The organism is Cupriavidus sp. 2KB_3 (genome assembly GCF_052115685.1).
GTDB lineage: Bacteria > Pseudomonadota > Gammaproteobacteria > Burkholderiales > Burkholderiaceae > Cupriavidus > Cupriavidus campinensis.
Map to the genome: position 1 here is coordinate 226,518 of NZ_JBFRHD010000004.1, position 56,705 is coordinate 283,222.

Here is a 56,705-nt window from a genome sequence, read left to right on the forward strand (position 1 = left end):
TCGACGTGCGCAGGCTGCTCAAGCGGTCCAGCGCCTGGCGCAGTTCAGCGGTGAGCTGGGCGACCAGCGCGCCGGCGGGCAGGGTCCGGGCGAGCGGTACGGCCTGGCCGGCCCACTGCGCGGCGAACTCGCTGACGCCCTTGGCCTTGGCGGCGGCGTGCAGCGCCTTGCCGGCGTCATAGGTGACGGGGTAATCGGGAATCGCGGGGGCGCCCGGCGCCACGCCGAGCGCGGTGAAGCGGCTGGTGAAGCCCCGCGCGGCGCGGCCGGAAATCGCCCGCGTCAGCGTGGTGGAGCGCGGCTCGGCGGCGGTCAGGGCGGCGCGGTAGGCAGCGTCTGCCGATGACTCGTCGCAGGCTACGAAGGCGGTGCCCAGTTGCGCGGCCTGCGCGCCCAGCGCCAGCGCGGCGGCAATGCCGGCGCCGTCCATGATGCCGCCGGCCGCGATCACCGGCAGGCCGGTGCGCGCCACCAGCACGCGCACCAGTGCCAGCGTGCCCAGCCCTTCGTCGTCGCCCTCCGGATCGAACACGCCACGGTGCCCGCCGGCCTCGATGCCCTGCGCGATGATGCCGTCGATGCCGGCCGCCTCGATCTGGCGTGCCTCCCGCAGCGACGTGGCGCTGGCCAGCAGGATGATGCCGGCGGCGCGCAGCGCATCGATCTTCTCCTGCGCCGGCAGCCCGAAATGGAAGCTGACGACGGCAGGCTTTTCTTCCAGCAGCATCTGGAACATCGCCTCGTCGGCCACGAAGCTCTTGTAGATCTCGCGCAGGCTGGCAGGCGGCGTGGCCCCGAATTCGGCGAACTGCGGCGACAGGTATTGCAGCCAGGCGGCCTCCCGCGCCGCATCGGCCTGGGCCGGGGCGTGGCAGAACAGGTTGATATGGAACGGCTTGGCGGTCAGCGCGCGGGTCTCGCGGATGGCCTTGCGGGCGCCTTCGGCGTCCATCGCCCCGACCCCGAGCGAGCCCAGGCCGCCGGCTTCGGACACGGCGGCGGCCATGGCCGGCGTGCTGACGCCAGCCATCGGCGCCTGGATGATCGGCGTGGCGAGGTTGAGGAGGGAAACCAGATTGCGGGCGGCGGTGTTCATGGCTGGGCTTCGGGTTGGGTGGACGATGCTGGGGATTGGCCTTGCTGCGTTTCCCGCAATTCCCGCAGGAACGCCGTGTAGGCCGAGGTAGTGAAGCCGGCGCGCTTCACCAGGAAGGTGTGGACGGCTCTCACCGGCACGGTCTGGAGGTGGGCCATCTCGCGGTGCACCGCCAGCAGCGAGCGCGGCACGATGCCCACCGCCGAACCTGCGGCCACATAGGCCAGGATGGCGTGATAGGACGGCAGGTCGATCACCGAGAGGCGGCGGCGCATGTCGTCGCCAGCCTGCTCCAGCCAGTCTTCGGCGCATTGGCGGTAGGTGCAGCCGCGCGCGAAGGCAGCCAGCTGGTGCAGCGTGACGTCCTGCGGCCGGCGCACCGGCGGGTGCGTGGCAGGCAGCACCAGTACCAGTTCCTCGGTTTGCAGGTAGGTGCCGTCGAGGCCGTCGCCCATGTCCTTCAGGTCGATGTCTTCCGGCGCGCCCGTACCCGGGTGCGCCACCACCGCGCAGTCGAGCCGATGGCCAAGCACGGCATCGACCAGCGCCTGCGAGGTGCCCGTGGTCAGCTTCAGTTCCACATCCGGCCAGCGGGCGTGGAAGCTGCCCAGCGGGCGGGGCAGCAGCGTGGCGGCCGAGCTTTCCATCGAACCGAGCCGCAGCGGGCCGCTTGGCGCGTTGGTGCGCATCGACTGCCGCGCCTCGTCGGCCAGCGCCAGCAGGCGGTCGGCATAGTCGAGCAGGCGGCCGCCTTCCGGGGTGAGCAACATCTTCTTGCTGTCGCGCTGGAACAGGCTGACGCCAAGGCTCTCCTCGAGCTGCTTCACGCGGGTGGTCACATTCGACTGCACCCGGTCTAGCCGCTTGGCGGCGCGTGTGATGCTTTGCTCACGCGCCACCGCCCGGAAGATCTCCAGTTCTGCCAGTTCCACGATTTACGTTCTTCAAAAAAGAATGAAAACAAATGAAGTATCGTGAATGAAGAACGTCAAGTCAAGATGATCAGCTTAGTGGCCGGCGCTCTGGCCACCATCGACGTGCAGGATCTCGCCCGTCACAAACGGGGCGGTCTCCAGGAACAGCACGGCGTTGGCGATATCGCGCATTTCGCCCATATGGCCCACCGGGTGAAGCGCGCCGAGTGCCTCGTGGGTTTCCGGGGCATGCATCGGGGACTTGATGATGCCGGGGGACACGGCGTTCACGCGGATGCCGGTCTTGGCGTACTCGATGGCCAGGGACTTGGTGGCGGCGTTGATGCCACCCTTGGTCAGCGAAGCCAGCACCGACGGCACGCCGGCGATGGCGTGATCGACCAGGCTGGTGGTGATGCTGACCACGTGGCCGCTGCGCTGCTTTTCCATCTCGGCGATGGCCAGTTGGGTGATGTGGAAGAAGCCGGACAGGTTCACGTTGGTCACGGCGGCGTAGTCCTGCGCGGTGTACTGCGTGAACGGCTTGGCCACGAAGATGCCGGCGTTGTTGACCAGCGAGTCGATGCGGCCGAAGGCTTCCAGCGCCTTGGCCACCACGCGGCGGGCGGTGTCGGGGTCGCCGATGTCGCCGGGGACGATGGCGATATCGGGATCGTCGGTCGGCTTGATATTGCGTGCCGTGGCCACCACGCGGTAGCCGCGCTCACGGTAAGCCTTGACCAATTCGGCGCCAATACCTTGGGATGCGCCAGTCACGATGACAACTTTTTGCGAGGACATTTCAGATTCTCCTGGTAGGGATTCGGCGTGTTTGCCTTGGGCTCAAATCTAGTAGAGCCGGCCCCAACGAAGAAGGCATCGCCCACATCAACAGTTTTGCGCGGCGGGAACAAGTCAGGAGGACGGGGGGGTGGACGGCAAAAAAAACGCGCGCCGGCGGGGAGCCGGACGCGCGCTTAGGGGAGCTTAGGGAGGGAACTGCAGTGATTGTGATTCTTAACGCTGTCAGCGCTTGTCCACGTCCAGCACGGCCTGGGCGAACGCCACCGGCGCTTCCTGCGGCAGGTTGTGGCCGATGCCGCCGGTCAGGTCGCGGTGCTCGTAGCGGCCCGTGAACTTGCTGGCATAGGCGCTGGGCTTGGGGTGGGGTGCGCCGTTGGCGTCGCCTTCCATGGTGATGGTCGGGATGCCGATGGTCGGCGCCGTGGCCAGGCGCTTCTCGAGGTCGTCATACTTCGCCTCGCCCTTGGCCAGGTCCTGCCGCCAGCGGTAGTTGTGGATGGTGATGGCCACGTGGTCGGGGTTGTCGAAGGCGGTGGCGCTGCGGTTGAAGGTGGCATCGTCGAAATCCCACTTCGGCGAGGCCAGCTTCCAGATCAGCTTGGCGAAGTCGTGCGTGTACTTCTGGTAGCCGGCGGCGCCACGGTCCGTGGCGAAGTAGAACTGGTACCACCATTGCAGCTCGGCCTCGGGCGGCAGCGGCACCTTGCCCGCCGCCTGGCTACCGATCAGGTAGCCGCTCACCGAGACCAGGCCCCGGCAACGGTCCGGCCACAGCGCGGCCATGATGTCGGCGGTGCGCGCGCCCCAGTCGAAGCCGGCGACCACGGCGTTCTGGATCTTGAGGGCGTCCATCAGGGCGATCATGTCGGCGGCAATCGCCGACGGCTGGCCATTGCGCATGGTGTCCGGCGACAGGAAGGTGGTCGTGCCATAGCCGCGCAGGTAGGGCATGATCACCCGGTAGCCGCGCGAAGCCAGCAGCGGCGCCACATCGACGAATGCGTAGATGTCGTACGGCCAGCCGTGCAGCAGCAGCGCCACGGGGCCATTGGCCGGGCCGGCTTCGGCGTAGCCGACGTTGAGCACCCCGGCCTGGATCTGCTTGAGCGGGGCGAAGCTGGTGTGGCTGCCCGGCTTGGAGGCCGGCAGCGCCGCGGCCTTGGTGATGGCGGACTGCGCCTGCGCGGCTTGCGACAGCGTCAGTTGCGCAGCAGCCAGCGTTGCGGCGGCGGCGCCCAGGAAACCGCGACGGGGCAAATCGATTTTTTCCGACATGTTGTTCCTCTCTCCTCGGGTCAGTGATGAAACTGACACGAAGTCTATGAGGCCATGGCAAGTGCCATGTGTCGGAAAGCACGGTTTTTGTATCGCTGTGTATATGGCGACGCCTGACAGACACGCGGATGCAGAAACCGGGGCTCCCTACAGCCGCCGATGGGCGAAATGCCCGCGCCGGGCCTCGGCCATCAGGGTGGCGAACTGCTCGGTGCTCATGTGCACCACGGCCTCGCGGTCCCCGGCTTCGAAGTAGACGTCGGGATGGGTCATCAGGCTGTCATCGAGCCAGGTCTGCGTGCCGTAGGCCATGCCTACCGGGGGCAGCGCGCCGGGGTCGCAGTCCCGGAACACCTCGTGCACCCCCTCCGCGCGCGCCCGGGCCAGCTGGCGGCCGGTCTGCTCGCAGATCTCCGAGAGTTTCAGGTGATGGGTGGCGGGGATCACGGCGGCGAGGTAGCCCCGGTTGTCCTCCAGCAGCACCGTGCGGGCCAGCCGGTCGCCGGGAATCGACACAGGCCGGGCGGGCGCCGTGCCATCGGGGCTGCCGTGCCGGTGGACGGTCTCGAACCGGCTCTGCGTCTTGCTCAGGCACCTTGCCAGGGCGGTGGACATGGTCATGAGGGCAACCTCCGAGCGTGGATCGCTACAGTTGTCTGGAGTACGGGAACTATAGGACAAGCGCCGGACGGCACTTGGTTGGGGCTAACCCGAGCATGGCGGGGTGACCCATAGCAAGCCGCTATCGAAGCGATTGCAATCGTCACATTTGGTTGGCGGCGGGTCTCAACTATATTTTGTGTGCGGCAGGCTTGCCGAGGCAGGCCCACGTGGAAGCGTCGACGCGGAAAGACTAGAACTAGCGTTGGGTACCCCCCAAAGGAGATCGCATGTCTTACGAAAAGTGTCCCTTCAACCATGCCGCCGGAGGCGGCACCACCAACAAGGACTGGTGGCCCCAGCAGTTGCGGCTGGATCTGCTCAGCCAGCACTCGGACAAGTCCAATCCACTGGACAAGAGCTTCAACTATGCCGAGGCGTTCAAGAGCCTCGACCTCGCCGCGGTCAAGCAAGACCTGACGGCACTCATGACCGACTCGCAGGACTGGTGGCCCGCGGACTTCGGCCACTACGGCGGGTTGTTCATCCGCATGGCCTGGCACAGCGCCGGCACCTACCGCATCGGCGATGGCCGGGGGGGTGGCGGGCGTGGCCAGCAACGGTTCGCCCCGCTCAACAGCTGGCCGGACAACGTGAGCCTGGACAAGGCGCGCCGGCTGCTCTGGCCGATCAAGCAGAAATACGGACAGAAGATTTCGTGGGCGGACCTGATGATCCTGGCGGGTAACGTCGCCCTGGAAAGCATGGGATTCAAGACCTTCGGCTTCGCCGGGGGCCGCGAAGATACCTGGGAACCGGACCAGGACGTGTATTGGGGGAATGAAAAGACCTGGCTGGGCGGCGATGTCCGCTATGGCAAGGGCGCGGCGGGCAAGGATGACGATGGCGGCGTGCTGGTGGCCGACGTGCAGAAGCACGGCCAGGAAGTCAGCCGGACCGACCCCGGCCGCTACCTGGAGAATCCGCTCGGCGCGGTGCAGATGGGTTTGATCTATGTGAACCCGGAAGGGCCGGACGGCAATCCGGACCCGATCGCCGCCGCGTACGACATCCGCGATACCTTCGGCCGGATGGCCATGGATGACGAGGAAACCGTGGCGCTGATCGCCGGCGGCCACAGCTTCGGCAAGACCCACGGCGCCGCGCACCCCGAGAACGTGGGCGACGAACCGGAGTCTGCCGAACTGGAACTGCAGGGCCTGGGCTGGCGCAACAAGTTCGGCACTGGCTGCGGCCCGGACACCATCACCAGCGGCCTGGAAGTCACCTGGTCGAATACGCCGACGAAGTGGGGGAACAGTTTCTTCGAGAACCTGTTCAACTTCGAGTACGAGTTGACCAAGAGCCCGGCCGGCGCCAACCAGTGGATCGCCAAGGACGCGCCGGAGACGGTGCCGCACGCCTACGACCCGGCCAGGAAGCTCAAGCCGACGATGCTGACCACGGATCTGTCGCTGCGCTTCGATCCCATCTACGAGAAGATCTCGCGGCGTTTCAAGGACGACCCGCAGGCGTTTGCCGATGCCTTCGCCCGTGCTTGGTTCAAGCTGACCCATCGGGACATGGGCCCGCGCGCGCGCTATCTCGGCCCGGAAGTTCCGGCCGAGGAACTGCTCTGGCAGGACCCGATCCCGCCGGTGGACCATCCGCTGGTCAATGACCAGGACGTGGCGGGGCTCAAGCAGAAGATCCTGGCTTCGGGGCTGTCGGTCTCGGAACTGGTATCCACGGCCTGGGCGTCGGCGTCGACCTTCCGCGGCTCGGACAAGCGCGGCGGCGCCAACGGGGCGCGTATCCGCCTGGCGCCGCAGAAGGACTGGCCGGCCAACAACCCGGATCAGCTCGGCAAGGTGCTGAAGACGCTGGAAGGCATCCAGGGCGCGTTCAACGGTGCGCAGTCGGGCGGCAAGAAGATCTCGATGGCGGACCTGATCGTGCTGGCGGGCAGCGCCGGCATCGAGAAGGCGGCGGAGGCGGGCGGCCAGAAACTGACCGTGCCGTTCACGCCGGGCCGCATGGATGCGTCGCAGGACAAGACCGACGTCGAGTCGGTGGGCGCCCTGGAGCCGAAGGCCGATGGCTTCCGCAACTACCTCGACCCCAAGGTGCAGGCGCCGGCGGAAGCCATGCTGATCGACAAGGCGCAGCTGCTGACCCTGACCGCCCCGGAAATGACGGCGCTGATCGGCGGGCTGCGCGTGTTGAAGGTGCATAGCGGCAAGGATGCCCACGGCGTGTTGACCGATCGCCCGGAAACGCTGACCAACGACTTCTTCCGCAACCTGCTGGATATGGGCGTGCAGTGGAAGCCCGTGTCACGCAATGTGTTCGAGGGCAGCGACAAGTCCGGCAAGGTCCGCTGGACCGGCTCGCGGGTGGATCTGGTGTTCGGCTCGCACTCGCAGCTGCGGGCGCTGGCGGAGGTCTACGCCAGCGAGGACGGCAAGGAGAAGTTCGCCAAGGACTTCGTGGCGGCGTGGGTCAAGGTGATGAACCTGGACCGGTTTGATCTGAAGAAGTAAGGCAGTCAGGCGGGAAGGGCGCCGGACGAGGGTCCGGCGCCCCGCGCCCCGCTTCAGGCTGCCACGCTCATGGCGAGATCCATGGGCTCAGCCCCCTCCGCCGTGTTGGCGGCCTCGGCACCATCCACATCGAGCCACTGGTTGACCGCCCCCCGCACCGTTTGCGCCAGCGCCTGCTTGCGGCGCCAGGCGGAGCGCTTTTTCGAGGCGATCTCGGTGATGTCGCGCTCGGGCTGTCGCACCGGGACCTCGATATTGCCGGCGGCGTTGGGCGCGCCGTGATACTCCATCCAGAATCCTTCGTAGTCGGACTGGATCTCGCGCGGCGTATGGCGCTGGCGGCCAACGTGATTCGCGCGCGACACCGCCGTCACGCGGCGCGCGCCGACATGGCTGGCCAGGGCCAGCAGCGCTTCCATGACGACGTCCTTGGGCCGCAGGCCTTCGCAGGCGCGCGTGGCAATGCGAATGCGCTCCCGGGCGGTTTCGCCCATCGTGCCCTGCAAGCCGCCGATGAACACCTCGGGGCCGGCCGGCCCCTGGCGCAGGTAGAAACTCAGCTGCGCCAGACAGATGCCGGCTTCCCGGTCGATCCAGTAGAACGCAAGTTCGCCTTCCTTGGGATTGGGGCCGGGATCGGCCAGGCGCAACTGGTAGCCGCCATCCGGCGAAGTCCAGGTCATGCCGCCTGACATATAGATACGGTCGCAGACGCAGGCCGGCACCATGGCGGCCATGACCGCGTAGTGCTCGATCAACAGCCGGGCGCGTTCGTAGAAACACAGGCCCAGCGCACCGAGCGGCCGGAACGGCTTCTCCAGCACCAGCGGCCGGGCGGCGGCCACGCGCTGCAACAGCGCGCAGGACGCCGCCGCGCCAAGCCACAGTCGTGCGGCACTGCCCCGCACAGTGGCCGCCGCCAACAGCCGCAGCCGCCGCGACAGCCATTTGCGGCTGCCTAGCGGATAACAGAACGATGACACCGAGGCCACGGCAGTCAAATATTTCAGATACCGGCCCGGCAAATGCTCAAAACGTCCCCCCGCGCGGGCTTGGGAAAGCCCCCGCAGTGTCAAAAATGATCTTTGCACGACTTAACGCTCCCCTGATTCACGTGCCGTTCCTTCGATGGGAACTGGCTACGCATATGGCTTTCCCTGTCCGCAAACGCCCAAAAGGGGCGCCAGGTATGGCTAGCCCGTCACTTTTTTGTTGTCGTGCGGGGTGTGTGGGCCAGCTCGTAATATTTCGTAACGCTTTGAAATATTCCCGGTTGACAGGGGAGTACCCGGAGGAACGGCCATCCTCCTTCAGAGGGATGTGTCGTAAGAGACATAAAACAGACACATGGCGTTAGAATCCTCGCCGCCGCGCATTCCAGCATAGGAATGCCGAGGGTCCAAGAAGTCGAAAAATCAAAGCAATTTTTGGGGAAATCCATGAAGAGGATGGGAAATCTGGTGGCCTGCGTCATGCTGGCCGGGGTTCTGGCCGCCTGTGGTGGCGGTGATGGCGATGGTGGCAGCACGCTTAACGTGAGCGCCACCGGCAGCGCCACGCAGGGCACCAGCGTCGGCGCCGGGGGTAGTACGACGCTGAGCGTGCAGTCGAGCGACTTTATTCGTCTGCAAACCAGCCAGCCGGTGCGCTGGCAGGCTGTGATTACGAGCGACAAGACGACGGTTACCAACCAGGTGCTGACCGAGACCCAGTGGTCCGGCAATCTGGTCAGCCCCACCGGCGATTCCATCAACCTGACGGCGACGCTGGTCAGCGATCCGTCCAAGGTGTTCACGCTGAAGATCGCCGTGGCGCCGCAGCGCTACAACGCCGGGCCGTACACGGTGGGCCAGGTGGCGACGTTCGCGGAGACGCAAGTCCGTTTCAATGGCACCTCGACCGTCGAGAACCTGGCCTACACCGTGGCGGCCGTGAATAACGGGCTGGCGACGATCACCAGCGCCAACGCGGACACAAGCGCCCCGGACACCAGCTACGTGCAGGATCTGGATCGCAACCGCCTGTCGCGCACGTACACCAATGGCAATGTGTGCACGTATTCGCCCAAGCGCGCGCTCTACGACATGCCGCTGTACGTGGGCAAGAGCTGGACCGGGTCGTGGAACTACGCCTGCCAGATGGGTTACGCCGAAAAGGGCGCGGTGGTCGGCAATGTGCAGGCGTATGAAAGCGTCACGACGCCTGCCGGCACGTTCAACGCGCTGCGCATCGCCTTCACGGTGACGTACACCAACTCGAACGATATCCAGCTGCCCAATGGCAACACCGGCAACGCTACCTACAAGGAGACGATCCTTGGCTGGTGGGCGCCGGAGCTGGGCCGCATCGTCAAGTGGCAGTCGAACTATTCGTACGCGGCCGGCTTCTCGAATCCGACGTACATGACGACGTACACGCAGGTGCTGACGAACCTCCGTTGATCGTCCGCTGAAGACGCACGCGTAGCAGGGCTCCCCGCGACGGGGAGCCTGATCACCGCCCGGTGATTCTCAGGTAGCCTATGCGGGGCAAACCTGCCCGCCTCAAATCCCACGCCAATGCCAACTGCCGTCCGCAACTCGCTTGTCTGGATTTTCGATGCATTCGAGCGGGACCCCAGCTACATCCGCAAACGGATGTTCGGCAGCGATGCCGCCTATCTAGACGGGAACCTGTGCCTGATCGCAGCGGACCGCGACGACCCATGGAACGGACTGCTGGTGTGCACCTCGCAGGAGCACCACGCCGCCCTGATAGCGGACATGCCGGCGTTGCGGCCGCACCCGGTACTCGGCAAATGGCTCTATGTGCCCCAGGCCGATCCGGCGTTCGAGGAGAGCGCCGACTGGCTGGTGGCACGCGTGCTGGAGCGGGATGCGCGCGTGGGCGTGGAGCCAAAGCCATCCCGGCGGCGGAAGGGATCTGCGCTGCCGAAGGGCGATTAGGGGAGGCGGTAAGGGGAGTCTCACGATACCGAGCGGATCGTGCCGCCGTCGACGCGTTGTAGTCCGGCAGACCCGCCCCGGGTTGGCCAGCCAGGCCGCCACCGATCTGGATCACGCGGCCCCAGCCGCGCTCGCGCATCCCCGGGACAAAGCGCTGGATCATCCGCACGGCAGACAGGACATTGGCCTCGAAGGTCTCGGTCCATTGGTCGGGCAGCGCAGTCGTCCAGTTATGCTCGTAGCGGCCGGCATTGTTGACCAGGATGTCGACAGCGCCGCCTTCGCGGGCCTGTGTGGCGACGGCATCGGCGCCGGCCACTGGGCAAGAAGGGCACGGCGACTCGCCAGAGCATCCTGGATGCCGCTCGGCAGGCGTTCACGGCATCGGGCTACGACGTGGGGGTCCGGGAGATCGCCGAGGCGGCCGGCGTGACGGCGATGCTGGTCAATCGATACTTCGGATCGATTGACCAGCTGTTCGAGGAGGTGGTGGATACGGTGCTGGCCGCGCCCGGCATCGTGACGGCGGAGGTCATGGACAATCGATCCGCCATGCAGGCATTCTGCAGGGAACTGGCGCGCGGTTTGGTGACGCGGACCATGCCCGACGCCACGCCCATGGATGGCTTCCTGATCCTGCTGCGTACGGCAAACAACCCCAAGGCTTCGGCGATTCTGCGCGACAAGTTCGAGCAGGTTTTCGCGCAGCCGCTGGCCGCGCGGCTACCCGGCCCCCAGGCCAGCCAACGCGCCGCCATGCTGCTGGCCGTGATTGCGGGCGTTCAACTCATGCGTCAGGTGGTAGAGATGACAGGGCTGACCGAAGCGGATCCGGAGGACCTGGCCAGGCAGCTGGAAGGGATTTTCTGTTTGTTGGCCGGCATCACGCTGCCGGCATAGCATCTCGATGCAATTGCAAATAATCCGGTCTATCCCGACAAGATGATGTGTCGATAATCGTCAAGCTGTGTACGTCTATCAGCAACGACTGTGAGGATGCGCATGCAGGCCACGCTTAACGGCACCGAGCTCTTCTTTGACGTGGATGGCGAGGGGTTTCGCCCGGAGCAGGGCGCACTGGTGCAAAAGCCGGTGCTGGTGGTGATCCACGGCGGCCTTGGCTTTGACCATGGCTACCTGAAGCCGGGATTGTCCGCGCTGCGCGATCAAGCGCAACTGATCTATGTCGATCTCCGTGGGCAAGGGCGCTCGGGGCGCCCGCCGCTGGAGACCTGCACGCTCGAACAGATGGCCGATGATGTCGCGGCGTTGTGCGCGTATCTCGGCGTGGGGCGGGTGCACGTGTTTGGCCATTCGGCCGGCGGCTTCGTCGCCATGCATTTGGCGCTGCGCCATCCGGCGCTGGTACGGGGGCTGGTCCTTTGCGGCAGTTCGCCAACCGTGCAGCCGATCATGGACGACAGCGAAGAACCAGCGCCAACGCTGGCCTCGCGCGCCGGGCCCGAAACGATGGCGGTGGCGGCCCGCGTGTTTTCCGGCGACATTACCGCCGAAAGCGTCGAGGCATTCTTTCGCGAGGTGGGCCCCTATTATGCGGCGCCAGCGCACATGGACGTGCCCCCGGCGCTCACCGCGCTCAGCATCGCTTCAGTCGACATGATGCGGCATTTCATGACGGTCATTGCGCCGTCATACGACTTGCGGCCTCTGCTGGGTGGGGTGGCCGCCCGAACCCTCGTGCTGGTTGGCAAGTACGACTGGGTGTGTCCGCCCCGCGCCAGCCGCGCCATTGCGCGCGGCATCCCGGGCGCGGTGCTGGTGGAGTTCGATGAGGCGGGCCACTTTCCGTTCTCCGAGACGCCGGCGGCGTTCATCGACGTGATGGCGAATTACTTCGTGGGCAAGAACGCCAGCCGCGCTGGTTTGCTTTTTTCCGCTTTGAATGGCAGGGAGGGATCGTGACTGAACTATGGCGCCTATCGGCAACTGAACTGGCCTCGCGCATCCGGCGTCGCGAGGTGTCTGCCCGCGAAGCAGCAACGTCTGCGCTCGAGCGTCTCGACGCCGTTAACCCGCTGATCAACGCGGTGGTCGCACATCGCCCGGAGTCGGTCCTGGCGCAGGCGGATGCCGTTGACGCGGCGCTGGCACGCGGTGAGGACCCGGGACCGTTGGCGGGCGTACCCGTCACTACAAAGATCAATACCGATCACGCGGGCTTCGCGACGACAAACGGCACACGTCTGCAGGAGGGACTGGTTGCGCAGCACAACAGTCCGGCCGTCGACAACCTTGCCCGCGCGGGCGCCGTGCTGCTTGGCCGCAGCAACTCGCCCACGTTCGCGCTGCGCTGGTTTACCGACAACCGCGTCCATGGTCATACGCGCAATCCGCGCAATCCCACGCTCACCCCGGGAGGGTCGAGCGGTGGCGGGGCGGCGGCGGTGACCGCGGGGATTGGGTGTATCGCACTGGGCACCGATATCGGCGGCTCTATCCGCTACCCGGCGTACGCATGCGGCATCCACGGGCTGCGGCCGTCGTTTGGCAGGGTGCCGGCTTTCAATGCCTCCTTGCCGGAGCGCCCGATCGGTGCCCAGTTGATGTCCGCAACAGGGCCCATGGCACGTACGGTGGAGGATCTTGAGGTTGCGCTGACGGCCATGTCCGCGCCCGATGTGCGCGATCCCTGGTGGGTGCCTGCGCCGCTGCGGGGTCCCGAAACGGCGTTGCGGGCGGCGCTCTGTCTACGGCCCGGTGGCATGGAGATCGCCCCGGAAGTGGAAGCTGCGCTGCTTGATGCGGCGCGGCGGCTGGTGGACGCGGGTTGGACCGTCGAAGAGATCGACGACACGCCGCTGATCCGTGATGCGGCCGAAGTTCAGGAGCGACTGTGGCTCGGCGACGGATTCCCTGCGCTCGTCGACGCGGTTACCCGGGATGGCGATCCCGGCGCGCGGGCCGTGGTCGAGGGCGTGCGTGCCAAGGTCAGCGCGATGCCCGCTGACGTCGTCAACAGCGCCCTGGTGCGCCGCACCACGCTGACGCGTCATTGGCGCGCATTCCTTGCCAGATACCCGGTGCTGCTGCTGCCCGTCTCGGGAGAGCTACCGTTCCCGGACGGACTCGACATGCAGGGCAAGGCGGGCTTCCAGCGGGTCTGGGAAGCGCAGCTGACCATGCGGGCGCTGCCAGCGATGGGGCTGCCGGGGCTCGTCGTTTCCACGAACCTGGTGGACTCGGTGCCCGTCGGCGTACAGATCGTCGCCAGCCATTTCCGGGAGGACTTGTGCCTGCTGGCAGGGAAGGCGATCGAAGCGCGCGGCACGCCGGCTGCTCCGATCGATCCGCACCTTGTTGCTTCCCGACCTTTCCCTGTCGATCCAGCTTTGTAGCTATCCGGCGCTGGCGCGCAATGCGCGTATTGCCGCCGGCGCGCCATGCAGGAACATGTCCACCTTCTGACGGATCAGGGCATCCATGTCGGTCGGCACCTTGAGACCGTAGATCCACTTGCGGACGCCAATATAGAAGATGGCCGCGTGCAGGCTCCAGATCATCTCGATTTCCGCCTCGGTCTCTTCCGCTTTGCGCGGGGCCTCAATCCCGAAAGCGTCCCTGACTTCGGCCAGCACAGGCAGGAAGACCTTGCTGCGCAGCTTGCTGAGGTATTTCTTGTTGATGCCTTCGTGAGTCAGGCCGGCGAAGATGAATAGCCGGATCCATTCTTCGCGGAGGATCACCGACGAATAGTCGAGGTAAAAGGCATGGAGCCGTTCCGCCAGAGGCATCGAACGGTCGGTGATCTGCCGATCCCAGTCAGGGCGCCATTGGAAGACCTCGTTGTACACGCGCTCAATGAGTGCCTCCTTGCTTTCGAAATAACGATAAAGCAGGGGTTGCGTGACACCGATCTGTCGGGCCAGTTCCCGGGTACTGCCCCCAAAGCCGTTTCGGGTGAAATGCTCGATCGCCTTCTCGACGATCTGCTTCTCGCGTTCCTCGGGCAGCAGCCGTCGCGTAGACTTGACGGGAGCCTCTTCCGTGGTTGATCCAGTAGCTGAGTCCATGACGTTCTCTCTCGCCAATGCGATGTCGATGATGTCCGGATTCTACCAATCGACCGATAAATGGGAAGATGGGCGACTGCAGAAGGTCTGCGCCGCCCGCTTCCCGATGGAAGGTGCAACCCTAGCCAACGGTCTTGCTGCTGATACCCAGCTCACAATCCACACGCTGGTTTTGATACGCCGCGCGTTCCCACGCACCCCGCGCCGACCGGTCGGTCACCGAGAACACGTAGATGCCCGCAAACGCCACCAGCATGGAGAACAGGGCCGGATATTCGTACGGATAGATGGCCGAGGCATGCCCCAGCACCTGCACCCAGACGGTCGGGCTCAGGATCGTCAATACCACGGCCGTGATCAGACCGAGCATTCCACCGACCACCGCGCCGCGCGTGGTCAGCCCTCGCCAGTAGATCGACAGCAGCAGCACGGGAAAATTGGAGCTGGCGGCGATGGAAAATGTCAGGCTGACGATAAAGGCGATGGTCTGCTTCTCGAACAGGATGCCGAGCAGGATCGACAGCACACCCAGCACCAGCGTAGTCATACGCGACACCCGCATCTCGTCCTTGTCGGACGCCTTGCCCCGGCGGATCACCGTCGCATAGAGGTCGTGCGAGATCGCGGATGAGCCCGCCAGTGTCAGCCCGGCAACCACGGCCAGGATTGTCGAGAACGCTACGGCGCAGATAAAACCGAGGAAGACGTTTCCACCCACGGCATGCGCGAGATGCACAGCCACCATGTTGACCCCGCCAATCACGGCACCGGCGCTGTTGTGATACAGCGGATCCTGGGCGACCAGCGCGATGGTGCCAAAGCCGATCACGATGATCATGGCGTAGCCCATGCCGACGATGCCGGTGGCGTAGAGCACGCTCTTGCGCGCAGCCTTGACGTTGCTGACGGTAAAGAAGCGCATCAGGATGTGCGGCAGGCCGGCAGTGCCGAAGATCAGCGCCAGGCCCAGCGAAACGGCTGACACCGGATCGGAGACCAGGCCGCCAGGGCGCATGATGGCGTCGTGCTTGCCGTGGGCAGTAATAGCGTGCTCGAAGAGAGTATTCAGGCTGAAGCCGAAGTGGCGCATGACCATGAAGGCCATGAATGCACAACCGGCCAGCAGCATGACGGCCTTGATGATCTGGATCCACGTGGTGGCCAGCATGCCCCCGAAGAACACGTAGACGACCATCAGCACGCCGACCAGGACCACTGCCGAGGTGTAGCTGAAGCCGAACAGGAGTTCCACGAGTTTGCCAGCGCCGACCATCTGGGAGACCAGGTACAGCAGCACGATCACGATCGAGCTCAATGCCGAGAAGCCACGGATGGGACGCTGCCTGAGCCGGTATGACAGCACATCGGCCAGCGTGTAGCGCCCGAGGTTGCGCAGGGGTTCCGCGATCAGGAACAGGATGATCGGCCAACTGGCCAGGAATCCGATTGAATAGATCAGGCCGTCGTAACCGCTGGTGAAGACCAACGCCGAAATGCCGAGCAGCGACGCGGCAGACATGTAGTCGCCGGCAATCGCCCAGCCATTTTGCATGGCCGTGATCTTGCCGCCGGCAGCGTAGTGGTCGGCCACACTGTGGTTGCGCTTGGCCGCCCAACGTGTCACGACCAGTGTGGCGGCGACGAACGCGACGAACATGGCGATGGCGATCAGGTTCAGGCCCTGGCCGACCGGTGGCGTGGCTGCCAGGGCGGGAGTCGCCGCAACAAGCGGAACAAGAAGGAGGGTAGCTGCAATCTTCGAGCGCTTCATGGCTGGTCTCCCTTGCGGATCTGCGTGATCATCTTGTCGTAGACGGTATTGCTGCGATATACATAGATGGCCACCAGTGCGAAAGTGAAGGCGAACATGCCGAACCCGATGGGTATGCCGACGCTCATGGGCTGCCCGGCTGTCAGCGGCACGGCAAGCAGATCCGGGCGGAAGGCCAGGGTGAGAATGAAGCCGAAGTAGACCACCAGCATGGCTGCGGTGAGCGACCAGGAGAAACGACGGCGCGCGCGATGCAGGCGCTCGAAGCCTGGCTGGCTCAGGATGGGATGCGGGACCACGGGCGGGTCCGTTTCGGCGAGGTCAAGATTGACTGGATAGGCGGCTGCCTGGGGCATGATGTTGTCTCCGGTATGTTTGTTTTCCGGCGCAGATCAGAAGCGCCGTGACACGGCGGTCTCGCGCATGACCGCTTCGGGCGTGCGATAGCGTTCGGCCATCTCACGATCCTGTTCACCCTTGAGCTGCGCCTGCATGTAGGCACCCAGATGGCGTGCGTGCTCGACGACCGCCCGGCCTACCTGTACGCGTTCGGTGCTGTACGCCTCGAGCGCCGCTTCGACAGACGGATGTCCGGCAAGCGCGCGGACCAGTGCGATGGCGTCGCCGGCCGCTTTCGTCACCCCCATGCCGCAATGCGGGCGTGCAACGAACGCGGCGTCACCGAGCAGCGCGATCCTGCCGAAGGCCATGCGGGGCACGCTCAGATCGAAAATCGGCTGAAAGAGCGGTTGCCTGGTCTTCCTGACGATCTCCGCGAACTGCGGCGCCAGCAGCTCGGCCGCGGCGCTTTGCATGTCGTCGAGCACCTCGGCGCGGATCAGGCCCGGTGGAATGCCATTGGCCCAGTACTTGCCCGCAGCGTCAGTCAGCAGATCGGGAAGTTCGTCATCCTCGCGCGTGGCGCGATACCACACGAAGTTGAAGCGGCGGCGACCTGGCTCGATGCTGTTGCCGTCGCCCGCCACCGGATAGCCAAGGATCTGCTCGTGAGGGGGCAGGCAGAAGGCAAACTTGTCGAAGATGGCCGCGTGCGTGTTGGACGTAATCTCTGCCTCATCGACCAGACCGCGCCAGGCAACATATCCGGCGTACTCCAGGCCGACCGAAGGCAGTAGCTGTTCGCGTATCCCCGAGCGGAAGCCGTCGGCGGCGATGACCATGTCGGCCCGACGGGTCGAGCCGTCCTGCAGCCTGACGACCGCATGGTCGGCATGAGAATCGACAGCGGTCACGGTGACGCCGGTGCGGTAGGCTCCGGCAAACGCTTTGCCCAGCACGTCATACATCTTGCCCCAGGCCGTCAGTGTCTGGGGCATCTGGCGATCCGATACCAAGGCGCCGTCGCGTGCGAGCGTGACCCGGGTATTGACGTGCACGCCAATGGTGTCGTCGACCACCACGCCGACGGTCGCCAGTGCCTCGAACAGTTCCGGATGCGTGACGATGCCGGCACCCCGCCCGGTCAATGCTTCCGGCGTCCGCTCGAGGATCTCGACCTCCCAGCCTTCGCGCTGAAGCATGCTGGCGGCAAACAATCCACCCAGCGAGCCGCCTACGACGATCGCTTTTGGTTGCCTTTGCAGTACGGATTTCATGCCTCGGCTCCCGTTGCAGCTTGCGCCGGATTCGGCAACTGCAGGCCCGCCACCTCGGCGGCTGGGTAGTTGAGCTCGATCGTGACCCCCGAAGGATCTTCGATGAAGACCTGGTGGAGGCCGAGGCTCGGCACGGTGCGGTCGCGCCAGGGGATGCCCTCGGCGCGCAGGTTGTCCCACATCTGCGCGACCCCCGTGGCAAGAAAGGCAATGTGGTCGAGCGCGCCGGTACCGGACGCGGGTAGGGACTTGTCGCCGAGGTAGGCAGCCAGCCCCGCAGGATTGCCAGGATCGACGCCAATGATGTGGACGCATCCGTAATCACGTTCGTCATCGCCCATATAGAGCCAGGCGCCGGGAAAGTCGAACGGGGGGCGGTAGCCACGCCGGAAGCCCAGCACACGTTCGTAGAACGCGCAGGACCGTTCCAGGTCAGTGGTGCGAATGGAAAAATGCGCAAGCTTGGTCAGTGCCATCGTTGCCTCCTTTAAATTATCGAACGATCATTGATCGATTGATAAATGATAGGGCGGAAGGCGCAGCAGGCCAAGGGGCGGGAAGGGTGGTACTTACCCTGATTCGACGCCCATCGGATGCGGCGCGCGGGATACTATCTGCCGGAATGCCGGCGTGGCGCACAGTTCATATCGAACTGCGTCGCGCTTCCCAAATGACCATGAGTTATCAATCGATCATCCCTGGAAGATGGACAAGCTGCTTGCACTGAAGATGTTCGTTGAGACCGTGGATGCGAAGGGCTTCTCCGCCGCGGCACGACGCCTCGAACTGGCGACTTCGTCGGTCACGCGCGCGCTCGACGGCCTTGAGGCGTCACTGGGCGCGGTTTTGCTGAATCGGTCCACACGGCTCATCACCGTCACCGAGGCCGGCGCAGCCTATTACCAGCAGGCCCGGAAGATTCTCGATGCCGTGGAGGAAGCCGACGCGTTGATCGCAGATCGGGGCGAGGAGCCGGTTGGGCGCTTGCGCGTGTCGCTACCCGTGGCGTTTGGGCGGCGATGCATTGCTCCCTATCTAGGCGACTGGCTAGCGAAGTTTCCGAAACTCGAGGTGGAGGTTACGCTGACCGACGACATCATCGACCTGATCGGCGAGCGGATTGACCTCTCCGTACGGCTGGGCAGCCCGGCGTCTTACGATAACGTCGTCGCGCGGGAGATCGGACGCTTTCGCCGTCGCGTGGTGGCCAGCCCGGCCTATCTGGAGAGACAGGGTGTCCCCGCTGAACCGGGCGAGTTGCTCCATCATCGCTGTCTGCGGTTCAGCTATGGCGCGCGGGATCAGGTTTGGACCTTCCGCCAGGACGGCAGTGAGACAACAGTTCCGGTCAACGGACATTTCCGCAGCAACAACGCCGAGGTATTGCGCGAGATCGCGCTGGCGGGCGAGGGCATCGGCCTGCTGCCCGACTGGCTCGTCGATGACGATATCGACAATCAGCGGCTGACGCCTTTGTTTGACGCGTGGTCTGTCAATCCTGACCAGACAAGCTCGGCCATCTCCGCGCTGTATCTGCCGAACCAGCGCGGCTCGCGGCGGATTGCCGCATTCCTGGCATTCCTGGCGACATTGCCCGGGCCGACGCGCCGCCAGGAATGATTCAGGCAAGCGCCGGATAGTCGGTGTAGCCGGCGGCAGTGCCGCCAAAGAACGTCTCCGGATTGGGGATATTGAGCGCCGCAGAGGTCTTGAGGCGGCGGGGCAGATCGGGATTGGCGATGAACGGCCGTCCGAACGCGACGATGTCGGCGCGCCCATCGGCAATCGCGCGCTCCGCGGACGCACCGTCGTAGCCGCCAGCCAGCATCAGCACGCCGCGGAATTCGGCACGCATCCTGCGCATGATGGCATCCCAGCGCGGGTCGGCAGCTTCGTCCTTTACCGTACCGACCATCGCCGGCTCCACCAGGTGCAAATAGGCGAGCGACGCGTCATTGAGGCGGCGCGCGATATAGGGGAACGTGGCCTCGGGCGCGGCATCGCCCATGCCCATGAACCGGCCCATCGGCGTGAGCCGGACGCCCACATGTTCCGCGCCGATCTCTGACGTCACGGCCGCCACCACCTCCAGTAGCAGGCGCGCGCGATTCTCGATGCTGCCGCCATAGGCGTCGGTGCGATGGTTGCTTTCAGAGTTGATGAACTGGTCCAGCAGATAGCCATTTCCCGCATGGATTTCCACGCCGTCCATGCCTGCGTCCATGGCATTCCGCGCGGCCACGCGGTAGTCATGCACGATCGCCGCGATACCCTCCACGGTCAGCGCTTGCGGCGTCGGGATGTCGCCCCATACGCCATTCCCATCGGCGTCGACGATGAACGTCTTGCCGGGCACTGGAAGCGCGCTCGGAGCCACCGGCAGGGCGCCGCCAGGTTGAAACGACGGGTGCGAAACACGACCGACGTGCCACAGTTGCAGGAAAATCCGGCCGCCTGCGGCATGGACGGCGTTTGCCACGGCGCGCCACCCTTCAACCTGCTCGGCGGTGTAGATGCCCGGCGTCCAGGCATAGCCCTGGCCCTGCTGCGAGATCTGGGTGGCCTCGGTAATGATCAGTGCCGCCGATGCACGTTGCCGGTAGTACTCGACGTTCATGGCATTGGGCACGTTGCCTGGCTGGCCAGCGCGCGAGCGCGTCAATGGCGCCATGGCGACCCGATGGGGCAGGGGCAATTGCCCGATCGTGATGGGCGAAAACAGCTGGGATGTCATGATGATGACTCCGGTCGATGAATGTTCGATAGAAGGGAACGCGTCGCTTAGCGGCGCGAAGCGAGTGCCATGGCCAGCAGCGAGACCAGCGCAAGGCCACTGCCCGTCGCGACGATGCCGGACCAGCCGATATGCGTGTAGAGCACGCTCGCCACTGCGGATCCCAACGCGCCCCCGGCGAAGATGGCGGTCATGTACAGCGCATTCAGGCGTCCGCGGCTGGTGGCATCGAGCGCATAGATCGCACGCTGACCCAGCACCATGTTCATCTGCACGGCAAAGTCGAGCACGATGCCGGTCAATGCTAGCCAGTAGACACCGCCTGCGCCACCGACAAGCCCGGGAATGAAACTGACGGCGGCAGCGATCATCGCCAGGTACGAGGCAATACGCGTGTAGCCCGAATCCGCCAGCCGGCCGGCGATCGGTGCCGCCACAGCGCCCAGCGCGCCAACCAGTGCAAAGACGCCAATCTGCGATTGCGCGAGGCCATAGTGGCTGACCAGCTCAAGGGGGGCGGCGGTCCAGAACAGGCTGAACGCGGCAAACAGCAGCGCCTGGTACAGCGAGCGCTGGCGCAGCACCGCGTAGCGTGTGAACAGATGCCACAGGGAAACCAGCAGGCCGCCATAGGTGCCGCGATGCTCGGGCATGCGGCGCGGAATCGTCGCTGCGATGATGGCCACCGTTGCCAGCGTCATCGCGGCAGCAATAAAGAACACCGCACGCCAGCCGAAGTACTCCGCCAACAGGCTCGACAATGGCCGGGACAACAGGATCCCTGAGAGCAGGCCGCCCATGATCGTGCCCACGGTGCGCCCACGCAGCGCTTCGGGCGCAAGGTGCGCCGCCAGCGGAATCAGGATCTGCACGCTCACGGAACTCAGGCCAAGCAATAGCGATACCAGCAGGAACAGTCCAGGCTGGGACGCCGTGGCGGCGCCCACGAGGCTGATAGCGGCGGCCACGCCGCTGATCAGGAGCAGGCGCCGGTTCTCGTGCAGATCTGCCAGGGGCACCAGAAAGAACAGGCCGACGGCATAGCCAATCTGGGTCAGCGACACGATCACGCTGGCGCTTTGGGCCGATAGCCTCACCGTCGGCGCAATCATCTCGATGATCGGTTGCGCGTAGTAGAGGTTGGCAACCAGCACGCCGGCACATAGCGAAAATAGTGCGACCAGCGCACCGGACATCGATGCGGAGGCAGGGCCGACGCCGGCCGCGAGAGGAGGGGTTGTGGATTCCATTGCGTTGAGGGTCAGGTTGCAATGGGGGGAGCTTAGGCGCCGGAAAGCGCAATTTGAATCACAGCCGGGCGCAAATCAGCGTTGCGTGGGATGCAACGGATCCCTCCTGCGCGCGAAGGTGGGTGCCTTCCCGGGCGCACCCCGCGCCTTAGTGCGACGTTCGGTGATACCTCGCAACATATCGCGCCTGCGCAATGATATTGCCGTGCATCTGATATGCGACGAGGGCCGGACTTGAGGCCGGTTTTACCCCTATGCTGGCGACGGAAAGCGCGGATACGGTGACGACGTATCGATGTGTCTCGCCTGGAGGCGGGCAAGGCCCACCGTATGTCGAGTCTCCAAAGTCCGTCAATGTCTCGAGTGCGCCCACTGGCAGTAATGTTGCATGTCCCGAAGCGCCCCGCTGAATCGACGTTACCGACGGCGAGATGTTTACGACGTTCCAGTGCGTCCATCCAAGGCCGCCTGTCGGCGCATCAGGGTCGTGGACGGTCAAGACGATACTTTTCGTTCCAGGCGGAACGTGCGACCACGAAATGCGCGGCGAGATATTCTCGCCATGACATCCAAATCCGTTGTAGACCTGTGCGTTCAAAAAATTGCGGTCGCGATCGATATCATCAACCTTGACCGTGAACGACTGAGGAAATGCGACAGCGGGCATGACCGCAAGAAGTACCGCGGGGAAAATACTATTTCGCAGAAGACGTTCAGATCGCACGATGTGCTCCTTTGAGAAGGTCAGCATGACGTTTAATGCCAGGAGATCGGTGCCAGGGCCAGCAGCATCTGGAGCCAATGCCGAAGCTGATCTTATGCACGGGCGTCGAGCGCGAGTAGGCCTGTCTGGTAGCTCACTGTGTTGATGGGTCGGCAACAATCTGAGGCAGCTGGACGGCATCACAATCGCCGCACGCGTTGGTGCATTCGGCGCACGACTGTGTTGCCTTGCCTGCCGTCGACCACCACCGGTGCGCGGCGCATACTGATTTCACGCTTGAACAGTACTTGCGTGGATAGTCACCTCAGTCCCTGCTCTCCAAGCCATCACCACGTCGCCAGCGACCACTACAGGAATTACGATGACGGAATTGTTCCAGTCCTACGATCTCGGGGAAGTTCAACTATCGAATCGCATCGTCATGGCACCGATGACGCGCTCGCGCGCCGCCAACGATATTGCCGACGAGCGCACCGCCCTATACTATGCGCAGCGCGCCACCGCCGGGCTGATGGTGACCGAGGGCAGTCCGGTCTCGCGGGAAGGCCAGGGCTATCTGTTCAACCCGGGCATTTATTCCGACGAGCAGGTCGCCGGCTGGAGGCTCACCACTGATTCAGTGCATGCCGTTGGCGGAAAGATTTTTGCGCAGCTCTGGCATGTCGGACGCGTGTCCCACACCTCCCTGCAGCCCAACGGGGCCGCGCCGCGTAGCGCTACCTCGAAGCCCACGACGAACGCATCGGTCTTTGGCTATGATGACAACGGCCAGCCCGGCTTCGTGCCGGCGTCCGTACCGTCCGCGCTGTCGACGCAGGAAGTGGGGCGCGTCGTGCAGGACTTTGTCACTGCGGCCATCAACGCCACCAAGGCCGGCTTCGACGGTGTGGAAATCCATGCCGCCAATGGCTACCTGTTCGAGCAGTTTCTCAATCCGCTGGTGAACGATCGCACCGATCGGTACTCGGCATCACCCGACAACCGCCTGCGCTTTGCGCTGGAAGTGGTGGACGGCATTGCCGCCGCAATTGGCGCGGGCCGGATTGGGATCCGGATCTCGCCGTACGGCCTGCTGTTCGACATGCCGCACTATCCGGAGATTCTAGACACCTACGAAGTGCTGGCACGCGAACTGGGCCGCCGCGGCATCGCCTATATCCATGTCATGGACCAGACAAAGGTTTCGGTCGCGCCGAAGGACGCCACGGCATCCGACGACCGCACCATCGAACTGCTCCGGCGCATCAAGGCAGCTGCCGGCAAGCCGGCCATCATCCTGGCCGGCAGCATGACGCTGGACCGCGCACATGCCATGATCGACGAGGGGCTGATCGACCTGGCCGCATTCGGCCAACCATTCATCGCCAATCCAGACCTCGTGCGCAGGTTTGCGGACGGACTGCCACTCGCCACGCCCGATCGCGACACGTACTACGGCGGCGGCCTCAAGGGATACGTTGACTATCCGCCGTTCCGGGCTCGATAAAGCCGAAGCCGGGCCGGGCGCACACTCCGCGTTCGGCCCTGGCTCACGTCGAAGCGACCATTGTAGATTGCATGGTGGAGGCCGCTAACGCCGTGGCCTCAGGCGTGCGCTGCCTTCACCATCGCCCGCAGCGACAAGCCGATCAAATCCCCAGCCGAAGGGCCTGCGTGAAATTGGAGCGCGATACCAAAGGTCAACTCCATGACGAGCGCGCCCAGTTCCAATGGCGTAGCTGGTACGCGGCCGGGCGGAAAGATCTTCGTGACCACCATCCCTACCTTGGTCCACTGATAAGTGAACATCTCGGTATGACGCTTGGTGAGCGCTGCATCCTGCTTCGCGTGCCGAATCAAGTCAAGAATGAGCGAACGCGGACCCGGTTCTCGCGACGTCTCCGTAGCCCATTGGCAAATGGCAGTAATCAGTGCTTCGGGATCTTCAATGCCGAGAACCACGCGTTCCAGATCGGCGACGTCGCGGAAGCTTACGTCCTCCACGAACTGAAGGAAGATATCTTCCTTCGACGTGAAATTTGAATAGAACGCCCCCTTGGTGTAGCCAGCCTCCTCGACGATTCGGTCAATCGAGGCACCTCCCAAGCCTTCTCGCGTGAATACCTTGCCGGCGGCGGCCAGCAGCTTTTCGCGCGTCAACGCGCGGCTTTCCTGTCTTGTCAAACGTGCCATCGATGCAAATTTGTGGACTTGCTGGTTCGTCACGCTCCCGCCGGTCACGAACGCACGTGTACGGTGGGAACCACGGACATACCGATCCTCAGGCTCTGGGCGGCGGCCTGGCTATCGTCGATGCGAATCTTTACGGGAAGGCGCTGCACTACCTTTGTGAAGTTCCCGGTGGCATTGTCGGGCGCGACCGGAGAGAACGCGATGCCGCTGGCGGGCGCGACGCTTTCCACATGGCCGTGCAGCTCGACACCCGGCAGCATGTCCACCGTAATTGTAACGGCTTGGCCGGCTCGCACGCGTCGTAGTTGCGTCTCTCGGAAGTTGGCTTCAATGTACGCGTCCTTCAGCGGAACCACCGCCAGCAGCGGTGCGCCGACGTGTACATAGGCGCCGACGCGTAGTGTGCGATGCCCAACCGTGCCGTCGATCGGTGCGGTGATCCGCGTGTACGAGAGGTTCAGCGTCGCCGCGTCAAGGGCCGCAATCGCCTTTTCTAGCGATGCCTCAGCCTGCTTCTGCTGAGCCAGCAGGACACCGGCCTGGTGCTGGGACGCATCGCGCGCCGCCGTGTGTTCCATGCGTCGCGCAATCGCCACCTGCAGTTGCGATTGCGATTGTTGCCGCTCCTGCACCGTGCCGGAACCATCGAGTGAGAGGTTGGCATACCGTTTGGCATCGACATCTGCGAAGGTGATTGCGGCGCTGTCGGCCGCTATCGCGGCATTTCCTTGCTGGATTACGCTGTCCTGCTGCCGTCGCGCGGCCTTGAGTCGCGCGAGATCGGCGCGTGCGTTGTTGACTTCTGCGGTGGCGCTAGCTACCGCCACCACGAAGTCTCGATCGTCGATGGTCGCCAGCAGTTGGCCTCGCGTCACGACCTGGTTGTCTTCTACAAGTACCTGAGATATCTGCCCGGCAATGCGTGGTGCCACAAGCGTTGAGTCGGCGCGGACATAGGCGTCAGTCGTGGTCTGTGACGAGGCACGTCCCTCATCGTGAAAGTAGAGGTAGGCCGTTGCGGCAAGCGCGCAGCAGAGGACGATCCAAACGGCGATCTTTGCGGGGCGTGGGAGCATCATGATGATTCAGTGTGATGATTTCTTCAATGCGGGTGGGGGGATGTAATGCATATGCAGAACGAACGGAACCAGGGCCACAGCCATCAGGCCCAGAACCAGATAGGCATCGGCGACCGACAGCACGAACGCCTGGTGTATGACGCGCCCGGCGAGATCATGCAGATACTCGAGACCGGCGGAACTCGTCGCATCCGTGTTTGAGCCGCCGAGATTGATCGCACGATCGAGTAATACATTCGAGTGCATGTGCTCGCGTACTACGATAAGCCTTTCTACAAGCGCTGCGCCGCAGACGGTGGCCAGCGCGCGTATTACATTGACGATGCCGGACACCAAAGGGCCTTCGCTTGGCTGCACTACGCTGGTGGCCAGGAATAGTGTGGAAATGACCGCCATCGGCTGGCCTACGGCCTGCAATACCTGCACCGCAACGAACTCCGGCGTCATCCATGCCGCCGTGACCCGCGAAGCGATCAGGCATGACATTGCGATGCACAGTAGGCCGCTGGCGAACATGTATCGCGCGTCCATCCAGCGCTTGTAAAGCAGAAACGACACGAGTGGGCCGAGAAGGAACTGTGGAAGGCCGACAGTGATACCTAGTACCGCGACATACGGAGTGCGGAATCCGTGAACATGGGTGAGGAAGACGGCTGGTAACAGCGATCCAGAAAGAAGGATCACCACCAGCGCAAAGAAGATTGAGAAACCTAACCCGAGATTGCGCCTGCGTAGCAGTTGCAGCCTGATAAACGGCAAAGGGTGAAACCACTCGGTGAGCAAGCACGAAATGACCAACGCACCGCCGGCGCTGAACAACCAACACACGAGCGCATCGTTGAACCAGTCGTAACGTTCGCCTTGCGATAGTCCAAGGCCGAGCATGGTCAGTCCGGCGACACCAGTGATCAGACCGAACAAGTTCATTTGCCTGAACCTCACCAGCGTCACGGGGTCCTGTGGCATGCCCCACGCTACAGCCCAAAGCGAGAAGATGGCCAGCGGCAGCGTCTGCCAGTAGACCAGATGCCAGTCGCCAAGTGTGTCGGTGTAAGTCGCCGACAGCCACGTCGCGACATTCGGCGAGAACGTGGCTGTCATCGCATAAAGCGCCAGGCCGTAGAGACGCAGTTGTAGCGGGAAAAACCGCAAGGCTGCCGCCATCAGCACAGGAATGAGCAATCCACCGAAGAACCCTTGCATAGCCCGCAGACACAGCAATACGGTCAGGTTTGGCGCATAGGGTGTCAGCAGGCCGAGGATGGTGAAAACAGTCACTACGCCGAGATGAAAGCGTCGCAGTGACAGCGTGATTGCAAACCATGTGGCAAAGGGCATTGCGGCGAGTTCACATGCGGAATACACGCTCGTGATCCAACTGCCTTCGTCCGCACCAATTCCGCTCGCGCCTTTGAGGTCAGCCAACGACAGACCTCCGATTCGATTGTTCAATCCCGACATCATCGCAGCGACGAACACGCCAAGAACGCCCACGAACACTTGCGTATTGAACGTTGGCTGCCCGGTTTCCGCGCGACCGGGCGTCGAGGGAAGAGTATTCGTTATTGTTGTTGGCATGCGAAATAGGGGGTGAGTGCTTTAACGTAGGTCCAATCGCCTATCGAGCGGCGGTCTCGATCGCCGGTGTCCACCCTCCGCCAAGGGCTTTGTATAGCTTTACCATCGCAATCGACACCTCTGTCCGGCTCCGCGTCAACGCGTTCTCGGCGGCGAGCAAATCGCGCTGGGCTATCAACACCGACAGGAACGTTGATGCGCCGTGCGCGTAGCGCTGCTGCGCGGTTCGGAATGCGATCCGGGTGTTCTCGACGGCGACGCCAAGTTGCTCGTCGCGAGCCTGCTCGGCCCGATACGCAGTTAACGCGTCGTCCACCTCATGCCATGCGGTGAGCACGGTCTGCCGATACCGGATAGCGGTTTCCTGATGACGCGCCTGGGTCAGCGCCAGCGTGCCCATTAAACGTCCGCCTTCGAAAATCGGCAGATGCAGCACCGGGCCGACTGCAAATTGGCGCGCGCTCCAATCACCCGCTTCGGTGAACTTGAGCGCTTGGATGCCAAAGCTGCCGGTAAGACTGATGCTTGGGTAGAAATTTGCTTTTGCCACGCCTATCGCAGCGGTCGCCGCATGGAGCTCGGCCTCTGCGCGAAGGATGTCAGGACGGCGGTGTGCAAGGTCCGAGGGGAGGCCTACCGGGACGAGAGCGGGTGGCGCAGGGATGCCGCCATCTTGCGCAAGCTCGGAATCGAGCGCATGCGGAGCCTCGCCAAGCAGGAGTGCCAGCGCGTTCATCAGCGCCGCCCGTTGGCGCTCCAGATCCGGGATAGTGGCTGTCACCGTTGCGAGATCCGCGCGGGCACTGGCCGCTGTATATCGTGTGGCCACGCCCTGTTCCACTCGGCGCGTCGCCAGCCGTAGGGTGCCTTCGGTGATCTCCTGATTCCTTCTCGCAATTGCGAGGGACGACTGCACGCCGCGCAAGGCGAGGTAAGTCCGCGCCACTTCGGCGGAGACCAGGACGCGCACCGCTTCGCGGTCATACACCGTCGCATCGGCTGTCGCCGAGGCGGACTCTTTGGCGCGTCGGATCTTGCCCCAAATATCGATCTCCCAGGTGGCATCGACGCCGTATTGCCACAGGCTGTATGGCGGCGAGCCGAGTTCGCCTTGCAGTGCGCTGGTGCCAAATGGATCGGCGCCATTGGCCGCGGTCGCACTCACTGCGCCAGAGGTGCCTGTCAGCTTGAGGATCCCGTTGGGGCTTGCACGCTCACGTAACGCCGAAGCGTTGGCTGAGAACGTTGGGTAGGCATCGGCCCCCACGACGCGCAGCCGTGCGCGGCTCTGATGGATTCGCGCCTCGGCTGCCTGCAATTCAAGGTTCTGCGTGGCCACGCGAGATTCGAGCGAAGTCAGCACCGGATCGTTGAACAGGTTCCACCAGTCCGCGTTCACCGGTTCAGCCGAGAATTTTTGCCTGTCTGTCCCGTCGTCTGTGCCGAGCAATTGCTCGGAAGGCGGCATCGCAGGTGTCTTGAAGTCCGGTCCGACGGCACAGCCGCCTAGCCAGGCGCAAACCATTGCACAGCAAACGACTCGCGAGCGCAGAGTGAAAGACATAACAAGCGCCTATGGACAAATGGGTGAACAAGATACAAAATAGTATCTGAATACCAAATAGTATGTCAAATATGGCGACGAGCCCACTTAGCTGAGGTCCGCAAGCGCGGTGGGCAACCCTTGCCGGGGCCGGTTGTCCGGTGTCCCGAGACGCTTAATGGTCCCGGGGAAGGGAAGGGTAGGGGTGCGCTTGCCGGTCGGTCGACGTGATGGACGATCGGAGCAACTTGTTGTTTGCGTGCTTCTTTCTTCGGGTCTGGTAGCAACGCGGTCAATTCAGCGAGATTTAGGACGCCAGCACCGAAATGGTTGAAATATTTCCGATTCTTTGGGACGACGGCGAGCGCGTATTCTCGCGCGGGTCATACAACGGCGACCACGGCCCTTGCCATACCCTCTACGCGGAACTTGCCGCCGCGCATCCATCACCCGCCAGCCTGGCACGCCTGTCTCACGAATTTGGCCTGAAGGACGAACTCGATGCCGCATGGGCAGTGCGTCCGCTGAAGCTGCTGCGCATGGATGGGCGCACGGTGCTGATGCTTGAGGACCCCGGCGGCGAGCCGCTCACCAGCCTGACCGGGGTGCCGATGGAGACAGAAGAGTTCTTGCGGATGGCGGTTGGCATTGCCGCCGCGCTGGAAAAACTCCATCAGCATGGCCTGGTTCACAAGGATCTCAAGCCCACCCATATTCTGGTGAACTGCCCCGACGGCCAGGTTCGCCTGACCGGATTCGGGCTTACCTCACGGCTGCCCCGCGAGCGCCAGGCACCCCAGCCGCCCGAGACCATCGCCGGTACGCTCGCCTATATGGCACCCGAGCAGACCGGCCGCATGAATCGCTCGATCGATTCTCGCAGCGATCTCTACGCGCTCGGCGTCACGCTTTACCAGATGCTCACCGGCGTACTGCCGTTCACGGCGACCGATGCCATGGAATGGGTGCACTGCCATATCGCCCGGACGCCGGCGCCGCCGAGCGCGCGGGTAAGCGCCCCGGCCCTGCTGTCCAACATCATCATGAAGCTGCTGGCCAAGACGGCCGAGGATCGCTACCAGACGGCCGCCGGCGTCGAGCACGATCTTCAACGCTGCCTGACAGACTGGCAGCGTCAGCGCCGTATCGACGAATTTCCGCTGGACGAACACGGCGCACCGGACCGCCTGCTGATTCCCGAGAAGCTGTATGGCCGCGAGCGCGAGGTCAATACGCTCTGTGCCGCATTCACGCGCGTCGTCAGCAGCAACGTGCCGGAGCTGATACTGGTTTCCGGCTATTCCGGCATCGGCAAGTCCTCCGTCGTCAACGAACTGCACAAGGTGCTGGTGCCGCCGTGCGGGCTGTTCGCGTCGGGCAAGTTCGACCAGTACAAGCGTGACATCCCTTATGCAACGCTGGTGCGGGCCTTCCAGGGCCTGGTGCGATCGCTGCTTGGCAAGCCCGACGCTGAGCTTGCGACGTGGCGCGGCACATTCCTGGAAGCGCTGGATTCGAATGCACGACTGATGACGGACCTGATCCCCGAGCTGAAGCTGATCATCGGGGAGCCGGCACCTGTGCCGGAACTGGAGCCACAGCAGGCACAGCGCCGCTTCCTGCTGTTGTTCCGTCGCTTCATCGGCGTATTTGCCCGGCCGGAACATCCGCTGGCGCTCTTCCTCGATGATCTGCAGTGGCTTGATGCGGCCACGTTGGACCTCATCGAAGATCTGCTGACCAATTCCGACTTGCGGCACCTGCTGCTGATCGGCGCCTACCGCGATAACGAAGTCGATGCATCCCATCTGCTGACGCGCAAGCTTCAGGCCATCCGCGGCGCGGGCGGCCTGATAGATGAAATCCGGCTGGCGCCGCTCTCCACGGCGCACATCCGGCAGCTGATCGCCGACGCGCTGCATCGTGACCCGGAAAGCATCGCGCCACTGGCACAACTGGTGGAAGAAAAGACCGGAGGCAATCCGTTCTTCGTCATCCAGTTCCTGCAGGAACTTGCCGACGAAGACCTGCTGACATTCGACTATGCAGCGCGCACCTGGCGCTGGGATCCCGATCGCATCCATGCCAAGGGGTACACCGACAACGTTGTCGACCTGATGGTGGGGAAGCTGGCCCGACTGCCAGCCGAGACCCAGCAGGCGTTGCAACAGCTGGCGTGTCTGGGCAATGCCGCCGGATTCACCGATCTATCCACCGTTCTCGGCACCGAGGTGTCACCGACCCACGCGGTGTTGTGGGAAGCGATTCGCCAGGACCTGCTCGTACGGCTGGACGATTCGTACGCGTTCGTACACGACCGGGTGCATGAAGCGGCGTACTCGTTGATCCCCGAAGGCGCGCGCGCCAGGGCCCATCTGCGGATCGGCCGGCTGCTCGCCGCGCAGACGCCCGCAGACAAGCACGAGGAACTTATCTTCGAGATCGTGGGCCAACTCAATCGCGGCGCGGCACTGATCACGGAATGGCCCGAGCGCGTGCAACTGGCGGCGTTCAATCGGATGGCCTGCCGGCGCGCCAAGGCATCCACCGCCTATACGTCGGCGCTGGCCTATGCCACCGCCGGCGCGGAACTGCTGCGCGACGAATGCTGGGAACACCAGCACGAATTGATGTTCGCGCTGGAACTCGACCGTGCCGAGTGCGAATTCATGACGGGACAGCTACCGTGCGCCGAACCGCGATTGGCGGCACTGTCCAGGCGCGCCATCACAATCGTCGAGCGTTCCCGGGTTGTTTGCTGGCAGATGAATCTGTATCTGATTCTCGCTCGCGCAGACATCGCGGTGGCGGTGTGCCTGGACTTCCTCCGTCACGTGGGCATCGAGTGGTCGACCCACCCCGATGACGAAACAGTACGCAGCGAATACGAACGCATCTGGTCACAACTTGGGGACCGCGCCATCGAAGATCTGATCGATCTGCCGCAGATGGAGGACGACGACGTGCTGGCAACCGTCGAGGCACTGACCACGCTACGTGCGCCGGCCGTCCTCACCGACAGCAACCTCGCCTGCCTGACAATTTGCAAGGCGATCAATCTCAGTCTCACGCACGGCAATGGCGATGCCACTTGTGTGGCCTACACCAACTTCCCCAGGTTCGCCGGACGGCTTTTCGGCGACTATCAGGCCGGCTTCGCATTCGGCCGACTCGGTCGCGCGCTGGTTGAACGCCGTGGCCTGGAGCGCTACGAAGCCAGCATCTTCCATTCCTTTTCGATTTTCGTCGCACACTGGACGCAACCGCTGCGCAGCTGCGTGGAGCAACTGCGCCACGTGTTCGATACCGCCAGCCGGATCGGCGACATTCCGTTTGGCGCGTTTTCCTGCAACTGCCTTGTTTCGAACCTGCTTTTCATCGGCGAGCCGCTACCCGAGTTGCAACGCGAGGCCGAAGCCTGCCTGGACTTCGCCAGGAAGGTGCAGTTCGGTATCGTGGTCGAGTTTCTCGAAAACCAGCTGGCCCTGATCCGGATGCTGCGGGGGGCGACACCGGCATTCGGCTGCCTTGACGACGGGGAGTACATCGAAGCGCACGCCGAACAACGCCTGGCCCGACCGTCGCTGGAAATCGCCGCCTGCTGGTACTGGGTCCGGAAGCTCCAGGCGCGTTATCTCGCCGGCGACCTTGAAGCGGCCATGCATGCCGCATCCAGGGCACATGAACTGCGATGGACGGCGTACTCGTTCCTCGAAGAAGCCGAGTACTTTTTCTATGTCGCACTGACCCGGGCCGGCCTGTGCGACATCGCACCAGCCGGCGAACGCCAGCAGCATCTGGATGTCCTGATCGCCCATCATGGGCAATTTCGCATTTGGGAAGGCCACTGTCCGGCGAACTTCGCGAGCCACACTGCGCTACTGGGTGGCGAGATTGCTCGCCTGGACGGTCGCCCGGTCGACGCCGAAGGGCTCTACGAGCAGGCCATCGATATGGCAAGGCAGAACGGCTTCATCCATATCGAGGCGCTGGCCAACGAACTGGCGGCACGCTTCTTTGCACATCGGCGACTCGATAAGCTCGCCCGCGTGTATCGGCAGGATGCCCGCTATGCGTATCTGCGCTGGGGCGCCGATGCCAAGGTGCGGCAACTCGAAGAAGCTTTTCCGCACCTGAGGGCCGAAGAGGCCGCGCCGAGCCCGACCAGCACGATGGCAGCATCGGTCGAACGTCTCGATCTGGCCACCGTCATGAAGGTGTCGCAAGCCACGTCGGGGCCCATCGTCCTGGACGCGCTTATCGACATGGTCATGCGCACGGCCATAGAACAGGCCGGGGCGCAACGGGGCCTGTTGATCCTGTCTGGCGACGACACGCTTCGTATTGCCGCGGAAGCGACGACCAGCGCCGATGGCATTGCCCTGCGGATCCACGATGTGCCGGTGAGTGCCACGATGCTGCCGGAGTCGGTGCTCTACCACGTGCTGCGCACCCATGAAAACGTGACACTTAACGACGCTGCAGAAGATCCCTTGTTCGCGGCTGACCCATACATCCGCCAGCATTGCGTCCGATCTGTGCTCTGCCTGCTGTTGATGAACCACGCGAAGCTGACCGGCGTGCTCTATCTGGAGAACAACCTGGCGCCCCGTGCGTTCAGCCCGGCCCGCATTGCCGTGCTCAAGCTTGTTGCTGCACAGGCCGCAAACTCGCTGGAGAATGCCCGGCTGTATCGTGATATCGCCACGCGGGAAGCAAAGATTCGGCGTCTCGTCGACGCGAACATCATCGGCATTGCTTCGTGGCGCCTGGACGGAAGCATCTTCGAAGCCAACGACGTATTCCTCCGCATAGTGGGATATGACCGAGAGGATCTGGTCTACGGGCAGGTTAGCTGGCATGACCTGACGCCGCCGGAGTTCCGTCATCTTATCGAACGTGCGGAGGCAGAGGCCAGGCAAACCGGCCGTGCCCAGCCCTTCGAGAAAGAGTACATCCGCAAAGATAGCAGCCGCGTGCCGGTCATCATCGGTCTGGCGACCTTTGAGGCCAGCCGGACAGAAGGTGTCGCGTTCGTGCTCGACCTGACCGAACGCAAGCAAGCAGAGGAAAAGTTCCGCGACAGCGAGCGGCGCTATCGCGAGGTGCAAAGGGAACTGGCGCATGCCAACCGGGTAGCCACCATGGGTCAGCTCGCGGCGTCGATCGCGCACGAAGTCAATCAGCCGATTGCCGCCACACTCACGAACGCCCAGGCCGCGCAACGGTGGCTAAACGCCCAACCGCCGAATATTGACGAAGTGGGTCGCGCACTCGGCCGTATCGTCAAGGACGCGAACCGCGCCGGCGACGTACTCGCCCGGATACGCGGCATGATCAAGCAGACGCCGCCGCGGAGGGAGCGGGTGGATATCAACGCGGCGATCAGCGAGGTGATCGAGCTCACCCAGGGGGCGGCTGCAAAAAGTGGCGCTTCTGTGCAAACGGCCCTTGCACACGGCTTGCCCTGCATTGAAGGGGACCGTATCGAGATACAGCAGGTGTTGCTCAACCTCCTCGTAAACGCACTGGAAGCAATGAGCACTACCACGGATGGGGCAAGGACCCTGCACATTGTCACTGGCGCGGCGGAAGGCGCGGATGGTCCAGGCGTGCACGTGGCCGTATGCGACTCGGGGCCGGGCTTTGGCCAGAATAGCGCTCTCGCGTTCGACCCGTTCTACACCACCAAGCCCGCCGGGCTTGGCATGGGGTTGTCAATCTGCCGCTCGATTGTCCACGCTCACGGGGGCCGCCTATGGGCAAGCGCCAACTTGCCGCGCGGCGCAATTGTCCAGTTCACCTTACCTGCGAAGCAGGTCTGAGGCTGCCATGACATGTGGTCTATGCCACACGACGCCGCAGCCACGGACCCAAGCCCCTGATCACGCCGTCGTGGCGCTGCGTCGACGCCTGTCGGCGGCGCAGCGCTCCATGCCTAGAACTTGTGACGAACCCCCACACGCGCCACCATCTGTCTGGTCGTCGACGACTGGCTTCCCGTTGCGCCGTCATAGACATCGGCGCGGGCACCGCCAGCGGCCTGCTGATAGATGCCCATCAGATAGACATCGGTGCGCTTGGAGAGGTAGTAGTCCAACAGTGCGTTGAGCTGATGGTACTTGGGGCTGCCGCCCGTGGCGTCGACCTTTGCCCGGGTAAAGGTGTACCCGAGCGTGGTCTGCAGGACTGGCGTGAAATAGTATCGCCCCCAGATCTCGTAGTTGTCGAACTTCACGGTATTGCCCGTGACGCCGTTGGCATCGTCAAAGCTGACATGCGAGAAGTCCATGCCAATGAGGCCGGCCTGTCCGAACGAATAAGTGCCACCGGCCGCGTACGTCTCCATGTTTGAGGGATTGCCGACGTAGCCAAACGGTCCGCGGCCTGATACGCCAGGATTCGTCGTGTTGGGTGCCCAGTTGCCATCGGGAAACTGTGTCGCCGGGTTGCGTGCGTAGAAGTATGCGGCGCCAAGATAGACGGGGCCGCTGCCATAGCTGGCGCCGGCGCCGACCGTGCTGTTGCCGCGATAGTTGCCCGCCTGCTCGCCGAATGCGTAGAGTGCCTCGAAGGTAAGCCCGCCCAGTGGCGCGGTGACGTACTTGACGGCGTTGCTTACGCGGAAGCCGTTGTTGCTGTTGTCGATGTCGCCCGCATGGGAAAAGAAGGCGCCGCTCGTGCCGTTCATCACGGCCGGCTGCACCAGGTCGGCAACGGGATCGTACTGGCGCCCAACCGTGACGGTACCGTATGTGCTGTCGGATAGCCCGACATAGGCCTGCCGGCCGAAGATCAGGCCGCCCTGGCCAAGCTTGCCGGTATCGACATTGAAGCCGCTTTCGAGTTGAAAGATCGCCCTGACGCCACGGCCGAGATCTTCCGCGCCCTTCATCCCCCAGCGACTCCCCTGGGCCACGCCGCTCTGTACCTGCCAGAACTGGTGTCCGCCTGCGTTGTTGGTAAAGGTGATGCCCGCATCGATAATGCCATACAGCGTCATGGTATTTTGCGCCGACACGGGGCTCGCCGCTGCACTCATTAATGCCAGTGCGATAAGCGGTTTCTTCATATTTTGGTCCTCCGAGATACTAGTGGAAAGGTATGCGCGCAAGCATCCGGGAGAGATGTACCATTATGGAATGCCGTTCCATAATGGTGCAGGTGTTGTGAGCGGATGCACCGGATTTGAGCTTCTCTTTTCTCTTGAGCCTTGTCCGGAGATCGGTTATCCAGGAAATCTCGATACCGTCTTGTGCGTGGCCGGATTTTTCACGTCCCCATATTCGCGGTCCACTCATTTACCTTCTTGATACAGAAGCGGAGCTTATAGGTGTATATCAGGGAAATTGAGGCATTCCGGGCGGTCATAACGTCAGGATCGACCGGCAAAGCGGCCCGGTTGCTTGGGGTGTCCCAGCCGGCAGTGAGCCAGGCTATCCGCAAGCTTGAGGAGTTGGCCGAGTTGCGTCTGTTCGACCGAATCGGCGGCCGCCTGCAGCCGACCCAGGAAGCGCACGCGCTGATGACGGAGGTGGACAAGTTCTTCGTCGGCTACGAGGCGATCGAGCACCGCATTCGCAGCCTGAGAATGTTCGGAGTCGGGCGGCTGTCGGTTGCGTCATACCCAGCCTTCGGCGTTTCCTTCGTGAGCCGGGCAATCGCCGCCTTCGCGCCGCAAAAGCGAGATGTGCGGATGTCTCTGCAGGTCGGCAGCTCGAAGGAGGTCTTCCAGCTTGTTTCCGCTGGCCTGGTTGATTTCGGGCTTATGAATGATGAGGTGGCGACCCAGAGTGTCGAACATTCGGTCTTCTCGACGTTTTCCGGCGTGGTTGCCATGTCGCCTGAGCACCCGTTGCGCGCGAGGCGCGTGATTCAACTGGGCGACCTCGCTTCGGACGCCTTCATCGACATGAACCCGGAGGATCTGGGCCGGACTCGCCTCGAGCGCGCGCTGGTCGAACATGGCGTGACGCTCCGCCGTGTCATCGAGACGCCGCTCTCGGCCACCGCCTGTGAGCTGGCACTGGCGGGAGTTGGCCTGGCGCTGGTCAATCCGATTGCGGCGCTGGACTATATGGCGCGCGGACTTGTGGTCCGCCGCCTGGCGGTGGCGATCGATGCACGCACGTTGCTCATCATGCGACCGGGTCGGCCGGTTTCCACGAACGGGCAAGAGTTCCTGCGGTATCTGCGTCTCCAACTCCAGTCGGAGACCGACAAAATCAACAGATATCTGGATGGCTAATCCCGCCCTTGGCCGGTTGGCCCAGCCAATACCCTAATGGGGATTTCACTGATTGCGATATTATTAATACCCATGCCTCGGTTTTTCGCCAGTGCAGATCATGTGATATTTCTCGCGGCCAATAAGCCAGGCTTCTCGATTGAAAAGCCCCGAGGGTGGATGGATTTGCGTGCGTGATCAAAAATGCTGGCACATATTCACTGGCATTGAAAAATGAGCACGCCACCGGCCGACTACCGTAACCAAGCTTTTGAGAGTCTTTCTCCTGGTGTATTCCGGGCGTCCACGATCGTATTCGATTCGTATGAAGATTTCGTTGCGCGAAAATCACGCCAACCAGATGGATTCAGCTACGGGGTCACTGGCACCCCGACCCACCGCGAACTGGAGGGCAGGATCGCGGCGCTGGAAGGCGCCAATCACTGCGTCGTCGTTCCGTCCGGGCAGGCGGCGCTGGTCAGCGCGATCATGCCATTCGTCAAGAGCGGCGACCACATCCTGATTTCCGACGCATGCTATGGCGGCCTGAAGGCCTTCGCGGGTGACTGGCTGGCCCGTCTTGGTGTGGATGTCGACGTATATCCTGCCGACATTGGCAGCGACATCGCCTCCTACATCATGCCGTCGACTCGGATGATCTGCCTCGAGTCTCCGGGGACGGTGTCGATGGAAATGCCCGATGTACCGAAAATTTCCGCCGAGGCACGGCGGCGCGGCATTCTCACCATGATGGACAACACCTGGGCGAGTCCGCTTGGGTTCCGGCCGCTCCTGCATGGTGTGGACATGAGCATCGAGGCCGCCACGAAGTTCTTCGGCGGGCATTCCGACCTGCTGATGGGTGCAATCAGCACGAATGACTTCACGCTGTACGAAAGACTGCGCGAGGCGCAAGCCACCCTGGGCCTTGCCGTGAGTGCGGACGACTGCTTTCTGGTGCTGCGTGGTCTCGAGACGTTCCCCCTGCGCTTCGCCGAGCAGGGCAGGCGGGCACTGGAGGTGGCGCAATGGATGCGAGACCACCCGATTGTCGATCGCGTGCTATTCGCTGCCTTGCCAGACGACCCCGGTCATGCGATCTGGAAGCGGGACTTCACGGCTGGCGGGTGCCTATTCTCATTCGTGCTGAAACCTGCCCCGGAACAGGCGATCGCAGCGTTCTTCAATGCGCTCAAGGTGTTTTCGATCGGCGCAAGCTGGGGGGGGACGCATAGTCTGATCGCGTTCTACCCAGCGGGAATTCAGAAGGCCCGCAGATTTCCACCGACCGACCAGCCGATCTTCCGCGTGTCCATTGGTCTCGAGGACACTCAGCGGCTCATCGCCGACCTCGAGCACGGTTTCGAACAGTATGCCGGCCATCGGCCAGTCTGATTTCTTCCCCCCACAGCAACAGGATAAAAAATGAAACGTTGGCCTCTGACCACGCGACTCGGGCAGGCACTCTTGGTGGGTGCGATGATTGGCCTATGGCCGAGCGCTCACGCTACCGACCTTCTTCCGAAGATCAAGGCAGACAACGTGCTGCGTGTGGCCAACACCCAAAGCAGCCCGCCGTGGAGCATGCTTGACGACAAGAACCAGCCTGCCGGCTACGACGTCGAGATCGCCAAGGAAGTGGCAAGGCGCATGGGTGTACAGAAGGTGGTGTTTATCGCCGACTCGGGAAAGAACTTCATTGAAGGCCTGAAGGCGGGCAAGTACGACGTGGTCATGAACGACCTGACCCCGACGGTCGAACGCAGCAAGCAGGTGGACTTCGGCACGCCGTACGGTGCAGAGGATTTCCGGATCTTCGTGCGGGCCGACAATACGGCCATCAAGGGACGTGGCGATCTCGGCGCGAAACGCGTCGGTGTGACAACGGGCTCCAGCAATGAATCCTGGGCACGCAAGAATCTCACGTCTTCCGAACTGCGCTCCTACGACAACGGCGGATTGCTGTTCAGCGATCTCGCCAACGGGCGCATCGATGCGGTGATCGTGTCGCATTTTGGCGGGCTGCGGTACGCAACGGTCAACAAGCTTCCGCTGAAGGAGGTCGGCGAGCCGCTGACCTACCAGCTCTCGGCCCCTGCGCTGGCGAAGAACCAGCCAGCCCTGGCAGCGGCGATCAACAAGGCCATTGGCGAGATGCTGGCGGATGGCACGGTCGACCGGTTGGCGAAGCGATGGGTAAGTAGCGACTATGACATGCGCGGTGCCATTGCCAGGGCAAACGAAGACAAGGAGTAAGTGATGGGCGAGCTATTCATCCGTTCGCTGCCACTGCTCAAAGACGCCGTCCTGATGACGCTGTTCCTGGGGCTCGGCGCGTTCATGCTCGGGTCGGTCCTCGGCCTGCTGCTGGCCCTCGCGCGGCTCTCCCGCTTCGTTGCGCTGCGGGCGCTTGCCTTTGCGTATGTGTCGGTCTTCCGGGGCACGCCGCTGCTCGTACAGATCCTGCTGCTCTATTTCGGATTGCCACACTACGGCGTGACGCTCGATCCGATTCCCGCTGCACTGCTGGCCCTCACGCTGTTTGCCGCGGCCTATCTGAGCGAGAACTTCCGGGCCGGAATCGGCGCGGTGGACAAGGGCCAATGGGAAGCTGCGATGTCGCTCGGCATGGGGTACTGGAAAGCCATGTCGCGCGTGATCCTGCCGCAGGGACTTCGCATTGCAATTCCGCCCGTGGGCAGCCGTATGATCGCGCTGATCAAGGACACCTCTCTGGCGTCGACCATCACGGTGGTGGAGTTGACCCGCGTAGCCGAGCAAGTCGGCGCAACCACCTTCCGGTACATGGAAATGTTCCTGATGGTCGGGCTTATCTATTGGGTAGTGAACCAGATCCTGACGATCCTGCAGACGGTGCTGGAAAGCAGGGCGTCGAAGCGTTATCTATGAACAATACGGAAGAAACAATCTGCGTACGCGGCTTGACCAAATCGTTCGGTGGCACGCCGGTGCTTCGCGGCGTTGACTTCAGCGTCGCCAAAGGGGAGGTCGTCGTGATCATGGGACCCTCCGGGTCCGGCAAGACCACCCTGTTGCGCTCGCTGAACTTCCTCGAGCAGCCCGACGCCGGGTCCATACGGGTATGCGGCACGGAAGTCGAGTGCTTTCCAAATCGGGAGCTCTCGCGCGAGAACCGAAAGAATATCGCCGGGATTCGCCAGCGATCGGCGATGGTGTTTCAGTCGTTCAATCTCTTCCCGCATCGTACGGTCATCGAGAACGTGATCGAAGGCCCGGTTAGTGTCAAGAAGGTCGACCGCAGGGTGGCCATGGCAAGGGGGATGGCGCTGCTGGAGCGCGTAGGGTTGAGCGCCAAGGCCAATGAGTATCCGTCACGTCTGTCCGGCGGCCAGAAGCAGCGCGTCGCCATTGCACGCGGCCTTGCCATGGATCCCGATGTGATCCTGTTCGATGAGCCTACGTCCGCACTCGACCCCGTGCTCCGCGAGGATGTGCTCGTAGTCATGCGCGAACTGGCGCGGGAGGGCATGACAATGCTGGTGGTGACCCACGAGGTGCGCTTCGCTCAAGACGTTGCCGACCGCGTCGTATTCATGGAAGGTGGCGTGGTAGTGGAAGACGCGCCTCCACAGCAGTTCTTCCGCGGCAACGATAATCCTAGCGTGCAACGGTTTCTGAACCTCATCGCGAGTTGAGCCTGCTTCCGGGCGCGACACACGGGGACGGAGGCCCAGTTTGCGCTCGTCCAGACAGCCGCTGAGCGACACAAGGGGGACGTGTGGACATTTCTGTTGGTGGCGGATGTAAATTGCACAGAACTGCCGGACGAAATTTGGACGCTTTGCCGTTCATTGGGTTTTTGCGTCCAGGCCTGCCGCCCATACCGCTACCAAAGGTTGAGAGGCGTCTACTGACCGTCGATAGCAGGCTGGCAGGAGAGCGCCGATGAGTGCCGCACGCTCGCCACGCGCATGCATCCGCGGCATGCTGGCCGACCTGAAGATGCCTGAATCCCTGGAAGCGGTTGACGAACTCCTCAGTGCGAGAGTAGCCGACGTCGGCGGCGGCCGATTCACCGCCGCAAGAGCCCAATTGCCCAAGGTGGACAGGCAACCCCGCGGCGAGGGGCGGTAGCCGACCCAAAGCCGTCTGTGCATCTTCACGTTCAGGTGGCTGACCTCGTACCAGAAACGGTTGTTTTTACTACATGCGGAACGCGTGTCAAGGCTCGCGCGTCCTCGATCCAGGTGCCGTGGGATAGATCGCCATCCACGAAATGCGCATCGGACCAGAATTGCTGCTGGGTTCTGTTTCCATCAAGTTAGTTCTTTTGAGGCGTGCCCCTTGAGACACGCCTACACAGCATACGGGCGTGAAAATTCAGTCGCGCGAGAACGTGGCTCCGCCGGTTGGCCGGATATACCGTGGGGTTGGCAGCCCCATGGCCTTGGCGGCATTGAGAATGCCGTCCTCGATCGCACCGGCGTCACGCACGGACTGGTATTCGCCGTCCTTGAAGATTACGTTGGCGCCATAGACGACCATAAAGCCCTCAGCGGGCTCTTTGGCATTGGCGGGAACCGAGAACGTGTGAATGGAGCCGCCCGGTTCGTACAGGTAACTACCGGCTGTTTGCGGGTCCTCTGGGTACTCGACATAGTTCCATTCGCCCTTCGTCGTGAAGAAGTGGACGGTCCCGGTGTGGAAATGGGGCGGCAGTGTCGTGCCTGGCTCGAATTTTCCGTACAGGACCCAGACACCGTTCTCACGATCGAGGAAGAGCGGGACGATGGTGGAGCCGGATTCCGAGCCTGGGAACTCCACTGCATCGTGAATGTTGACGGACAGCAGTCGATCCTGATGGGTAAAGACCTTGGGCAATGCCATGATGCAAATCTCCTGAGGCGACGAGTCGAATCGCGCGGATATAGATGTGTCTCGTCGCCGGTATGTTGAAAGTGTCCGGAAGTCCGGGGTGACTCAGAGATAAAGTCCGCCATCGACTGCAATCTCGGTGCCGGTGATGTACCGAGATTCATCGCTTGCCAAGAACAGCGACGCATAGGCGATGTCCCATGGGGTGCCTTGGTGGCCCATCGGGCAACGCAGATTTCTCGCGTCGCGTGCGGCTTGTCCCGCCGCAGCGTCACCCTTGGTAAGGTGCGCGGCGTGTGGTGTGTCGATCAATCCGGGGACCACGACGTTAGCCCGAACATGATCGGAAGCGTAGGGGCGCGCGAGCACACGCGTCATATGGTTGAGCGCCGCCTTTGACGTGTTGTAAGCCAGAAACGGCATCGGGCTCCATTTTCGGCTGGCGATCGACGAAATGTTTACGATCGAACCACCGCCCTGTTGCACCATACGAGGGATTACCTGCTGGCATGCCAGCATGACGCCTTTGAGATTGATGTCGAAGACGCGATCCCAATCTTCCTCACGGATCTCCTCGAGCTCCGCCACAATCTCGATACCGACATTGTTATGTAGTACATCGATGCGTCCGAACTCGGATGCGCAATAGCTGGTCATGGTTGCAAGCTGGGCCTTGCTGCATACGTCGGCTTCGAACGGCAGTGCATCGCCGCCGGCTTCGCGGATTTGCTCAACAACGCGTTGCGCGGCTTTGGTGTCGCGGTCTACGCAGAGGACGCGCGCGCCTTCCCGCGCATAGACAATGGCCGCGGCAGAGCCATTGCTGACGTCCGCGCCACTGGAGCCAGCGCCCACGACGATGGCGACCTTACCGGTCAGCCGGCCATGCCCACTGGCGATTGCAAGTGCTGAATCTCCCATGCCGGCGTCCCTTAGCGCAGGCCGAGCGCACGCAGCTTGGCGTCGGGCGCCGAGTATGGGCGCTCGCAGATGATCTTGTCCGAGCCCGGCGCAAACTCGAACGTGGCGGCCATTCGAACCCGGAAGGTGCGGCCCGTCGGTGCGAAGGTCTTGCCGTTGGCCTGGAGCGGACCGAGATGCGTGCCCTGCAACCAGAACTCTACGAGCACCGTTTCGTCGACGGCAGCAATGGCGATAATTTCGTTCTTGAGGTCGGGGAAGGGAATCCGCGACGAATCAAAGTAGCCGCGCACCTCGCTTTCGCCGTCAAAGACAACGCCGCTGCCATGCATTTCGTAGCGGGGGTGGGCAAACGTATCGATGACGGCATCCCAGTCATGGACACATTCCAGAGCCATGTGGTCCCGCACGGTCTTGACGCGTGCGGCGTCGAGCGTAGCTGACATTAAAGATCTCCTGTGGTAGATGATGAGAATTCGAATGGTGATCGGGTGCTGTGTGTGAGGCCGGTCGCTCAATCCAGCTTGATGTTCGCTTGCGTCGCGATTGCCTTCCACATGGGAATATCGCGGGCATTGACAGCCTGTTGCTCCGGTCCGGGCACATACTTTGCGGTGATACCCAGCGAGAGCAGCTTGTTGACGACGTCCGGCTCCTTGAGCGTGGTTTCCAGGACGCGAGACAATTTCTCCACGATGGGTTTTGGCGTCTTTGCTGGCACGTACATGACCCAGGTCAGTTCGCGGTCGAAGTCCACCCCCTGTTCCTGGTAGCTGGCGACGTTTGGCAAGCTGGGCGAACGTCGCGTGCATACAGCGAGCGCCTTGACCTTGCCTTCCTTGACGAAAGGGGTGGCAGTCACCATATCGACGAAGCCCACAGAGATGTGGTTGCCGAGGATGTCGGTCACAATCTGCGACGTGCCCTTGTATGGCACGTGCTGCATCGGTATGCCGGTCTTCTGGCTCAGGACCTCGCCACAGAAGTGGCCCGTGGATCCCGCCCCCCAGCTTGCATACTGAATCGGCGTCTTGTCCTTGCGCGACAGCGCAATCAGTTCCTTGAGGTTGTTCGCTGGATACTGATTGGCAGCAATCATCACGATTGACGAATTCCCTATCGCCCCCAGACTCTGGAAGTCGCGCACCGGGTCGTAGGGCAGTTTCGTGTACGTGGCCGGCGCAAGCTGGTGGGTCGACATGCCGCCGATCATGATCGTGTAGCCGTCCGGTGCTGCGGTGGCGACGGCGTGGGTACCGATCGTGCCAGCCGCACCCGGCTTGTTCTCCACCACTACCGGCTGCTTGAGTTGCGCCGCGAAGCGTTCGGCGAGCAGGCGGCCGAGAATGTCGCCGCCACCGCCGGCGGAGAAGGGCAACAGCATGCGGATAGGGCGATCGGGATAAGTGGCGACATCGCCGGCCTGGGCGGCGGTGGTGGCAAGGGCGAGCAGGGCGCTGGCGAGAAATCTGTTCATGGCTGTCTCCGTGGGTATCCGTCCGTTCTGCGATGCAGACGTCTTCAGTGCGTTCCAATCGATGTGGAAACGTTTCCATTAAATTTTGGTAGACCATGTGGGGAACGGCAATCATGGTAAACTCTATGTCGCATCTGAACGCAACGCAGACTAGAGTTGGAACTGGAAACGTTTCCAATTTTGGGGAGGGGAGGCAATGAGTTTGCTGTTTGGTGGCGTTTGCCAGATTGGCTATGTCGTGCGCGACATTGAGAAGGCCATGCGGCACTGGAGCGACGTGTTGGGCGTCGGCCCCTGGTTCTACAAGGAAGCCGTTGGTACCACCGAGTTCCGTTACTACAGCAAGACATCGGCACTGCCAGACCTGTCTATCGCCCTTGCCAATTCAGGGGGCGTCCAGATCGAGCTGATCCAGCAACGCAACGAAGCGCCGTCGCTGTATCTGGATTCCCTGAAGCGGGCAGGAGAGGGCATGCAGCATATCGCCTACTGGACAGACGACCGGTTCGACGAGTACGCGGAAGCCTTACGTGGGCGCGGCTACGTAGAGGGGCACGGCGGCCGCATGGGCATGCGCGGTCGATTTGCCTATTACGTCCACGCGGACTTGCCGGGCAACATCGTGGAGATTTCGGAAATGGCGGGCGGCAAGGGCGAGTATTTCGCGTCGATTGCCGCCGCTGCCAAAGGCTGGGACGGCGCTGATCCCATCCGCCGGATCGGAGCGCCGCAATGACCGCCAACGAAAGCAGGGAAACAGGGCGACGCGTCGGGGTGGTGACGGGCGCCGCGCGCGGCATTGGATTGGCGATTGGTGCCCGTCTGGCCGTAGAGGGTTTTTCCGTAGCATTGTGGGATCGCGATGCCGGGCAACTCAACGAGGCTGTGCAATCGCTGCGTGCAAGTGGCGCAAACGCGATGTCTGTCGCGGTTGACATCACGGATCGCGCTCAGGTCGACCGTGCGCTGGCACAGTCCACGGAAGCGCTGGGAGCGCCCACGGCGCTGGTCAACAATGCCGCGATTCTGGGGCGCAGCGGCCCGACGATCGAGGCCTCTCTCGATGAATGGAAGCGCGTCTTCGACGTGAACGTCTTTGGCGGGTTGCTGTGCGCGCAGGCTGTGGTTCCCCTCATGGTGAGTCACGGTTATGGCCGCGTGGTTAATGTGGCGTCGATTGCCGGGAAGGAGGGCAACCCCTTCGCCGGCGCCTATGCTGCATCGAAGGCAGCGCTGATATCGATGACCAAAAGCCTGGGCAAGGAATTGGCCGAAACCGGTGTGCTGGTCAACTGCATCACGCCCAGCGCGGCTGACACCGATATCTTCGGCGTCTACGACGATAGCCAGCGTGCGCAACTGCAGGTGCGACTGCTGGAGCGCGTGCCGATGAAACGCTTCGTCCGCGTCGAGGAGGTCGCCGAGATGGCGGCCTGGCTGTGCTCCGCGCGTTGCAGCTTCAGCACCGGGGCGGTTTTCGACATCAGTGGCGGCCGTGCGATGTACTAGATGTGGCAAGGGGCGGGGCGGATTTGGGCGATAATCGCGAGCGAAGCCGGCCGCCCTGCCGCCATCCGCTAGCAAGCCCCGGGATCAAAAATGAGCAGCCGAACGCGCACCCCTAGTTCCGATACGCCCGCCCGCGTCACGATTCGTGACGTGGCGCGCGCGGCCGGCGTGTCGCTGGGCACGGCCTCGCGGGCGTTAAATCGTAGCGGTCCCGTAAGCGAGGCGGCTCTCCAGGCCGTCGAACGCGCAGCGAAGGCGCTGGCGTATGCACCAGATCCGATCGCGCAGAGCATGCGCACAGGTACTTCTGGCGTGGTGGGACTGCTGGTTTCCGATCTGGCCAACCCCCTGTATGCCCGCATCATTACCGCGGTGGAGATGCGCCTGCAGCGCGAAGGCTACGCCATGGTGGTTGGAAACACTCACAATAGCAAGGCGCAGGAAGAGCTGATGGTGGACCTGTTCCGCCGACGACGCGTCGATGGACTGATTCTCGGGCCCTGTGAAGTAGAGCGTGCTGACTATCTTGAACAGATCTCGCGTGATCTGGCCGTGGTTGCCATGGACCGCGACTTCGGCGAGCAGGGATCGGGCGTTCACGTCGACCACTTCCGCGGCGCATACGAAGCCTGCCGGTATCTGCTTGACCTGGGTCATACGCGCATCGCGCTGATGACCTCCGACGGTGCCTTGCGACCCGGACGCGAGCGTATCGATGGATATCGCGCGGCGATGGCCGAGCGTGGCCTGACGGTGGATGAAACGCTCGTCCGAGCCAGCCGCTCGGCCATGGATTTGTCGTTCAGCGACGCGCTGGCCCTGCTTTCCGCAAAGTCCCGGCCGACGGCATTCATTTGCCTGGGCACGCGCATCCTGTCGGGTGTACTGCAGGCAACGCGACAAACCGGCCATCGGGTGCCGCACGATGTCAGCCTGATCTGCGTCGGCGACGGCGATCTGCCTCAACTGTATTCGCCCGCGATCACCGCGATCAGTTGGGACCTCGAGGCCGTGGGCACGGCCGCCGCTGAAATTCTGCTGCGAGCGATTGGCGGCGCCGCGGAGCGCGCACAGGCGAAGGAGCAGGGGGGGCAGGAAGTACGGCTGACCACGCAAGTCGTTATGCGCGAGTCCTGCGCACCGCCTCCCGCAGCCAAGGCTTGAGCGCACTATCGCCGGGGGCACTCAGCGTGCCTCGACGGAGCCCACGACCATCGGGCCCGTATCGCGTGGCCGGAACCACGCGACCAGAATGACCGCCGCCAGTACCAGCGGCAGGCTCAGCAGGTAGAGGCTGAGCGTAAAGCTGCCGGTTGCTGCTGGATCGCGCCGACTGCAGCGGGCGCCACCAGGGCTGAGGCCGCGCAACAACGCCTCTCAACGAATCTGGAACAAATGGCGGCGCAGCGCGGCGGGCGACGCTCGATGCGACACCACATCGACTACAAAGGCCGTTCTCGAATCCAAAGCGGCCTTTGATTGGGCGATCTTCAACGTCGCATAGTGGCCGGTCTCGGCCCTAGACATTGGAGATCGATAGGCGATCGCTGCCTGCAAGCCCGGCGGCCACCGGGAAGGAGGGGCGCGCCGCAAAGCTCGCGTAGTGCGGGCGCACGGGGCCGCGCGCTAGGGTCGAGTAGCCATCTTGCGGGCGATGGCATCGGCTGTGTGCCTTAGTGGATGGAGGCATTGCTTAACTATCTGCTCCTGCGTGCGCACGCCCCGAATCCAGACGATGTTGACGCACCCATACACGCGTAGCTTGTTTTCCATGATTGGCACGGCGAGTGCCTCTAGGCGGTCGTCCGCCTCGGTGCGTGGCTTGTCATAGTCGCCACCAAATTCCTGCTCGCGAACGCCGTAGCCGCGCTGCTGCGTAAGTTCGATCAACCGAGCTACATATGCCGGATCACGTGCAACGGCGTCCCCGACCCGGCGGCTGCGGCGCAATGCGGCCAGGACTATCTCGCGCTCCTTCTGCGGGCAGAAGGCCAGATAAGCCTGTCCCACTGCGGAGCGGAGCATGTTGACATGGAACCCTATGTTGTCGCGCCGGATCGTAAAGTACGACTCGGCGCGGTTGGTTTCGCAAAGCACCATGGCGTTGCCGCGCCGGATCGCCAGGTCGGAAGGCCACAGTATCTCGGCCTGCAGCCGGTCGAGCTCGGGGGCGGCGAACTGTGCCAGGCGGTCGGTCGCGTCGGATTGCCGTCGGCTTGCCGGCGGCGGACTGCCGGGGCAGTAGTATCCGTCAGCGATGCGCCGCCAGATCAGGGCACGGCGCTCCAAGGTCACCAGAATGCGCAGCAGTGTCGCCTTAGGCAGCTCCGTTTCATCATGGAGTGCCTGCAGACTGGAACCCCCAGTCCTGCGCACTTCGTCCAACACCGCCAGTCCTCGATCCAACGCTGCAATTGTCTTGACCTTCGGGTCCCACATGCCTCGCCTCCCGCACGAAACTTCAGCTTTCCGTGGATTTCACTGGGTGAAACTCTAGCAGAAGCCGCTTGAGAAGCACACTCGCAGGAAATATTGTTCTGGTCATGGCGGTCACGCAACGAACGTGTCTGACCGCTTTCGCTACGAAGAACAGAAGGGAGACGTCGAGATGAAAGCGCAACGCATACGCAATGTCCTTTGGATCATGTGTGATCAATTGCGCTGGGATTATCTTTCCTGCTACGGCCATGCCGACCTGCATACGCCCAACATCGACCGCCTCGCGAGTCGTGGCGTGCGCTTCACCAACGCGTTCGTCCAGGGGCCCGTGTGTGGGCCGTCGCGCATGTCCTACTACACGGGGCGGTACGTGACGAGTCATGGCGCCGTCTGGAATTTCGTGCCGATGCCGGTTGGCGAGATGACGCTTGGGGATTTCCTGCGGCCACATGGCGTACGCGTCGCTGTGGCTGGCAAGACGCACGTGGAGGCCGACCGAGCGGGCATCAGGCGCCTGGGCATCGATCTGCGCAGCGCTGAGGGCGTGCTGGTGGCAGAAGGCGGATTCGAGCCGTTTGACCGCGACGATGGCATCTGGCCGCCAGGCTTTGCCGATGAGAACCACCAATACACCGCCTATCTGCGCGAGCGCGGCTACGATGGGACGAACCCGTGGCACGACCATGCCAACTCGGCCGCCGGCGAGAACGGGGAGGTCCTGTCCGGCTGGGACATGCGCTACGCACGGTTGCCCGCACGTGTGCACGAGCAGGATTCGGAAACTCCGTACATGACGCGCCGCGCCATCGACTTTATCGAGCAGAGCGGCGACAAGCCCTGGGTGTTGCACCTGTCGTACATCAAGCCACACTGGCCTTATGTTGCTCCCGCACCGTACCACGCGATGTACAGCCCTGAAGACGTGCTACCGGTCCGGCAGCACCAAAGCGAGCTGGACCATGCGCACCCCGTACTGCAAGGCTACCGGAACTGCGAGGTAAGTCGAAATTTCTCCCGGGCGGAGGTGCGGGACACGGTCATCCCCACGTACATGGGCTTGATCAAGCAGATCGACGACCAACTTGGCGTCCTGTTTGACTACCTTGAGCGCAGTGGCCGCTTCGATGACACCTTGGTGATCTTCTCGAGCGATCATGGCGACTACCTGGGCGACCACTACCTCGGCGAGAAGGAGCTTTTCCACGACAGCGTCGTCAAGGTGCCGCTGATCATCTGCGACCCGCGCCCGGACGCCGTGCGTGGCCATGTGGAAACGCGGCTCGTCGAGGCCATCGATCTGGTGCCAACCATTCTCGATGCCTATGGGTTGCCCATTCCCGACCACATCGTGGAAGGCCGATCACTGGTGCCGCTGCTGCGCGGCGAGACACTGGGCGAATGGCGCGATGCGGTGTTCTCCGAGAACGACTACGCCTTCCGCGATTTCGTGCGCGAACCGGTCGGACGCCCGGCGCACGGCTGCCATATGACCATGGTGCGCGACCACGACTGGAAATTCGTGCACTTCGAAGGCCTGCGACCGCAGTTGTTCGACTTGCGCAACGACCCGGATGAGTTCGTCGACCTGGGCGCCGATCCTGCCTATGCAGAGGTACGCGAGCGCTTCCAGGCGCGCCTTTTCGACTGGCTGCGCAACCGCCGTATTCATCCGACAGTCAGCCATCCGGCCATGGCCGGATGGACACGCAAAGAGGAAGAGGTCGGCATCCATATCGGCCGCTGGTAAGCCGCTGGCAGCATCCCGTAGCGGCCACCAGAGAGCCGCCGGGAATCCCGAACATATAGGAGACAACATGAAACCCACAAGTCGCGCGCTGGCGCTTGCCTGTCAGATCGCCTGCGCATTCGCCGTTGTGCCGGCAGCGTCGGCACAAGCCGACTGGCCCAGCCGGCCGATCCGGATTGTCGTAGCGTTTCCCGCCGGTTCGCCCGGTGACACCGCATCGCGATTGGTCGCGAACAAGCTTGGCCAGTCGCTTGGGCAGCCGGTGGTGGTTGAGAACCGGCCGGGTGCCGGCGGCAATATCGGCGCGGACGTGGTCGCCAAATCGCCGGCCGATGGCTACACGCTCTTGCAGGGCCCGGACACGATCCTGACGGTCAACCCGACCCTGTACCGCAAGCTCAGCTTCAAGCCGGGCGACCTCGTCCCCGTGATCACCCTTGCGCGCTTCAACCAGATGCTGGTCTGTGCGCCGTCCTCAGGTATCCATTCTCTTTCCGACCTGGCGAAGAAGGCCAGGTCGGAGCCGGAAGGGCTGAACTATGCATCGGGCGGCCCCGGCGTGCCGGGCCACCTGGCAATGGAGATGTACCTGACGCAGGCTGGCATCAAGATGACGCACGTGCCGTACAAGGGGCCGTCTCCGGCCATGCAGGATGTGCTGGCCGGACAGGTTCCTTGCGGATATCTGGCTTCGCCCGTGGTGACCCCGATGGTCAAGGCCGGCAAGCTTGTGGGACTGGCGGTATCCGGTTCAACGCGCTCGGTGCTTGCGCCGCAGGTGCCAACCATGGCCGAGGCCGGTGTGACCGGCTACGACGCGACCTTCAGCGAATTGCTGCTCGCGCCGAAGGGCACACCGGACGCCATCGTGCGTCGCCTGAATGAAGAAATTGGCCGCATCGTGAAGCTGCCGGAGGTGCGCGCAAAACTGCTTGCCAATGACCTCGCACCCGCGCCCGACCAGCCCGCCGCATTAGCCAGGCAGATCGAAGCCGACACCGCCAAGTGGCAAGCCGTGATCCGCCGCGTCGGTGTGTATCTGGACTGATCCGGCCACCCCTCAGACAACCAACCGAAATTCGCAGGCGGTGCATCCGCCCAATTCAGGAGACATCCATGACGACATCCACGCCCCGAACCGTTTTCGGTTCCCTCGACAACTACCGCAAGGGCAGCATCGAAGTGACCCAGGGCGATGCCCGTCACTATGTGTTTTCCAACGTCTTCGAAGTGGCCGCAGGGTCGGCGCCGTACGAGCGTGTGGTAGTCGGCAAGAATCTGGAATACGTGGTGGAAGCCGCGCGTGCCGAAGGGCAATCCGTATGGTTCACCTGCTCACACGACGAATTCGTGATCTCGATGGACGGCGAGGTACGCGTGGACTTCGTCAAGCTGGACGCGCCTTCCCCCGCCGCGGATGGCGCCGTGCTGGCCGAGCCCACGGGACAAAAGATGGGCCACGTGGTGCTGGGCAAGGGCCACCAGAGCCTGCTTCCGGCAGGCTGCGCCTATCGATTCAGCGCGCAGCAACCATGCGCACTGCTTTTGCAATCCAAGCTCGGCGCGCTGTCCGTCGAAAAGTGGGCGGACATCTGCTTCCACTGACACCCAAGGCCCCGATCCCGCATTCCCCACATCATTCAGGAGACTTTCCATGGCCATGCTCGAAGTTACCGACAAGCCGAAGACTTCCAATTTCGCCGCCGATAAGGTCCAGTCGGGCACGCCCGATCCGGTGAGCGGCTACCGTGATTTCAACCTTGGCGCCTTCCGTTTCTCGCGCGACGCCTACTTCGCCACCGTGCAGTGGCCCGCTCGCGGCCTGCTCCGCACTCACGCCATTCCTGCCGACGCCTTCCTGCGGGCCATGATGCGCGACGTCGCCTGGGGCTTCTTCTACGGCTGGGTCAACTTCGACCACGTATTTGGCACGCGCAACCACTATGGCAAGGTCGACGTCTACGCAGGTGCTTTCAACGGCGTGATGAAGGAAGCGGGCGTTGACTATACCGAGACCTTCGATACTCCGGTCATCATGGCGACATTCAAGGCCATCCTGCACGACTGGACCAACGAAGGCTTCGATCCTTTCGCGGCGCCCGAGGAAACCGGCACGGCTTTCGGTCCCAAGCACGGCGACAACATCGCAGCTATCGAGCGCACGCGCATTGCCACGCGCCGCATGCCAGGCTTGCCGGACGATTCGCCGCTGCGCGATGATCTGCCCGTCAACCGTGCCTTCCAGGACGTCGCGCAGGGTGAGCCCGAAGTCCATGTCGAACCGGGCTTCGAAGGTCAGCTCCACGCATTCAACCTGTTCAAGTACCTGTCCCGCTCGGACGTGACGTGGAACCCGTCAGTCACGTCGGTCTGCGGCCAGAGCCTGTTTTGCCCGACCACCGAAGAGTTCATCCTGCCGGTCTTCCACGGTAACGACCGCGTGGAATGGTTCCTGCAACTGTCCGACGAGATCGTCTGGGACATCGGCGACAAGAACACCGGCGCGCCTCGTGCCCGCGTCACGATGCGCGCCGGCGACATCTGCGCCATGCCGGCGGACATCCGTCACCAGGGCTACTCGACTAAGCGATCGATGCTGCTGGTGTGGGAGAACGCCACGCCGAACCTGCCCAAACGGTACGAAAGCGGAGAACTGAAGCCGTATCCGGTGGAGTTTTGATCGTCAGCTCCATGCTCTGCGCCTCAAACTCTCCTGGAACATCGTCATGCTGAACAAACTGTTTATCAACGGCCGCTTCGTCGATGCGCTGGCGGGCGGCACCATCGACGTATTGAATCCGCACGACAGCAGCCTCATCACCGCCATCGCTGCGGCCGAAGCGGCTGACGTGGATCTTGCCGTCGACGCCGCAGCCAAAGCGTTCCCAGCCTGGTCCCGCACTTCCGCCGCCGAGCGCGGACGCCTGCTGCTGAAGCTCGCCGACGCCATCGAAGCCAACGCCGAGGAACTCGCCCAGCTCGAATCGCTTGACACCGGCCACCCGATCCGTGATTCACGTGGCCTGGACGTGCCGCGCACCGCCGCCTGCTTCCGCTACTTTGGCGGCATGGCCGACAAGCTTCAGGGTTCGGTCATTCCGGTGGAGACCGGCTTCCTGAACTACGTGCAGCGTGCCCCCATCGGGGTGGTGGGCCAGATCGTGCCGTGGAACTTCCCGCTGATGTTCACGAGCTGGAAGATGGGTCCGGCACTGGCGGCAGGCAATACAGTGGTGATCAAACCGTCCGAACTGACGCCGCTGTCGTCGCTGCGGATTGCCGAACTCATGGCCGAAGTCGGCATTCCGGCGGGCGTGGTCAATATGGTGCCGGGTTACGGCCATACGGCGGGCCAGCGGCTGGCCGAGCATCCTGGGGTCGGCAAGATCGCCTTCACCGGATCGACTGCTACTGGCCGGCGCATCGTGGAGGCATCGAAGGGTAACCTGAAGCGTGTGCAGCTTGAGCTGGGCGGAAAGGGCGCCAACATCGTCTTCGAGGATGCCAACCTGGATGCGGCTATCAACGGCACTGCGTGGGCAATCTTCCACAACCAAGGGCAGGCGTGCATCGCGGGATCGCGGCTGGTATTGCATGAATGCATCGCCGACGAGTTCCTCGACCGCTTCGGCAAGCTGGCGGCGTCTATCCGACTGGGCAATCCGCTCGATCCGGAAACCGAGATGGGGCCGCTCACGTCGGCGCAGCATCGCGACAAGGTGTTGTCTTACACTGGCGTGGCGCGGGAGCAGGGTGGGCGCGTGCTGACCGGCGGTCGGGCTCCCACGCTTGCGGGGCTCGAGAAGGGGTACTACGTCGAGCCCACGATCGTCGAGGCAAAGCCGCATGACCGCGTGGCGCAGGAGGAGGTGTTCGGCCCCTTCGTCACCGTGCTGCGCTTCGGCAGCGACGAGGAGGCGCTGTCCATTGCCAACGCCACCGAGTACGGACTTGGCAGCGGCCTGTGGACGCGCGACCTGGGCCGCGCACACAGCATGGCTAATAACATCCATGCCGGGATGTGCTGGATCAACTGCTACAAGCGGGTAAGCCCGGGCAGCCCGTTCGGCGGGTTGGGGCAATCCGGCTACGGTCGCGAAATGGGCTTCGAGGCCATGCACGACTACACGGAAGCTCGGTCGGTATGGGTCAACGTGGACGCCACGATACCGCCGCATTTCAAGCGCTGAGGCACTGGGGTGCAATGAGTCAGGGAGGGGCGATGGAATCTTTTGTCTATCAGGCCGCACCGTCGCGGGTGGTCTTTGGGGCGGGCCGGCTGGAAGCGCTGCCGGATGAGGTGAAGCAACTCGGCGCGCAGCGCGCGCTGGTGCTCACCACGCCGGAGCAGCGACCGCTCGGCGAACGCGTGGCTGCGCTGCTCGGCAAGTGCTCGGCGGGCGTCTACAGCGAGGCAGTGATGCACGTGCCCGTCGAGGTGGCGCACGCCGCGCGCGATGAGGCGGGACGGCTGGGCGCCGACTGCTACGTGGCGGTAGGCGGTGGTTCGACCATCGGGCTCGGCAAGGCCATCGCTCTGGTCTCGGGGCAGCCCATCATCGCTGTGCCGACCACCTACGCCGGGTCGGAGGTGACGCCGATCTACGGACTGACTGAAGGGCGTCTGAAGAAGACCGGCCGCAACCACCGCGTGCTACCACGTACGGTTGTCTATGATCCCGAACTGACCTTCACGCTGCCGGCCGGAATCTCAGCCGCCTCCGGTATGAACGCGATGGCGCATGCGGTCGAGGCGATGTATGCCGAGGATGCCAATCCGATCATCAGCCTGATGGCCGAGGAGTCGATCCGCGCGCTGGGCGGCGCCTTGCCCGCCGTCGTGCAGCGGCCGGACGACATCGACGCCCGCAGTCGTGCGCTGTACGGCGCCTGGCTCGCGGGCGTCTGCCTGGGCACGGTCGGCATGGCGATCCATCACAAGCTCTGCCACACGCTGGGTGGCACCTTCAACCTGCCGCATGCGCAGACGCACGCCGCCATGCTGCCGCATACCGCGCACTACAACCACGCCGCCGCGCCGCATGCGCTGGAACGCGTCGCGCGGGCGCTGGGTGGCGAACGGGCGCAGGATGCCGGCCCTCTGCTGCTCCGGTTGAACCAGTCGCTGGGTATTGCTATGGCGCTGTCCGCCATCGGGATGCCGGAGGACGGACTGGACGAGGCCGCCACGCTGGCCTGCACCAATCCATACTACAACCCCAGGCCGGTCGAGCGCGACGCGGTATACGCGCTGCTCGAACGCGCCTGGCGCGGCGAAATCCCGGCCTGAAGCGCTAACCACATCTCAGGAGAGTCAATTGGAGCGAAGCCCACACGCTACCGCCGAAGCCGCACTGACCGATCAGGTCATCGCCCGTTTCGGCGATACACCCGACCCCCGCCTGCGCGCGCTGATGCAGGGGCTGGTCCGCCATCTGCACGCGTACGTGCGCGAACTCGAGCCGACCGAGTCGGAGTGGTTCGCCGCCATCCAGTTCCTGACCGACACCGGCCAGATGTGCGACGGACTGGTGCGCCAGGAATTCATCCTGTTGTCGGACACGCTGGGCGTGTCGATGCTCGTCGATGCGATCAACCACCGCCAGTCCACTGGCACCACCGATACCACCGTCCTCGGCCCGTTCTACATCGCCGGCATGCCTGACCGTGCCCTTGGCGACAACATGGCGGTTACGCCTGGTACTGCCGCGCTCGTCCACGGCCGGGTTTTCTCCGTTGATGGCACGCCGCTGCGTAATGCGGTGCTCGACATCTGGCAAACCGCGGAAAACGGCATGTATTCCGGCCAGGATTCCGTCCAGCCCACAGGCAACCTGCGCGGCCGCTACCGCACTGATGACGAGGGTTACTACGCGATCCGCACCATCGTGCCGGTGAGCTACCCGATCCCCACCGACGGCCCCGTCGGCCGCATGCTCGACGCCACCAGGCGCCATCCGTGGCGGCCGGCCCACCTGCATTTCATGATCGATGCGCCAGGCCATCGCCGGCTGGTCACGCACCTGTTCAATCAGGGCGATCCATGCCTGAACTCGGACGCGGTGTTTGGCGTCAAGGAATCCCTGCAGGTAGCGTACGAGGAGTGCCCCGCGGATGATCCGTTGGCACGACGTTTCGGCTTCGATGGCCCGTTCCGTGAAGCGCGCTACGACTTTGTTCTCGAACCGATCTCGCGAGGCTGATCGCCATGTCCCGCTTCTATGCAATCTTCGCCACCGACAAGCTTGGCATGCTGGCCGTCCGCGAGTGTGTACGCCCTGCCCATCGCGCCTATCTGCGCAACGCCGCAGCCGGGCAAGGCGTGTTCGTGCGACTCGGCGGCCCGACACTGGATGCACAGGCCGACACGATGAACGGCACGCTGCTGGTCATCGAGGCCGGGCACATCGAGGACGTCCAACGCTTCGTCAGTGACGACCCTTACATGCACGCCGGCATCTTCGAGCGTGTGGAGATCCGCCCGTGGGACTGGAGTCTGGGTCAGCCAGGGCGCGAGGCGTGACGATATGGACACCACTATGCTGTGCCATCTCGATGCCGTGCCCGACGGCGGCGCCCGCGTGATTAACCGTGATCCGGGAGTCATCGTGGTCCGCCGAGGGCAACAGGTCTGGGCCTACATCAATCGATGCCCCCACTTCTCCATTCCATTGGACTTCGAACCGGGCACCATCTGTACGTATGAGGCCGAAGTCCTGATGTGCGCCCATCATTCCGCGCTGTTCCGGTTTGCCGATGGCGTCTGCATCGACGGTCCGTGCCGTGACGCGACGCTGTCGTCGCTGGCAGTGCAGGTGATCGACGGGCGGGTGTGCCTGTGCTAGTCGCCGCG

51 protein-coding genes and 1 pseudogene (1 of these 52 only partly in view) are annotated in these 56,705 nt (G+C 63.3%); 27 read left to right on the top strand and 25 right to left on the bottom strand.

The window, feature by feature from the left end; translation table 11 throughout:
* The 5 genes from AB4120_RS05745 to AB4120_RS05765 form a co-directional block, all read right to left on the bottom strand.
* Positions 1-1,096 carry the 5' portion of an NAD(P)H-dependent flavin oxidoreductase gene (locus AB4120_RS05745; RefSeq protein ID WP_441641980.1) on the bottom strand. The gene continues 14 nt to the left of window position 1, outside the view, so the window shows 1,096 of its 1,110 coding nt (coding positions 1-1,096); it begins with the start codon at positions 1,094-1,096; its stop codon lies beyond the left edge, outside the window.
* The gene (locus tag AB4120_RS05750; RefSeq protein WP_149136002.1) at positions 1,093-2,028 is read right to left on the bottom strand and encodes a LysR substrate-binding domain-containing protein; all 936 of its coding nucleotides are present in this window, start codon (positions 2,026-2,028) and stop codon (positions 1,093-1,095) included. Before AB4120_RS05750 ends, AB4120_RS05745 begins: the two co-directional genes overlap by 4 nt.
* A 75-nt stretch (positions 2,029-2,103) precedes the next feature.
* Positions 2,104-2,811 (bottom strand): SDR family NAD(P)-dependent oxidoreductase, encoded by a 708-nt coding sequence (locus AB4120_RS05755; protein WP_441641981.1) that lies wholly within the window; start codon positions 2,809-2,811, stop codon positions 2,104-2,106.
* 225 nt (positions 2,812-3,036) lie between these two features.
* Entirely contained in the window at positions 3,037-4,089 is a 1,053-nt protein-coding gene (locus tag AB4120_RS05760) for an alpha/beta fold hydrolase (protein WP_149136001.1), read from the bottom strand.
* A gap of 147 nt (positions 4,090-4,236) precedes the next feature.
* A complete protein-coding gene (locus tag AB4120_RS05765) occupies positions 4,237-4,710 on the bottom strand; it encodes an aminoacyl-tRNA deacylase (protein WP_149136000.1) in 474 nt (157 codons plus the stop codon).
* A 269-nt stretch (positions 4,711-4,979) separates the two neighbouring features.
* On the opposite strand from AB4120_RS05765, the gene katG reads away from it, so the two are divergent.
* The gene (gene katG / locus AB4120_RS05770; RefSeq protein WP_441641982.1) at positions 4,980-7,232 is read left to right on the top strand and encodes a catalase/peroxidase HPI; all 2,253 of its coding nucleotides are present in this window, start codon (positions 4,980-4,982) and stop codon (positions 7,230-7,232) included.
* A gap of 53 nt (positions 7,233-7,285) precedes the next feature.
* On the opposite strand, the gene AB4120_RS05775 is transcribed toward katG, so the two are convergent.
* Entirely contained in the window at positions 7,286-8,224 is a 939-nt protein-coding gene (locus AB4120_RS05775; RefSeq protein ID WP_441642018.1) for a VirK/YbjX family protein, read from the bottom strand.
* 447 nt (positions 8,225-8,671) lie between these two features.
* On the opposite strand from AB4120_RS05775, the gene AB4120_RS05780 reads away from it, so the two are divergent.
* Both AB4120_RS05780 and AB4120_RS05785 read left to right on the top strand, forming a co-directional pair.
* Positions 8,672-9,673 (top strand): hypothetical protein, encoded by a 1,002-nt coding sequence (locus tag AB4120_RS05780; protein ID WP_149135999.1) that lies wholly within the window; start codon positions 8,672-8,674, stop codon positions 9,671-9,673.
* 117 nt (positions 9,674-9,790) lie between these two features.
* The gene (locus AB4120_RS05785) at positions 9,791-10,177 is read left to right on the top strand and encodes a hypothetical protein (RefSeq protein ID WP_149135998.1); all 387 of its coding nucleotides are present in this window, start codon (positions 9,791-9,793) and stop codon (positions 10,175-10,177) included.
* Positions 10,178-10,277: 100 nt separating this feature from the next.
* On the opposite strand, the pseudogene AB4120_RS05790 reads toward AB4120_RS05785, so the two are convergent.
* A pseudogene (locus AB4120_RS05790) lies at positions 10,278-10,496 on the bottom strand (SDR family NAD(P)-dependent oxidoreductase); the annotation flags it as partial.
* Here AB4120_RS05790 and AB4120_RS05795 point away from each other — a divergent pair.
* The 3 genes from AB4120_RS05795 to AB4120_RS05805 all read left to right on the top strand — a co-directional run bounded on the left by AB4120_RS05795 (position 10,469) and on the right by AB4120_RS05805 (position 13,533).
* On the top strand, positions 10,469-11,077 hold the full coding sequence (locus AB4120_RS05795) for a TetR/AcrR family transcriptional regulator (RefSeq protein ID WP_441641983.1): 609 nt from the start codon (positions 10,469-10,471) through the stop codon (positions 11,075-11,077). The pseudogene AB4120_RS05790 and the gene AB4120_RS05795 sit on opposite strands and share 28 nt — an antisense overlap.
* 102 nt (positions 11,078-11,179) lie before the next feature.
* Positions 11,180-12,100, top strand: a complete 921-nt coding sequence (locus AB4120_RS05800; protein WP_187645149.1) for an alpha/beta fold hydrolase — start codon at positions 11,180-11,182, stop codon at positions 12,098-12,100.
* The gene (locus AB4120_RS05805; RefSeq protein ID WP_441641984.1) at positions 12,097-13,533 is read left to right on the top strand and encodes an amidase family protein; all 1,437 of its coding nucleotides are present in this window, start codon (positions 12,097-12,099) and stop codon (positions 13,531-13,533) included. Before AB4120_RS05800 ends, AB4120_RS05805 begins: the two co-directional genes overlap by 4 nt.
* Here the strand turns inward: AB4120_RS05805 and AB4120_RS05810 are convergent, their stop codons facing one another.
* The 5 genes from AB4120_RS05810 to AB4120_RS05830 all read right to left on the bottom strand — a co-directional run bounded on the left by AB4120_RS05810 (position 13,534) and on the right by AB4120_RS05830 (position 18,071).
* Positions 13,534-14,208, bottom strand: a complete 675-nt coding sequence (locus tag AB4120_RS05810; RefSeq protein ID WP_149135995.1) for a TetR/AcrR family transcriptional regulator — start codon at positions 14,206-14,208, stop codon at positions 13,534-13,536.
* A gap of 121 nt (positions 14,209-14,329) precedes the next feature.
* The gene (locus tag AB4120_RS05815; protein ID WP_149135994.1) at positions 14,330-15,979 is read right to left on the bottom strand and encodes a cation acetate symporter; all 1,650 of its coding nucleotides are present in this window, start codon (positions 15,977-15,979) and stop codon (positions 14,330-14,332) included.
* Positions 15,976-16,335: a DUF485 domain-containing protein gene (locus AB4120_RS05820; RefSeq protein ID WP_149135993.1), complete on the bottom strand. Its 360-nt coding sequence runs from the start codon at positions 16,333-16,335 to the stop codon at positions 15,976-15,978. The genes AB4120_RS05815 and AB4120_RS05820 overlap by 4 nt, the downstream gene beginning before the upstream one ends.
* A gap of 36 nt (positions 16,336-16,371) precedes the next feature.
* Positions 16,372-17,595: an FAD binding domain-containing protein gene (locus AB4120_RS05825; protein WP_149135992.1), complete on the bottom strand. Its 1,224-nt coding sequence runs from the start codon at positions 17,593-17,595 to the stop codon at positions 16,372-16,374.
* On the bottom strand, positions 17,592-18,071 hold the full coding sequence (locus AB4120_RS05830) for a VOC family protein (RefSeq protein WP_149135991.1): 480 nt from the start codon (positions 18,069-18,071) through the stop codon (positions 17,592-17,594). The genes AB4120_RS05825 and AB4120_RS05830 overlap by 4 nt, the downstream gene beginning before the upstream one ends.
* Before the next feature lie 229 nt (positions 18,072-18,300).
* On the opposite strand from AB4120_RS05830, the gene AB4120_RS05835 reads away from it, so the two are divergent.
* Positions 18,301-19,215 carry a LysR family transcriptional regulator gene (locus tag AB4120_RS05835; RefSeq protein WP_149135990.1) on the top strand — a complete coding sequence of 305 codons (915 nt, stop codon included), beginning with the start codon at positions 18,301-18,303 and terminating at the stop codon, positions 19,213-19,215.
* 1 nt (position 19,216) lies between these two features.
* Here AB4120_RS05835 and AB4120_RS05840 read toward each other — a convergent pair whose 3' ends face one another.
* The 3 genes from AB4120_RS05840 to AB4120_RS05850 form a co-directional block, all read right to left on the bottom strand.
* Complete coding sequence (locus AB4120_RS05840) at positions 19,217-20,329, bottom strand: alkene reductase (RefSeq protein ID WP_441641985.1); 1,113 nt, start codon at positions 20,327-20,329, stop codon at positions 19,217-19,219.
* A 47-nt stretch (positions 20,330-20,376) separates the two neighbouring features.
* Positions 20,377-21,579, bottom strand: coding sequence for an MFS transporter (locus tag AB4120_RS05845; RefSeq protein WP_441641986.1), 1,203 nt, complete (start codon positions 21,577-21,579; stop codon positions 20,377-20,379).
* 148 nt (positions 21,580-21,727) lie between these two features.
* Positions 21,728-22,246, bottom strand: a complete 519-nt coding sequence (locus AB4120_RS05850; protein ID WP_441642019.1) for a YbhB/YbcL family Raf kinase inhibitor-like protein — start codon at positions 22,244-22,246, stop codon at positions 21,728-21,730.
* 418 nt (positions 22,247-22,664) lie between these two features.
* On the opposite strand from AB4120_RS05850, the gene AB4120_RS05855 reads away from it, so the two are divergent.
* Positions 22,665-23,789: an alkene reductase gene (locus AB4120_RS05855; protein ID WP_441641987.1), complete on the top strand. Its 1,125-nt coding sequence runs from the start codon at positions 22,665-22,667 to the stop codon at positions 23,787-23,789.
* A 98-nt stretch (positions 23,790-23,887) separates the two neighbouring features.
* Here the strand turns inward: AB4120_RS05855 and AB4120_RS05860 are convergent, their stop codons facing one another.
* Genes AB4120_RS05860 through AB4120_RS05875 form a run of 4 tightly spaced genes read right to left on the bottom strand, consistent with a single transcriptional unit; the run spans position 23,888 to position 28,696 of the window.
* Complete coding sequence (locus AB4120_RS05860; RefSeq protein ID WP_149135987.1) at positions 23,888-24,508, bottom strand: TetR/AcrR family transcriptional regulator; 621 nt, start codon at positions 24,506-24,508, stop codon at positions 23,888-23,890.
* Between the two features lie 11 nt (positions 24,509-24,519).
* Positions 24,520-25,554: an HlyD family secretion protein gene (locus AB4120_RS05865; RefSeq protein WP_441641988.1), complete on the bottom strand. Its 1,035-nt coding sequence runs from the start codon at positions 25,552-25,554 to the stop codon at positions 24,520-24,522.
* A gap of 6 nt (positions 25,555-25,560) precedes the next feature.
* A complete protein-coding gene (locus AB4120_RS05870) occupies positions 25,561-27,132 on the bottom strand; it encodes an MFS transporter (protein ID WP_441641989.1) in 1,572 nt (523 codons plus the stop codon).
* Positions 27,133-27,172: 40 nt separating this feature from the next.
* Positions 27,173-28,696 (bottom strand): efflux transporter outer membrane subunit, encoded by a 1,524-nt coding sequence (locus tag AB4120_RS05875; protein WP_149135984.1) that lies wholly within the window; start codon positions 28,694-28,696, stop codon positions 27,173-27,175.
* A gap of 305 nt (positions 28,697-29,001) precedes the next feature.
* Here AB4120_RS05875 and AB4120_RS05880 point away from each other — a divergent pair, with 305 nt between their 5' ends.
* Positions 29,002-34,500 (top strand): trifunctional serine/threonine-protein kinase/ATP-binding protein/sensor histidine kinase, encoded by a 5,499-nt coding sequence (locus AB4120_RS05880; protein WP_441641990.1) that lies wholly within the window; start codon positions 29,002-29,004, stop codon positions 34,498-34,500.
* A 113-nt stretch (positions 34,501-34,613) separates the two neighbouring features.
* Here AB4120_RS05880 and AB4120_RS05885 read toward each other — a convergent pair whose 3' ends face one another.
* A complete protein-coding gene (locus AB4120_RS05885) occupies positions 34,614-35,747 on the bottom strand; it encodes a porin (RefSeq protein WP_149135983.1) in 1,134 nt (377 codons plus the stop codon).
* A gap of 261 nt (positions 35,748-36,008) precedes the next feature.
* Between AB4120_RS05885 and AB4120_RS05890 the strand changes: the two genes are divergently transcribed.
* The 6 genes from AB4120_RS05890 (at position 36,009) to AB4120_RS05915 (ending at position 41,018) form a co-directional block, all read left to right on the top strand.
* Positions 36,009-36,923, top strand: coding sequence for a LysR substrate-binding domain-containing protein (locus AB4120_RS05890; protein ID WP_441641991.1), 915 nt, complete (start codon positions 36,009-36,011; stop codon positions 36,921-36,923).
* 213 nt (positions 36,924-37,136) lie between these two features.
* A complete protein-coding gene (gene metC / locus AB4120_RS05895; protein WP_441641992.1) occupies positions 37,137-38,297 on the top strand; it encodes a cystathionine beta-lyase in 1,161 nt (386 codons plus the stop codon).
* A 30-nt stretch (positions 38,298-38,327) separates the two neighbouring features.
* Positions 38,328-39,158 (top strand): transporter substrate-binding domain-containing protein, encoded by an 831-nt coding sequence (locus AB4120_RS05900; protein ID WP_149135981.1) that lies wholly within the window; start codon positions 38,328-38,330, stop codon positions 39,156-39,158.
* A gap of 3 nt (positions 39,159-39,161) precedes the next feature.
* A complete protein-coding gene (locus tag AB4120_RS05905) occupies positions 39,162-39,812 on the top strand; it encodes an amino acid ABC transporter permease (RefSeq protein WP_441641993.1) in 651 nt (216 codons plus the stop codon).
* The gene (locus AB4120_RS05910) at positions 39,809-40,579 is read left to right on the top strand and encodes an amino acid ABC transporter ATP-binding protein (protein WP_149135979.1); all 771 of its coding nucleotides are present in this window, start codon (positions 39,809-39,811) and stop codon (positions 40,577-40,579) included. Before AB4120_RS05905 ends, AB4120_RS05910 begins: the two co-directional genes overlap by 4 nt.
* A 250-nt stretch (positions 40,580-40,829) precedes the next feature.
* The gene (locus AB4120_RS05915) at positions 40,830-41,018 is read left to right on the top strand and encodes a hypothetical protein (protein ID WP_441641994.1); all 189 of its coding nucleotides are present in this window, start codon (positions 40,830-40,832) and stop codon (positions 41,016-41,018) included.
* A 246-nt stretch (positions 41,019-41,264) separates the two neighbouring features.
* Here the strand turns inward: AB4120_RS05915 and AB4120_RS05920 are convergent, their stop codons facing one another.
* The 4 genes from AB4120_RS05920 to AB4120_RS05935 all read right to left on the bottom strand — a co-directional run bounded on the left by AB4120_RS05920 (position 41,265) and on the right by AB4120_RS05935 (position 44,157).
* Positions 41,265-41,771 (bottom strand): 2,4'-dihydroxyacetophenone dioxygenase family protein, encoded by a 507-nt coding sequence (locus AB4120_RS05920; protein WP_149135978.1) that lies wholly within the window; start codon positions 41,769-41,771, stop codon positions 41,265-41,267.
* Positions 41,772-41,864: 93 nt separating this feature from the next.
* The gene (locus AB4120_RS05925) at positions 41,865-42,680 is read right to left on the bottom strand and encodes an SDR family NAD(P)-dependent oxidoreductase (protein WP_441641995.1); all 816 of its coding nucleotides are present in this window, start codon (positions 42,678-42,680) and stop codon (positions 41,865-41,867) included.
* Positions 42,681-42,691: 11 nt separating this feature from the next.
* On the bottom strand, positions 42,692-43,126 hold the full coding sequence (locus AB4120_RS05930) for an ester cyclase (RefSeq protein ID WP_441641996.1): 435 nt from the start codon (positions 43,124-43,126) through the stop codon (positions 42,692-42,694).
* A 68-nt stretch (positions 43,127-43,194) separates the two neighbouring features.
* Positions 43,195-44,157, bottom strand: coding sequence for a Bug family tripartite tricarboxylate transporter substrate binding protein (locus AB4120_RS05935; protein WP_149135975.1), 963 nt, complete (start codon positions 44,155-44,157; stop codon positions 43,195-43,197).
* Positions 44,158-44,353: 196 nt separating this feature from the next.
* Here AB4120_RS05935 and AB4120_RS05940 point away from each other — a divergent pair, with 196 nt between their 5' ends.
* From AB4120_RS05940 to AB4120_RS05950, 3 genes are all read left to right on the top strand, one after another.
* Positions 44,354-44,893: a VOC family protein gene (locus AB4120_RS05940; RefSeq protein WP_441641997.1), complete on the top strand. Its 540-nt coding sequence runs from the start codon at positions 44,354-44,356 to the stop codon at positions 44,891-44,893.
* On the top strand, positions 44,890-45,666 hold the full coding sequence (locus AB4120_RS05945) for an SDR family NAD(P)-dependent oxidoreductase (RefSeq protein ID WP_441641998.1): 777 nt from the start codon (positions 44,890-44,892) through the stop codon (positions 45,664-45,666). The genes AB4120_RS05940 and AB4120_RS05945 overlap by 4 nt, the downstream gene beginning before the upstream one ends.
* A 90-nt stretch (positions 45,667-45,756) precedes the next feature.
* Positions 45,757-46,830, top strand: a complete 1,074-nt coding sequence (locus AB4120_RS05950) for a LacI family DNA-binding transcriptional regulator (protein WP_092301307.1) — start codon at positions 45,757-45,759, stop codon at positions 46,828-46,830.
* A gap of 462 nt (positions 46,831-47,292) precedes the next feature.
* Here the strand turns inward: AB4120_RS05950 and AB4120_RS05955 are convergent, their stop codons facing one another.
* Complete coding sequence (locus AB4120_RS05955) at positions 47,293-48,105, bottom strand: IclR family transcriptional regulator domain-containing protein (protein ID WP_149135972.1); 813 nt, start codon at positions 48,103-48,105, stop codon at positions 47,293-47,295.
* 169 nt (positions 48,106-48,274) lie between these two features.
* Here AB4120_RS05955 and AB4120_RS05960 point away from each other — a divergent pair, with 169 nt between their 5' ends.
* The 9 genes from AB4120_RS05960 (at position 48,275) to AB4120_RS06000 (ending at position 56,697) form a co-directional block, all read left to right on the top strand.
* Positions 48,275-49,852: an alkaline phosphatase family protein gene (locus AB4120_RS05960; protein WP_441642020.1), complete on the top strand. Its 1,578-nt coding sequence runs from the start codon at positions 48,275-48,277 to the stop codon at positions 49,850-49,852.
* Positions 49,853-49,919: 67 nt separating this feature from the next.
* A complete protein-coding gene (locus AB4120_RS05965) occupies positions 49,920-50,900 on the top strand; it encodes a tripartite tricarboxylate transporter substrate binding protein (RefSeq protein ID WP_149135971.1) in 981 nt (326 codons plus the stop codon).
* A 68-nt stretch (positions 50,901-50,968) separates the two neighbouring features.
* On the top strand, positions 50,969-51,457 hold the full coding sequence (locus AB4120_RS05970) for a hydroxyquinol 1,2-dioxygenase (RefSeq protein WP_149135970.1): 489 nt from the start codon (positions 50,969-50,971) through the stop codon (positions 51,455-51,457).
* 49 nt (positions 51,458-51,506) lie between these two features.
* Positions 51,507-52,532 carry a hydroxyquinol 1,2-dioxygenase gene (locus tag AB4120_RS05975; protein ID WP_441641999.1) on the top strand — a complete coding sequence of 342 codons (1,026 nt, stop codon included), beginning with the start codon at positions 51,507-51,509 and terminating at the stop codon, positions 52,530-52,532.
* A gap of 46 nt (positions 52,533-52,578) precedes the next feature.
* Positions 52,579-54,042, top strand: coding sequence for an aldehyde dehydrogenase family protein (locus AB4120_RS05980; protein ID WP_149135968.1), 1,464 nt, complete (start codon positions 52,579-52,581; stop codon positions 54,040-54,042).
* A gap of 32 nt (positions 54,043-54,074) precedes the next feature.
* On the top strand, positions 54,075-55,142 hold the full coding sequence (locus AB4120_RS05985; RefSeq protein ID WP_149135967.1) for a maleylacetate reductase: 1,068 nt from the start codon (positions 54,075-54,077) through the stop codon (positions 55,140-55,142).
* A gap of 28 nt (positions 55,143-55,170) precedes the next feature.
* Entirely contained in the window at positions 55,171-56,055 is an 885-nt protein-coding gene (locus tag AB4120_RS05990; protein WP_149135966.1) for an intradiol ring-cleavage dioxygenase, read from the top strand.
* A 5-nt stretch (positions 56,056-56,060) separates the two neighbouring features.
* Positions 56,061-56,375, top strand: a complete 315-nt coding sequence (locus tag AB4120_RS05995; protein ID WP_149135965.1) for a YciI family protein — start codon at positions 56,061-56,063, stop codon at positions 56,373-56,375.
* A gap of 4 nt (positions 56,376-56,379) precedes the next feature.
* Complete coding sequence (locus AB4120_RS06000) at positions 56,380-56,697, top strand: Rieske (2Fe-2S) protein (protein WP_441642000.1); 318 nt, start codon at positions 56,380-56,382, stop codon at positions 56,695-56,697.
* Positions 56,698-56,705: the final 8 nt, after the last annotated feature.

Excerpts from the sequence above, each read along its gene's own strand:
- AB4120_RS05755 (WP_441641981.1), bottom strand. The coding sequence starts at position 2,811 with ATGTCCTCGCAAAAAGTTGTCATCGTGACTGGCGCATCCCAAGGTATT.
- AB4120_RS05760 (WP_149136001.1), bottom strand. The coding sequence starts at position 4,089 with ATGTCGGAAAAAATCGATTTGCCCCGTCGCGGTTTCCTGGGCGCCGCC.
- AB4120_RS05765 (WP_149136000.1), bottom strand. The coding sequence starts at position 4,710 with ATGACCATGTCCACCGCCCTGGCAAGGTGCCTGAGCAAGACGCAGAGC.
- katG (WP_441641982.1), top strand. The coding sequence starts at position 4,980 with ATGTCTTACGAAAAGTGTCCCTTCAACCATGCCGCCGGAGGCGGCACC.
- AB4120_RS05780 (WP_149135999.1), top strand. The coding sequence starts at position 8,672 with ATGAAGAGGATGGGAAATCTGGTGGCCTGCGTCATGCTGGCCGGGGTT.
- AB4120_RS05785 (WP_149135998.1), top strand. The coding sequence starts at position 9,791 with ATGCCAACTGCCGTCCGCAACTCGCTTGTCTGGATTTTCGATGCATTC.
- AB4120_RS05800 (WP_187645149.1), top strand. The coding sequence starts at position 11,180 with ATGCAGGCCACGCTTAACGGCACCGAGCTCTTCTTTGACGTGGATGGC.
- AB4120_RS05810 (WP_149135995.1), bottom strand. The coding sequence starts at position 14,208 with ATGGACTCAGCTACTGGATCAACCACGGAAGAGGCTCCCGTCAAGTCT.
- AB4120_RS05815 (WP_149135994.1), bottom strand. The coding sequence starts at position 15,979 with ATGAAGCGCTCGAAGATTGCAGCTACCCTCCTTCTTGTTCCGCTTGTT.
- AB4120_RS05820 (WP_149135993.1), bottom strand. The coding sequence starts at position 16,335 with ATGCCCCAGGCAGCCGCCTATCCAGTCAATCTTGACCTCGCCGAAACG.
- AB4120_RS05825 (WP_149135992.1), bottom strand. The coding sequence starts at position 17,595 with ATGAAATCCGTACTGCAAAGGCAACCAAAAGCGATCGTCGTAGGCGGC.
- AB4120_RS05830 (WP_149135991.1), bottom strand. The coding sequence starts at position 18,071 with ATGGCACTGACCAAGCTTGCGCATTTTTCCATTCGCACCACTGACCTG.
- AB4120_RS05835 (WP_149135990.1), top strand. The coding sequence starts at position 18,301 with ATGGACAAGCTGCTTGCACTGAAGATGTTCGTTGAGACCGTGGATGCG.
- AB4120_RS05840 (WP_441641985.1), bottom strand. The coding sequence starts at position 20,329 with ATGACATCCCAGCTGTTTTCGCCCATCACGATCGGGCAATTGCCCCTG.
- AB4120_RS05845 (WP_441641986.1), bottom strand. The coding sequence starts at position 21,579 with ATGGAATCCACAACCCCTCCTCTCGCGGCCGGCGTCGGCCCTGCCTCC.
- AB4120_RS05850 (WP_441642019.1), bottom strand. The coding sequence starts at position 22,246 with ATGCCCGCTGTCGCATTTCCTCAGTCGTTCACGGTCAAGGTTGATGAT.
- AB4120_RS05855 (WP_441641987.1), top strand. The coding sequence starts at position 22,665 with ATGACGGAATTGTTCCAGTCCTACGATCTCGGGGAAGTTCAACTATCG.
- AB4120_RS05865 (WP_441641988.1), bottom strand. The coding sequence starts at position 25,554 with ATGATGCTCCCACGCCCCGCAAAGATCGCCGTTTGGATCGTCCTCTGC.
- AB4120_RS05870 (WP_441641989.1), bottom strand. The coding sequence starts at position 27,132 with ATGCCAACAACAATAACGAATACTCTTCCCTCGACGCCCGGTCGCGCG.
- AB4120_RS05875 (WP_149135984.1), bottom strand. The coding sequence starts at position 28,696 with ATGTCTTTCACTCTGCGCTCGCGAGTCGTTTGCTGTGCAATGGTTTGC.
- AB4120_RS05880 (WP_441641990.1), top strand. The coding sequence starts at position 29,002 with ATGGTTGAAATATTTCCGATTCTTTGGGACGACGGCGAGCGCGTATTC.
- AB4120_RS05885 (WP_149135983.1), bottom strand. The coding sequence starts at position 35,747 with ATGAAGAAACCGCTTATCGCACTGGCATTAATGAGTGCAGCGGCGAGC.
- metC (WP_441641992.1), top strand. The coding sequence starts at position 37,137 with ATGAGCACGCCACCGGCCGACTACCGTAACCAAGCTTTTGAGAGTCTT.
- AB4120_RS05900 (WP_149135981.1), top strand. The coding sequence starts at position 38,328 with ATGAAACGTTGGCCTCTGACCACGCGACTCGGGCAGGCACTCTTGGTG.
- AB4120_RS05905 (WP_441641993.1), top strand. The coding sequence starts at position 39,162 with ATGGGCGAGCTATTCATCCGTTCGCTGCCACTGCTCAAAGACGCCGTC.
- AB4120_RS05910 (WP_149135979.1), top strand. The coding sequence starts at position 39,809 with ATGAACAATACGGAAGAAACAATCTGCGTACGCGGCTTGACCAAATCG.
- AB4120_RS05915 (WP_441641994.1), top strand. The coding sequence starts at position 40,830 with ATGAGTGCCGCACGCTCGCCACGCGCATGCATCCGCGGCATGCTGGCC.
- AB4120_RS05920 (WP_149135978.1), bottom strand. The coding sequence starts at position 41,771 with ATGGCATTGCCCAAGGTCTTTACCCATCAGGATCGACTGCTGTCCGTC.
- AB4120_RS05925 (WP_441641995.1), bottom strand. The coding sequence starts at position 42,680 with ATGGGAGATTCAGCACTTGCAATCGCCAGTGGGCATGGCCGGCTGACC.
- AB4120_RS05930 (WP_441641996.1), bottom strand. The coding sequence starts at position 43,126 with ATGTCAGCTACGCTCGACGCCGCACGCGTCAAGACCGTGCGGGACCAC.
- AB4120_RS05935 (WP_149135975.1), bottom strand. The coding sequence starts at position 44,157 with ATGAACAGATTTCTCGCCAGCGCCCTGCTCGCCCTTGCCACCACCGCC.
- AB4120_RS05940 (WP_441641997.1), top strand. The coding sequence starts at position 44,354 with ATGAGTTTGCTGTTTGGTGGCGTTTGCCAGATTGGCTATGTCGTGCGC.
- AB4120_RS05945 (WP_441641998.1), top strand. The coding sequence starts at position 44,890 with ATGACCGCCAACGAAAGCAGGGAAACAGGGCGACGCGTCGGGGTGGTG.
- AB4120_RS05950 (WP_092301307.1), top strand. The coding sequence starts at position 45,757 with ATGAGCAGCCGAACGCGCACCCCTAGTTCCGATACGCCCGCCCGCGTC.
- AB4120_RS05955 (WP_149135972.1), bottom strand. The coding sequence starts at position 48,105 with ATGTGGGACCCGAAGGTCAAGACAATTGCAGCGTTGGATCGAGGACTG.
- AB4120_RS05960 (WP_441642020.1), top strand. The coding sequence starts at position 48,275 with ATGAAAGCGCAACGCATACGCAATGTCCTTTGGATCATGTGTGATCAA.
- AB4120_RS05965 (WP_149135971.1), top strand. The coding sequence starts at position 49,920 with ATGAAACCCACAAGTCGCGCGCTGGCGCTTGCCTGTCAGATCGCCTGC.
- AB4120_RS05970 (WP_149135970.1), top strand. The coding sequence starts at position 50,969 with ATGACGACATCCACGCCCCGAACCGTTTTCGGTTCCCTCGACAACTAC.
- AB4120_RS05975 (WP_441641999.1), top strand. The coding sequence starts at position 51,507 with ATGGCCATGCTCGAAGTTACCGACAAGCCGAAGACTTCCAATTTCGCC.
- AB4120_RS05980 (WP_149135968.1), top strand. The coding sequence starts at position 52,579 with ATGCTGAACAAACTGTTTATCAACGGCCGCTTCGTCGATGCGCTGGCG.
- AB4120_RS05985 (WP_149135967.1), top strand. The coding sequence starts at position 54,075 with ATGGAATCTTTTGTCTATCAGGCCGCACCGTCGCGGGTGGTCTTTGGG.
- AB4120_RS05995 (WP_149135965.1), top strand. The coding sequence starts at position 56,061 with ATGTCCCGCTTCTATGCAATCTTCGCCACCGACAAGCTTGGCATGCTG.
- AB4120_RS06000 (WP_441642000.1), top strand. The coding sequence starts at position 56,380 with ATGGACACCACTATGCTGTGCCATCTCGATGCCGTGCCCGACGGCGGC.